The organism is Variovorax sp. EBFNA2 (assembly GCF_033802765.1).
In the GTDB taxonomy this organism is placed as follows: domain Bacteria; phylum Pseudomonadota; class Gammaproteobacteria; order Burkholderiales; family Burkholderiaceae_C; genus Variovorax; species Variovorax paradoxus_H.
In genome coordinates this window covers 4,735,071-4,791,127 of sequence record NZ_CP138496.1, presented here as the reverse complement: position 1 = coordinate 4,791,127, position 56,057 = coordinate 4,735,071, and the positions used below count along the sequence as shown (strand labels likewise).

Genomic DNA, 56,057 nt, shown 5'->3' with positions numbered 1-56,057 from the left:
TAAGTGAGCACGCGTCCGTCGATCGTCACGCCGAGCAGCGGCTGCTCGAAGAGTTCGAACGAGGGAGACAACCATTCGGGGGTGCGGAAGCTGACTCCGTCCTCACCGCCCGTGATATGGCTCAGCTGCGAGGCCAGCGTCAGGAAGCCCGATGCAACCGCCAGCGTGATCATCGCGAAGAAGATCGCCTTCACCCGCAGGCTGAAGAGGCCAATGGCCATTGACAGCAGCAGTGAGAGCAACAATGCCGCACCGAGCCCGATGAGCACCGAGTTCGCGCCGGCGCCGAGGCGGCTGCTGGCGATCGCCACGCCGTAGGCACCGATGCCAAAGAACATGGTATGCGCGAAACTCACCACACCGGTATAGCCGAGCAGCAAGTCGTAGCTCGCCACCAGCAGGATAAAAACGAGCGCCTTGGCGGCGACGCCCAGCGCCTTGTGGCCGGGAAAGAGCAACGGCGCGAAAGTCAGCGCGAGGGCAATGAGCACCAGAGCCAGCGCAAGCCAGCGGCTGCGCGGCATGTCGTGGGAGAGCAGTCGGTTGATCATGGTGCGTGCGCTCAATGCTGCCCGACGGGATAGAGGCCGTTCGGCCGCCACAGCAGCACGGCCACCATCAGCGCGATGGTGGAGAAGAGGGCGAGCTTGGGCATCAGAAAGCCGGTGTAGTTGGCGACCAAGCCCACCATCAGGGCACCCACGAAGCAGCCGAACGTGGATCCGAGTCCACCGATGATGATGACGGTGAAGATCAGCACGTTCACCTGAGTGCCGATCTGCGGCACCACGCTCTGCTGGTACAGCGCCCAAAGCGCCCCACCCAGGCCAGCCAGTGCCGAACCGGCGGCGAATACGCCGATGAAGAGCCGCCGTATCCGGTAGCCCAGCGCCTCGACCATCTCGCGGTCCTGCACGCCGGCGCGGACGAGCAGGCCCACCTTGGTGCGGGTCAGCACCCATAACATCGCCACGAAGACGAGGCTCCCGACAGCGACCGCCAGCAGCCGGTACTTCTCGACCGACGCGTCGCCGAACGAGAAAGAACCGCGCAGCGCCTGCGGCAGCGGCACGGCCAGCTGGTCGGGCCCCCAGAATACCTTGATCAGTTCCTCGCCGATGATCAGGCCGCCCATGGTGACCAGGATCTGCCTGAGCGGCATGCCGTAGACGGGGCGCACCAGCAGCCGCTCGAAGACGAGCCCGGAGACCGCCACGACTGCCGCGGCGGCGAGCATTGCGGCGAGCACTGCGGCAGCGTTCAGCCACAGCGATTCGCTGCCGACCCAGGCGCCCAGCGCCAGCATGGTGGTCATGGCGACATAGGCACCCAAGGCGATGAACACGCCGTGACCGAAGTTCAGGACGTCCATCAGCCCGAACACCAGCGTGAGGCCAGACGCGACGAGAAAAATGATCATGCCCATCGCCAGGCCGGCGACGGTCAGCGTCACCCAGGTGCCGGGGTGGCCGACCGCAGGGAGCGCCAGTGCCGCCAGTGATGCAAGCAGGGCCAGAGGCCGCAGGTCGAAGCGCGCCTGCGGCACTGCGGCCAAAGGCGTGGGTAAAGTGGCGGTGGTCATTGGTGTACTCCTAAAGAAAGACCGAGCAGCCGCTGCTGCAGCGCTTCGTTGTCGGCCAGGTCGGACATCGCGCCCGTGTGCACGATGCGCCCGTTGTCCATCACGGCGACGTGGTCGCCGATGGCCTTGGCCATTGCGAAGTTCTGCTCGACGAGCAGCACCGTCGTGCGCTGCCGCTTCAGCTCGGCGAATGCGGCAATCAGGTTCTGAACCATCGCAGGCGCAAGCCCCTTGCTGGGCTCGTCGATCAGCAGCAGATCGCGCGGCTCGATGATCGCGCGGGCGATCGCGAGCATCTGCTTCTGGCCACCCGAGAGCTTTCCTGCCGGGTAAAGCCAGAACTTCTTCAGTGCGGCAAAGAGCGAAAGGACCCACTCCAGACGCGCCTTGTCCAGTGCGTCGGCAGTGGCTGCCGCTCGCGCCGCGAGCAAGAGGTTCTCTTTGACCGTCAGGTCGGCGAAGATCCCCATGTTTTCCGGCACATAGGCAATGCCGAGCCGCGCGATCTCCGGTGTGGCCAGCGCCCCGATCGGCGCGCCGCGGAAGTGCAACGCGCCGCGCGAGGCACGCCAGAGTCCCATGATCGTTCGCAGCGTGGTGGTCTTGCCGGCACCATTGCGGCCCAGGAGCATGGTGACTTTGCCCTCTTGCACCTCCAGATTCACTCCGTGGAGGATGTGATAAGCACCGATGTGGGTGTGGACTTCCTTCAAATGCAGCAAGGCGGTCATGCGGGCTGCTCCTGTGGCACGACGCCGAGATAGGCTTGTTGCACGACGGCCGACGCCATCACGGCGCCGGGCTCGCCTTGTGCCACCAACTGCCCGTTGTGCAGGACGATGATGCGGTCGGCCAACTCGCGCACCACGTCCATCTTGTGTTCAACCAGCAGGACCGCGCAATCGCGTCGCTGTTTGAGCTGCCGGACGAGGTCCAGGATCACCGGTACTTCGTCCACGCTCATCCCCGCCGTCGGCTCGTCGAACATGTAGACCTTGGGATCTAGGGCGATCAGGAGCGCGACCTCGAGCTTGCGCTGGTCGCCGTGGGCCAGCGCGCTGGCGAGCACGTTGGCCTTGCCGAGCAGACGCACCGTCTCAAGGAGGGCCTGCGCCTCGTCGATCCAGGCACGCCGGTCCAGCCACACGCGCGCGAGGTCGAAGCCGCCGCCGTGGCGGCCCGACTCGCGCGCCTGCACTGCGAGTCGCACGTTCTCCTGCGCGGTGAGATGCGGGAACAGCTGTGTGAGTTGGAAGGCGCGGCCCAGCCCGCGCCGAGCGCGCAGCGGTGCGGGCAAGCGGCTCACGTCCTCGCCGTCCAGCCACACCTCGCCTTCGGTGGCCGGCAACTGGCCGGAGATCAGGTTGAAGTAGGTCGTCTTGCCGGCGCCGTTGGGGCCGACGATGGCGGTCAGTGTGCCCGCGGCAAAGCTGCAGGACACGGCGTTGACCGCCACGTGTCCGCCGAAGCGAATCGTTAGGTTCTTGGTTTCAAGCATGTTTCTCTATCAGGGACAAGATCAAGGACAGGTACCGATCACGTAGTGGCTCGAACCGGTCCTCTTCAGCGAGGTGATGACCGCGCTGCTCCACAGACCCATGTTCTGCAGGGAACCGTAGGCAAAGGCATAGCCGTAGCTCGCATAGGCACGGCCGGCCATCGTGTGGGCGAAGTTGGAGGCGGTGTAGCAGGTGTTATCGCTGCGGGTGGTCGTACCCGACGCCGGAGCGGAGGTCGCGCCTTCGGCGCCATTGGCATCGACCGCGCGCACAGTCCAGCTGTAGGTCGTGTCCGCAGCCAGACCGCTATCGTTGTACGGGCTGGCTGCGACCGGCGAGGCCGTGACCAGGGCGCCGCCGCGATAGACCCTGTAGCCGCTGGCGCCAGCGACCGAGGCCCAGCCGATTGTCATGCTGCTGGCGCTTGCGTTGGAGGTGCTGACGCCCACCGGCGCGGGCAGCGTGCCGGCGCCGCTTGCGCCTGCTGACACTTTGTCCACCATCGCCTTGATAGCGGACATCTGCGTGCCGGTCTTTTGCGCAAAGTTCGAGCCGTACCAGCCGAGCCAGTCCCAGCAGCCGCCGGTGTTGGCGAGCCAGCCGCTGGCCGTCGTCGTGCGATAGGTGCTGTCGTTCTTCGTCTGCGGGAACAGCACGATGATGCTGTTGGTATCGGCCCAACGGGCATAGCCGGTGTTCTTAAGGTACTTGTCGCCGATGGTGGTGTAGTTCTGCGCGCAGCCATGCAGGACCACATGGAGCTTGCAGACGGCGCCGGCCCTGCAGTTGACCGGTACATAGAGCCAGCCGTTGGGGGCCATTCCCGGATTGCTGTTGATGAAGGCGCTCTGGTCGAACTCGATGTAATTGCCGGGCGCAGGCGCGTCGTTGCGCGCGTTCAGCGTGCCGTAGAACTTGCTAAGCGCCGCCTTGGCCCCATCGAAGCCGCAGTTGCTGATGTAGGGTGAGGACGAGTTGTTGCAAGCGCTGTTGCCCGCCGCATCGAAATCGGTTGGCATCACATGGGCGGTGTTGTCGCGCTTGATGTAGTCGAGGTTGGCCGCCGCCACGCCATTGTTCTGGTACAACGTTTTGACCGCGTTCATCTCGTTGGGGCCGACAGTCGTGTCACTGTTGCCTACCCACAGGAAGACCTTCTGGTTGGCGACATTGATCTTGTCGTCGATGCTCGTGCCGCTCCAGTTGTTGATGTCGGCCTGCATCGTGTTGATCATGCTGGCGCTGACCACGGCATTGCTCATGCAGTTGCTGGCGGGGTAGTGCCCACCGCAGCTGTACGGACCGCCGGTGAACACGCCAACGCCCTTGAAGGTGGCGGAGAAGGCATAGCCCAGTTGGCTGGCCATATAGCCTCCCGAGGACATGCCCGACACGGTGGTCTGACTGGTGTCCACGTTGAAGGACGGTAGCGCGATCACAACCGCTTGAGCCGGGAACGATGTAGCCAGGGCCGAGATGGCCAGGGCCAAGCCAAGAAGCGCGTGAATTTTCATTGCAAGTCTCCTAACTAATTGTTTTTCTTGCCGACGCCGCATGCGCCGAAGCACGGGCCGGGCCCGTTCCTGCGGATGGGTGGTTCAGAAGCGCCGGGGCGCCTCTTCCAAAGCGCTTATCGCTGGTTGCGGATCGGGATGCTCATCTCTTCGGGCTTGATTTCACGGATCAACTCCGGCACGCCCCAGGCGAACGCGGGGTCGTCCTTGATGCGCGTGTGATACATCGACTGCATTGCCTGGTGGTCTTCCTTGCGCAGCGAGATCGTGCCCTTGGGCGAATCGAAACTCATGCCCTCCATCGCGGTGATCAGCTTCCCGGTGCTGGTGTCGCCGTTGGTGCGCTTGAGTGCCTCGACCACCGCGACGGCGGCATTGAACCCGTCGGTCGTGAAGAAGTCCGGCGGAGCCTTGTAGCGGCTGTAGTGGTTGGACACCAGCCAATCGTTGACCTTGTTCTTCGGCAGGCCGAAGTAGTAATAGCTCGCGCCTTCCATGCCAGCCAGCGGCTTGTAGGCCACCATCGCCTGGAGTGTGTTGCCGCCCGCCGCGATCTCGATGCCGTAGCGCTTGAGGTCCATGTCCGCGATCTTCAGGGGATTGCCCGCACCGGCCCAGTAGACGTAGATGATCTTGCGGCCGGGCTTGTCCTTGAGTGCCTGGATGATGCGCTGGGCGCCGGCGGTGAAGTCGGTGGTCGTCATCGGCAGGTATTCCTCGTGCACGATGCGGGACTTCTTCAGCGCCTCCTTGAAGGCCTTGATGCCGTCGCGGCCGAATGCATAGTCTTGCGCCAGCGTGGCGATGTGCACGTTGTCCTTGTCCAGCGCGACAGCGTTGGCGATCGCGTCCTGCGAGCTGTTGCGCGCGGTGCGGAAGACGTACTTGTTCCAGCGCTCGCCGGTGATGGAGTCGGCAACCGCCGTCTCGACGAGAAAGACCTTCTTGAATTCCTCCGCCACCGGCAGCATGGCCAGCGCGACGGCGGACGACGTGGCGCCGACCGCGATGTCGGCTTTATCGTCGGAGTAGGCGGCGGCCAGCAAGTTCTTGCCTACGTCTGGCTTGCCTTGGTCGTCGCGCTCGATCACTACGAGCTTGCGGCCGGCCACCGCCATGGTGCCGCCAGTAGCGTATTCAAGGCCCAGTTGGAAGCCAGTCTGCGCCTGCTTGCCGTAGGCTTCCAGTGGCCCAGTGAGGCTATGGATCTGCGCGATCCGGATTTCCTTTGGTGCCTGGGCGGAAGCTGGCAAAAAAAGTCCTGGCAGCAGCGCGGCGATGGCAACCGCGGCCACATGGCGGCGCGTGTTCGATGGCATGGAAGTCTCCTTGAGTTATGGTCAAACCGTTCGATGGATTGCAAGGCCTATGCCACGAGCTGAAAGTGCCGTGGCTGCGAGGGAGCGCATTGCAGCGCGGCTCCCGGAGGCCGCCGTGCTGTCCTGAGCGGCTGACATACGGCCATGTCTGGGTGGTCGTCACACCAGACAACTGTCTTGTTGGGCGGACGGCGGCGCGACTGTGTGGTCAACATGGCAAGCAGGCGGCAGCCCGCGCTTACACTTGATGGACGCCATGACGCCCGATCTCGACTCCACTGACGCGCTCGACCCTGGCGGTGTGCTCCAGCTCGCCGCGCAGCGGATGTTTGCCACGTTTGCCGAAGCGGTGATGGGAATGATCGTGCTGGACCGTGAGCACCGCATCGTCTGGTTCAACGAGGGCTACCAACGCTTCATCGCGCTCGGGCCGTTCGCAGACTCCGGCATCATCGGCCGGCGGATCGAGGAAGTCGTGCCCAACTCGCTCATGGGCAAGGTGATCGACACGGGCATACCTGTGGTCGTCGATCTGCTGACCAACCAGTATGGCGCCTTCCTTGTCAGCCGGCTGCCTCTGCGCAACGAGCAAGGCAACGTGATCGGCGGGGTGTCTCTGGTGCTCGCCGACCAGCCGGACGGGGCAATGCAGCCGCTGATCGGCAAGCTTGTCGATCTGCAGCGCGAACTCGAGGACACTCGGCGCCGACTGGCGGCCGAGCGGCGCCCGAAGTATTCCCTCGCCAGTTTCGTTGGCAGCAGCGCTGCGGTCGCAGAGGTGAAGCGCCAAGTGCGGCGCGTCGCTGCCACAGACACCACGGTGCTGCTTCTTGGCGAGACGGGCACGGGCAAGGAGCTTCTTGCGCATGCTGTGCACGCCGCGAGCCGGCGTTCCGCCGGCCGCTTCGTCAGTGTCAACATCGCCGCCATCCCAGACACGCTGCTGGAGGCCGAGTTCTTCGGCGTGGCGCCGGGAGCCTACACGGGTGCCGACCGCAAAGGGCGAGATGGCAAGTTCAAGGTGGCCGATGGCGGCACGCTGTTCCTCGACGAGATCGGCGATATGCCGATGGCGCTGCAGAGCAAGCTGCTGCGGGTTTTGCAGGAGCAGGAGATCGAGCCTCTCGGCAGTAACCGTGTGGAGCGGGTCGATGTGCGCATCGTCTCCGCAACGAGCCGCGATCTCGAGGCGATGGTGGAGGACGGACGTTTCCGCGCAGATCTCTATTACCGGCTCAACGTGATGCCGATCCGCCTGCCGCCGCTGCGCGAGCGGCTGGAAGATCTGCCCGACCTGGTGGACGCATTGTCGGAAGACATCGCACGCCGGAGCGCGCTGCCACCGAGGGCTGTCGGACCCGATGCCATGGAGTTGTTGGCAAGCCGGCCGTGGCCGGGAAATGTGCGCGAGCTGCGCAATGTGCTGGAGCAGGCGTCGCTGATGACCGACGACCTCGTGCTCGAGGCACTGCACTTCGAGCGACTGCTTCAAGCGGCAGCCAAGCCGGGGCAGCCTGCGTCACGCGATCTTGCCGGCGCTGTCATGCAGGGCAACGACTCGGGGCCTCCCGCCGTCCCCAGCGCATGTATCGGAGCGGCGGTCAAGCCGTTGCAGCAGGCAATGGCGGAGGCGCAAGCTCAGAGCATTCGTGTGGCCCTTGCCGCCACTAAGGGCAACAAGGCTGCCGCCGCGCGGCTGCTCGGCATCTCTCGTGCGGCGTTGTACGAGAAACTCGCAGCAGGGGGCGATGCCGAAGGCGCATGAAAATCGCACTGCAACTTTTCTTGCTCCCCGGTAGCCAATCTCGTCGGGCCTCGGCTGGCTCTTGACCGGCGATTCGGCGCAGCCTTTGGCATTAAACGCCCGAACTGATCCAACTTCGCGCTCGGGATCGCCAAGCACGTTTTCCCATTTTTGACAGCGCCGCTTCCTCTTTCGAATATCGCCTGAGTCGACGCCTTTCTAGTATTTCTATCAGGTAAGCCGGTGAGTGTTTCTACCGGGGCCTGTCACCCACCACATCGGAGGGGAAACCGTGCGTTGGTCTTTCTGGTTCAAGGCACTCTTTGCGGCAAAGAACTTGCCTATGTGGTTCGCGCGGAACGGCTGATGCGCTGACCTTCCTGCAGACGACCGTCCGCTCAGGACATTGGGACGGGTGGACTTGACGGCTCCAGAAGCTGCCCGGCATCCTTCCGATGTCGATGGAGTAGGTATGTGCAAGGATCGAAGAACCGAGGAGCCTGAAGAATTGCGACTGAGAACCGGCGACATCAATCAGGTCGTGGCCGTGACAAGTCGATTGTTCGCGCACCACAAGGTCAAGTCCTTTGGCGCTGGACCGCTGGATGTATCGGTTTTCGGCAAGTCTTCCGGAGAACTGTTGCTCGGCGGCGTGTCGTACAACACCAGCATGGTTTGGGATGTGGATGAAACGCGGGGAACGTTGATCATCACCGAGCCGCGGAGTTGCGACGGCGTTCTAGGAGAGCAAGCGTTTCGCTCGCGAGACTTGATCATTTTTCGGCCCGAATGGTGCGGCCGAGTAGAGGTCGCCCCGCCCGGCGACTTGCGCAACACCTGCATTCCAGTTTCCGCATTGCTGCGCTCCACCCAAGCACTGTTCGGCATCGAGGTCGACAGCGCGCCTGTTTTTTCGCCGAGGATCGCGGGCAATACGAGCCAAGCCAAACGCTTGCGAGCCATGCTCGATGTCCTGCATGAAGGGTCGATGTACGCGAACAAGGTGCTCGAACGCGCGCGCACGCACTGGTTTTTGCTCGAATTTCTCACGTTGTGGCCGCATTCACACTCCCGGTATCTCAACCACGAAATCGCTCTGCCGCGCTCGCTCCGGCGTGCATGCGAATTCATCGACGCGAATCTGGCCGAGCCGATCAGCGTCGTGGACATCGCCGCGGCGGCTTCCATTGGGGTGCGCGCGCTGAGGCTCGGCTTTGTCAAGCACTTCGGGAAGCCGCCGTGGCGCTACACCCTTGACCGAAGGCTCCAGGCTGCGCGCCATGAACTGCGCGTGGGGAGCGGCCTAACCACGGTCACGCAGGTGGCACACAAATGGCAGTTTTCTAATCCAGGACTTTTTGCCCGCTATTACAAGGATCGGTTTGGGGAACTGCCTCGGGTGGCGAAACGCTGACGCCCCGACTGCCGAAAGCCATCACGCCCCTTTTTGCCGCGTCATCGGCGTTTGGCAGCAGGCATGCCACCCCAGGGCCGCTACGCACCCGAGACCGATATGCATCGGCGGCGGCGATCCTTGAGGGCCGCCGGCGATGCTCTCGTTTGGACTTAGTCAACATCCGATGATCGAACTGCGGCATCTGCGCTATTTCATTGCTGTGGCCGAGGAACTCAACTTCCGCCGCGCCGCTGAGCGCATCCACATCGACCAGACCCCGTTGTCGCGCACCGTCCGCGACCTGGAGGAACGGCTGGGCGTGGTGCTCTTCGTCCGCACACCGCGCAGACTCCAGCTCACACCGGCCGGGATCAAATTGCTCAATCACGCGCGCGGGCTTTTTATTCGCCTGGAGCGCACCAAGCGCGTTGTTCGAGAAACCGACGCCCGCCATCGCGAGCCCTTGCGCATTGGCGTGGACGACAGCACCGCGCAGCCGAAGCTGGCTGAATGTCTGACCCGCTGGCAGGCCGTGTCCCCCAGCATCCCACTGGAACTCACAGAAATGGGCGCAACGGAACTGTTGGCCGGGCTGCGCAGTGAAGAGGTGGACGTGGGTTTTTCCTTAGGCCTACCCGGCGATGAAGCCATTGCCCAGGAGCCCGCTTGGGTGAGCCCCGTCGTGGCGCTGCTGCCGCTGGTCCATGAACTCGCTGCGCGCGAGGTGATTTCGCTGTCCGAGCTTTTTTCATTCCCCGCCATCGCCTGCAATGCCGCCTACCACCCAGGACTCTGTCAGCAGATGGAGGCAATCTTTCGGCAGCACTCCTTGGCGCCGATGATCGCCGGGGAAGCTCGCACTTTGACTGGCTACTTGACCCGTGTGGCAGCAGGTCAGGGCGTCGGCGTGGCAGACGCCGATCACATGCGGGCACTGCGGCGGACTGACGTCGTGGTCGTGCCACTCGCCGAACCCGTGCACTTCACTACCTACGTGCTGCACAAGCGCCGGCGAAACGGCAGGCCCGAATCGTTGCAACGATTCCTTACCCACGCCACTGATTTCCACTGAACGTTACATGCGCGCCTGTCAAGGTCTACTGCCTCGCGCCAAAGGCTGTGGACGTGCCGACCTGCTGCTGGAATGCTTCCCCGCCGAGACAGCCAAAAGGCTCGTGCACTCAGCGGGAGAAGGAGTCGCGGCCAGCCTACGCCAGCGTACGCCACGCCACGCCCCACCGGGTGTGCCTCGCGGCGGCTTGATCCCAGACTCATGCTTACGTGCCGCAGTGGCATGCATGTTCTGGAACACACACGCTTGAGAGGTGGCGCCCTATGCCGACAGCAGCGACCGGCATCCTTTTCGGACAGATTTTCGTGGTGCTCGGCGTCGCGCTGGGTGGCATGTGGGGCGCCACGCAGTGGACGGCGCAAGAGCTCGGTTACCAGCCAAAGCTCGGACCCCGGTGGTTCGAGGTTTCCGGTGTGCCGGTCTACGAGCCATGGAAGCTATTCGAGTGGTGGTACCTCTACGATGCCTATGCGCCCCAGGTGTTCGAGCGTGGAGGGGGCATCGCTGCATCGAGCGGGATGTCGGCCACAAGCGTCGCCATCGCGATGGCGGTATGGCGGGCGCGGATGGCCAGGCGCGTCACGACCTATGGCTCCGCCCGCTGGGCTGAGCGCGAGGAGATCGTCAAGGCCGGTCTGATGAAGCCGGCAGGCGTGTTCCTCGGCAGAACATCGGGCAAGGACGGTGCCTATCTTCGTCATGACGGTCCTGAACATGTGATGGCCTTCGCGCCCACACGCTCCGGCAAGGGCGTGGGGCTGGTCGTGCCGACGCTGCTGTCCTGGCCCGGCTCGGCCGTGATCCACGACATCAAGGGCGAGAACTGGAATCTCACAGCCGGCTGGCGCGCGCGCTTCTCACACTGCCTGCTGTTCAACCCAACCGATGTGCGCTCGGCGGCCTACAACCCGCTGCTCGAGGTGCGTCGCGGCGCCCATGAGGTGCGCGACGTGCAGAACATCGCGGACATCCTGGTCGATCCCGAAGGCGCGCTCGAGCGCCGCAACCACTGGGAGAAGACCAGCCATGCGCTGCTAGTCGGTGCGATCTTGCATGTGCTGTATGCCGGCGAGGACAAGACGCTGCGCGGCGTCGCCAACTTCCTGTCCGATCCGGCCTGTCCCTTCGAGGTCACGCTGCATCGGATGATGACGACACGGCACTTGGGCGAGGACGTCCATCCAGTCGTCGCCTCGGCTGCCCGCGAAGTGCTCAACAAGAGCGAGAACGAACGCTCCGGCGTGCTGTCCACGGCCATGTCCTTCCTGGGCCTGTACCGCGATCCCACCGTGGCCGAAGTTACCTCGCGCTGTGACTGGCGCATCGCCGACCTCATCTCCGCGGAACACCCGGTGTCGCTGTATCTCGTGGTACCGCCCTCGGACATCAGCCGCACCAAGCCGCTGATCCGCCTCATCCTCAACCAGATCGGCCGGCGACTCACCGAATCGCTGGACGGCTCCGACGGCATCGCGCGTCTTCACAAGCTACTGCTGATGCTCGACGAGTTCCCGGCGCTGGGCCGACTCGATTTCTTCGAGTCGGCGCTGGCGTTCATGGCCGGCTACGACCTGCGAGCCTTCCTGATCGCGCAGTCGCTCAATCAGGTCGACAAGGCCTATGGTCCGAATCACTCGATCCTCGACAACTGCCACGTGCGCGTCGCCTTCGCGACCAACGACGAGCGCACCGCCAAGCGCATCTCGGAGGCGCTGGGGACGGCCACCGAGTTGCGTGCGCAACGCAACTACGCGGGGCATCGGCTCGCGCCATGGCTGGGCCATCTGATGGTCTCGCGCCAAGAGACGGCGCGGCCATTGTTGACGCCGGGCGAGGTGATGCAATTGCCGCCCGACGAGGCGGTGGTGATGGTCTCGGGCCATCCGCCGATCAGGGCCAGGAAGCTGCGCTACTACCAGGACCGCAACTTCACACAGCGTGTGCTGCCTCCGCCGGTGCTGGCTCCGGGGCTCTACACAGACCGGCCAATGGCACGGCCCGACGATTGGAGCGGACTGGCGCTGTTGGCTGCTCCCGAGTCTTTGTCGTCAGTCGATGCGGATGGCCTTGCCGATGGGGGCGGCCACCAGCTCAAGCCCGAGCTGGAGGTCGTGCGCGACACGCCGGCACAGCCGGAAGGCGATGGCCTGCTGGCGCTCGATGACGAGGACGACGTGCCCCTGCGTCCGCGCGACGTGGACCGTCAGCTCACGCGTACCGCGCGCCTGGCAGCGCTGGACCCCGACGACGGAATTGCGCTATGAGCCGGGCGCGCCTCAACATCTTCATCGAGCCGGAGCATGCCAAACGGCTGGATCGTCTGGCGGTGCACAAGGGCGTGTCGAAGTCGGCAGTGGTCGCGGCCGCGCTGGCGTCGTTCCTGTCGCCCGATGGGGGCGACCAGCGCGAGGCGGCGATCGCCAAGCGCCTGGACCGTCTCTCGCGCCAGTTTGACCGGCTCGAACGCGACCAGAACATCCTGATCGAGACGGTGGCGCTGTACATCCGCTACTTCCTTACCGTCTCGATCCCGGTACCCGAAGGCCAGCAGGAAGCCGCTCGCGCGCAGGGTCGCGCCCGCTTTGCCCAGTTCGTCGCGCAGCTCGGGCGGCACCTGCAGCGCGGGCGCAGTCTGGTACGGGAGGTCCATGAGGAGATCGAGCCGGAGGCAGCGCCAATGCAGGCAGGGCAGGAGGAACCGGAGGAGGCCGCCGATGCTCGAGCCCTCTGACCGCTCTTCCGGGTCGCCGACCGGCGCCACCGCGGACGGCGCGGTCGCCCGACGCATCCGCATGCTGCGCACGGCCATGGGGCCGGAGATCGCGGCAGCCCTTGCGGATCCGGAGGTTGCGGAGGTGCTGCTCAATCCCGATGGCTCGCTCTGGGTCGACCGGCTCGGCACGGGCCGCGCGCCGGCCGGCGCTGCGCTGCCGCCGCCCGTGGCCGAACGCATCATCCGCCTCGTCGCCGCGCACGTGCGCGCCGAGGTGCATGCCGGCATGCCGATCCTCTCGGCCGAACTGCCCGAGACCGGTGAGCGTTTCTTGGGCGTGCTGCCGCCGGTGGTGCGCGCCCCTTCGTTCGCGATCCGCAAGCGGGCACTGCGCATCATGAGTCTGGCGCAGTACGTGGCCGACGGGATCCTGACGGGAGACCAGGCCGCGTTCCTGCGGCAGGCCGTGCGCGAGCGCCTGAACATCGTCGTGGCGGGCGGCACCAGCACGGGCAAGACCACCTTGGCGAACGCGCTGCTCGACGAAATCGCCGAGACACGCGACCGGGTGCTGATCCTCGAGGACACGGTGGAGCTGCAATGCCGCTCCGACGACCAGGTGAGCATGCGTACCGAACCGGGCGTGACCACCATGGCCGACCTGGTGCGCGCCACCCTGCGGCTGCGGCCCGACCGCATCGTGGTCGGCGAAGTACGCGGCGCCGAGGCATTGGACCTGCTCAAGGCCTGGGGCACCGGTCATCCGGGTGGCATCGCCACGGTGCATGCCGGCTCCGCGCTGGGCGCGCTCACGCGGCTGGAGCAACTGGTGCAGGAGGTCTCGGTGACCGTGCCGCGCGCGCTGATCGCCGAGGCGGTCCACGTCATCGTCTTCATCGCCGGGCGCGGCCGCACCCGGCGGGTGCGCGAGATCGCGCGCGTCATCGGCCACGACAACGACGGCTACCAGCTCGATACCTCAGCGGTGCCCGGCTTCCCATTGCTCTCTTCATCTCGTCCTCGCCCTTCAACCCCGTCGTCTTCTGGAGAACCGTCATGACGATTTCACGCAGTTCCGCAAAGCGGCTGCTGCACGCGGCTGTAGCGGCAGCGCTCTTGCTGACCGTCGCGCTGCCCGCGCAGGCGGCCGGCTCCAACATGCCCTGGGAGGCGCCGCTGCAGTCGATCCTCGATTCGATCCAGGGGCCCGTGGCCAAGATCGTCGCGGTCATCATCATCATCGTGACGGGGCTGACGCTGGCCTTCGGCGACACCAGCGGCGGCTTCCGCCGCCTGATTCAGATCGTGTTCGGCCTGTCGATCGCGTTCGCCGCCTCCAGCTTCTTCCTGACCTTCTTCAGTTTCTCGGGTGGAGCGGTGCTGGCATGAGCGAGTCGACCGCTTTCTCGCCGGGCATCGCGCCTGGCTTCGATATTCCACTGCACCGTTCTCTCACCGAGCCGATCCTGCTGGGCGGCGCGCCGCGCACCGTGGCGATCGCCAACGGCACGCTGGCCGCGGCGGTCGGTCTAGGCCTGCAGCTCTGGTTGCCCGGCGTGGCGCTCTGGACCGTCGGGCATGCGCTGGCCGTCTGGGGCGCGCGGCTGGACCCGCAGTTCATGCAGGTCTTCGCGCGGCACATCAAGCAGCGACCGCTGCTGGATGTGTGAGGCGAGCTGGGGACACACCATGCTGAATCTCGCCGAATACCGCAAGCGCCCGGCGCTGCTGGCCGACTGGCTGCCCTGGGCCGGCCTGGTCGCGCCCGGGGTCGTGCTCAACAAGGACGGGTCGTTCCAGCGCACGGCACGGTTCCGTGGGCCGGACCTGGACAGCGCGACGCAGGGTGAACTCGTCGCCACCTCGGCACGGTTGAACAATGCGCTTCGCCGACTCGGCTCGGGCTGGGCGCTGTTCGTGGAGGCCGAGCGGCGCGAGGCGGCCGGATATCCCGAGTCGGTCTTCCCCGAGGCGCTGTCCTGGCTGGTCGACGAGGAGCGCCGCGCCGCCTTCGAAGAGGACGCCAGCCACTTCGAAAGCCGCTATCACCTGACCTTGCTGTACCTGCCGCCTGAGGAGTCGAAGGCGCGCGCCGCGGGGCTGCTCTATGAGCGCGCTGGGACCGATGTCCAGGATGGATCGGGTGCTGCGGACGGGTCGGATTGGAAGGGGCGGCTGGAAACCTTCGTCTCCGAAACCGAGCGCTTCCTCGGCCTGCTCGAAGGCGTGATGCCCGAGATCGATTGGTTGGGCGATGCGCAGACCTTGACCTACCTGCACGGCTGCGTGTCCACACGCCGGCATGCGGTCGCGGTGCCCGAGGTGCCGATGCACCTCGATGCGCTGCTGGCCGACGAGCCGCTGACGGGCGGGCTGGCGCCGATGCTCGGCAGTCGGTATCTGCGCGTACTGACGGTGCGAGGCTTCCCGACCTCGACCTGGCCGGGGCTGCTGGACGACCTGAACCGCCTGGGCTTCGCCTATCGGTGGAGCACGCGCTTCCTGTGCCTGGACAAGGCCGAGGCGGAGAAGGAGCTCGTGCGCCTGCGCCGCCAGTGGTTCGCCAAGCGCAAGAACATCGTCGCGCTGCTGCGCGAGACCATCTTCCAGCAGGAAAGCGCGCTGGTCGACTCCGACGCTTCGAACAAGGCAGCGGATGCCGATGCGGCGCTGCAGGAACTCGGCAGTGACCAGGTGGCGTTCGGCTATGTGACCGCCACCGTGACGGTGCTGGACGCCGATGCGGCGGCGGTCGACGAGAAGCTGCGCGCGGTCGAACGCGCCGTCCAGGGCCGCGGTTTCGTGACGATCCCCGAGACGCTCAATGCGGTTGAGGCCTGGCTGTCGTCGATCCCGGGGCATGCCTACGCGAACGTGCGCCAGCCGATCGTCTCGACGTTGAATCTCGCGCACATGATGCCGGTGTCGGCCGTGTGGGCGGGCCCCGAGCGTAATGCCCATCTCGATGGCCCGCCGCTGATCGTGACGCGCACCGATGGTGCCACCCCGTTCCGGCTGGTCACGCACATCGGGGACGTGGGCCATACGCTGGTGGTCGGGCCGACCGGCATGGGTAAGTCTGTGCTGCTCGCCACGCTGGCGCTGCAGTTCCGGCGCTATCCCGGCTCGCGCATCCTGGCCTTCGACATGGGGCGCTCGATGCGCGCCACGATCCTGGGGCTGGGCGGCGAGCACTACGACCTCGGTACCGATGGCGAGATCGCCTTCCAGCCGCTGGCGCGCATCGACCAGGATGGGAACCGCACCTGGGCGGCGGAGTGGGTGGAAGGACGGCTTCGGCAGGAGGGCCTGGAGGTCGGTCCGGCCGAGCGGGAGATGGTGTGGTCGGCGCTGGCCAGCCTCGCCACCGCACCGCCCGAGCAGCGCACGATGACCGGCCTGGCGGTGCTGCTGCAGTCGAACACTCTGCGCCAAGCGCTGGCGCCGTACGTGCTCGGTGGTGCGTATGGGCGGTTGCTGGACGCGGACCGGGACCGGTTGGGGGCGTCTTCCATCCAGTGCTTCGAGATGGAGGAGCTGATGCACAGCAAGGCGGCCGTGCTGGCCGTGCTGGGCTATCTGTTCGCGCGCTTCGGCGAGCGCTTCGACGGCGCGCCGACCCTGCTGATTCTCGACGAGGCCTGGCTGTTCCTGGACGACCCGGTGTTCGCCGCGCGCATCCGCCAGTGGCTCAAGACGCTGCGCAAGAAGAACGTCTCGGTGATCTTCGCGACGCAGAGCCTGGCCGACATCCAGACCTCCAGCATCGCCCCCGCCATCGTCGAGAGCTGTGCGAGCCGGATCTTCCTGCCCAACCCGCAGGCTACGGAACCCCAGATCCGCGTGATCTACGAGGGCTTCGGGCTCAACCGCCGGCAGATCGAAATCGTCGCCACGGCGCAGCCCAAGCGCGACTACTACTACCAGTCGCGCCTGGGCAACCGGGTTTTCGAACTCGGGCTCGGGCCGGTCGCGCTGGCGTTTGCCGGCGCGGCCTCGCCCGAGGATCAGCGCGAGATCGATCGCGTGCAAGCCTCGGTGAGGCAGTCGCCGTTCGCGCGGATGCCTTCGGTCTTCGCGGCCGCCTGGCTGCGCCAGCGCGGGCTCGGTTGGGCGGCCGACCTCATTCCTTCGTTTCCATCTGCATCCCTATCTCTTTCCTCAACCCCGCAGGAGCCAATGCCATGAACCTCCAGTCTTCCCTCAAACCCCGGATCGCCGCGCTGGTCGCAGTCAGCGCGATCGCTTTCGGTGTGGCCCCGCCGGCGCATGCCATCTTCGGCGTCGGCGACACCGTGTTCGACGCGTCCAACTTCATCCAGAACATGCTGACGGCGGCCCGCGCGCTGGAGCAGATCAACAACCAGGTCGAGCAGCTGCAGAACGAGGCGCAGATGCTGCGCAACCAGGCGAGGAACCTTCAGGGCCTGGACTTCAGCGCGCTGTCCGAGCTCAAGTCGACGCTGGCGGCGACCAATCAGCTGATCCAGCAGGCGCAGGGGCTGGCCTTCAACGTCTCGCGCATGGAAGAAGAGTTCAAGCGGCTCTATCCCGAGTCGTTTTCGGCGGGGATGTCGGGCGCCCAGATGGCCGGCGATGCGCGGGAGCGCTGGCGCAATTCGCTGGAAGCCCTGCGCACGGCAACGCAGATGCAGTCGCAGGCGATGCAGAACTTCGCCTCCGACGAGCGGGCGCTGACCGATCTCGTGAACCGCAGCCAGTCAGCGACGGGGGCCCTGCAGGCGATGCAGGCGACCAACCAGTTGCTGGCGCTGCAATCGCGCCAGTCGATCCAGGCGCAGCAGCTGCAGATCACGCAGGACCGCGCCTCGGCGCTGGAACAGGCGCGGCAGGTGGCGGTGCAGGAGCGTGCGCGCGAGGTGCGCCGGCGCTTCATGGGCAGCGGCACGCCGTACACGCCGGTCACCGTGAACTTCTACGGCAATTGAGGAGCAGCCATGAAGAACCTGCTTTTCATCATCACGGCCGTTGTGGCCCTGGTGCTCGCCGGCTGCGGCAAGTCCGAGCCTTCCCGGCCCGCGATCGAGTCCGTCGAATCCCTGGTCGCGAATCCCGAGCGGCTAAAGGATCTGCGCGCGCAGTGCAAGGCTGACCATGCCCGGATGGGCGACGCGCAGTGTGACGCGGTGGCCGAGGCCACGCGCCAACGCTTCATGAGCGGCGGCTCGTCGCCCTACGCGAGCGACCCGGTCCCGCCACCGGCCGCACCGGTGTCGTCACCGGCCGGCGCGGGCGCCAAGGACTGACGCGATGAACGATGTCGCGGTCATCGATCGCTTCCTCGACGTCTTCTCTCGCTACATCGATTCAGGCTTCGGCCTGCTGCACGGCGAGGTGGCGTTCCTCACGGCGACATTGGTGGTGATCGACATGACGCTGGCTGGGCTGTTCTGGGCGATGAGCCATGCGACGGGGCAGGGCGATGAGGTGATCGCCCGGCTGATCCGCAAGGTGCTCTACGTGGGGGCATTCGCTTTCATCATCGGCAACTTCAACCAGCTGGCCGGTGTCCTGTTCCGTTCGTTCGCGGGGCTCGGCCTGGTGGCGTCGGGCTCGGGCCTGACGCAGGCGCAGTTTCTGCAGCCCGGCCGGCTCGCGCAGGTCGGCATCGAGGCAGGCCGGCCGATCATGGAACAGATTGGCGAGATGACGGGCTTCCCCGAAACCTTCGCCCATCTGGACACCATCGCCGTGCTGTTCCTGGCCTGGCTGGTGCTGATCGCGAGCTTCTTCGTGCTCGCGGTCCAGCTCTTCGTCACCCTGATCGAGTTCAAGCTGACGACCCTGGCGGGCTTCGTGCTCGTGCCCTTCGCGCTGTGGAACAAGACCGCGTTCCTGGCCGAGAAGGTGCTGGGCAACGTGGTGTCCGCCGGCATCAAGGTGCTGGTGCTGGCCGTGATCGTGGGGATCGGCACCGGCCTGTTCGCGGAGTTCCGCACGCCGCCCGGGGCCGAACCGTCCATCGACCATGCGCTGACCGTCATGCTGGCGGCGCTCGCGATGCTGGGCCTGGGGATCTTCGGACCGGGCATCGCGACCGGGCTGGTGTCGGGCGCGCCGCAACTGGGGGCCGGCGCGGCGGCGGGGACGACGCTGGGTGCGGCGGGCCTGGCGGTCGCCGGTGGCGCGGCCGTGGCGAGTGCGGGTTCCGCTGTGGCGGCGGGGGCGCGCATGGCGCCCGGCGCGGCGCGTGCGGCCATCGGCGGCGGTGCGACGGCCGCACGCTCGGCCAGCGGCCTGGCGAGCAGTGCGAAGTCGGCCTACCAGGCCGGCGCCGCGGCATCCGGCGGTGGCGGCGTGCGCGCGGCCGGTGCCGGCCTTGCGCATCTCGCGAAAACCGGGGCCGGCGCCGTCGGCCAGCGCGTCGCGTCAGGTGCCAGGGCGGTCAAGGACCGTGTAGCGAGCTTCGTGGCCGATGCCGCGGCACCTGCGACCACGGGGAATGCGGCATCCACCGGTGCGGGCGAGGCCGGCGGACCACCCCCCGAACCGGCATGGGCCCGGCAGATGCGCCGCAAGCAGCAGCTGAGCCATGCGGCCTCCACGACGGCGCATGTCCTGCGCTCGGGCGACCACGGCGGCAGCGGTACCGGTCCGAGCCTGCGCAACGAGTCCAACGCCTGATCCGGCTTCTTTTGAGGAGAACCATCCATGCGATTCAAGCGACCCCAGGTGCGGTACTCGGACACGCCCGAGCCCGTCACCCCTTATCAAGCTGCGGCGCAGGTCTGGGACCAGCGCATGGGCAGTGCGCGCGTGCAGGCGAAGAACTGGCGGTTGATGGCCTTCGGCTGCCTCTCGCTCGCGCTGCTGATGGCCGGCGGGCTGGTCTGGCGCTCGGCGCAGTCCATCGTGACGCCCTACGTCGTCGAGGTGGACAACGCCGGCCAGGTGCGTGCGGTCGGCGAGGCGGCCACACCCTACAAGCCCAGCGACGCGCAGATCGCGCACCACCTGGCGCGCTTCATCACCGACGTGCGCTCGTTGTCGATCGATCCGATCGTCGTGCGGCAGAACTGGCTCGAGGCCTACGAATACACGACGGACCGCGGCGCCGCGACGCTGAACGACTACGCGCGCACCAACGATCCGTTCTCGCGCATCGGGCAGAGCTCGGTGGCGGTGCAGATCAACAGCGTGGTGCGCGCGAGCGATTCATCGTTTCAGGTGCGCTGGACCGAGCGCCGCTACGTCAATGGCGAAGCGGCCGGGCTGGAGCGCTGGACCGCGGTGCTGGCGATCGTGCTGCAGGCGCCGCGCACCGAGGAGCGGCTGCGCAGGAACCCGCTGGGCATCTACGTCAACGGCCTGTCCTGGAGCCGCGAGCTCGATGCGACGGACACAGCGAAAGGAACCAAGCCATGAAGACTGATTTCCGTAGAGGCGTATCTGCGCCGATCCTGCTGAGCGTAGTGGCGGTCGCTGCGGGCTGTGCCACGCAGGGCAAGCCGCCGCCGGCGATCCCGCTGGACGAGCCGGTGGCCGCCGCTGCGCAGCCGTTGCCCGAGCCGGCCCCGCCCGTCGAGGTGGTCGAGGTGCCGAAGCCTTTGCCGCTGCCGGGGCAGATGAAGGCGCTGCCGAGCGCGCAGGAAGCCCAGCCGGTGCCTGAACCTGCCGACGAGAAGGTGCGGGTTTCGCGGGCCAATGAGGAGGCCCGCGTCGCACCGACGCGCGAGGGCTACGTCAATGCGATTCAGGTCTGGCCGTATGCGGACGGTGCGCTGTATCAGGTCTACACCAGTCCAGGTCGCGTCACGGTCATCGCGCTACAGGAGGGCGAGGAACTCGTGGCGGTCTCGGCCGGCGACACGGTGCGCTGGATCGTGGGGGACACGGTCAGCGGCAGCGGTGCGAACCAGCGGATCCATGTGCTCGTGAAACCCACGCGCGCGGGCCTGAAGACGAACCTGGTCATCACGACGAACCGGCGCACGTACCTGCTGGAACTGTCCTCGACGCCGCAGGCCTGGATGGCGTCGGTGTCCTGGGACTATCCGAAGGACCGGATGCTGGCGCTGCAGAAGCAGGCGAGGGCGGCGCAGGCTGCGGCGCCGGTGGATTCGGGACTGTCTGTGGAACAGATCCGGTTCCGCTATGCGATCAGCGGCGATGCGCCGTCCTGGAAGCCGCTGCGCGCCTTCGACGACGGGCAGAAGGTCTACATCCAGTTCCCCGGCGGCATCGCGCAGGGTGAGCTGCCGCCGCTGTTCGTGATCGGACCGCAGGGCGACGGGCAGCTCGTGAACTACCGCTTCCGCTCGCCGTACTACGTGGTGGACCGGCTCTTCGGCGCGGCGGAGCTGCGGCTGGGCGGCTTCAAGGACGGCAAGGCCGAGGTCGTGCGCATCGAGCGCACGGATGGCGGTGTCCCAGGCGCGCGGAGCGATGGGTCATGAGTGCAGAGGACGCCGTACCGTCGCCATCGTCCCAGGTCGCGCCCAAGGTCGCGCCGGAGACGGTGGCCCTGCGCGCGCAGCCTCGGCCGGTCGTGCGGCTCAACCGCCGCATGCTGGCGGTCGGCGCCGGCACCCTGGCCGCGGCCGTGCTCGGCGGAGCGATGTGGTCGCTGCAGTCGCAGAAGCGCGAGCGCAACCCGGCGGCCGAGCTGTACAACGTGGACCGCGTGGCCCGGGCGGATGGGCTGGAGCAGCTGCCGAAGGACTATGCCGGGCTGCCACCGGCGCCGAAGCCCGCACCACCGGTGCTGGGGCCGCCGCTGCCGGGAGACCTCGGGTCGGCCATGGTGAAGGCGCAGCAGCCGATGGAGGCGAGGACAGGGCAGGGCGTTGATCCGGCGCAGGCCGAGCGGTTGGCGGACGAGGAAGCGGCGCGGTCCTCGGTATTCTTCCGGCGCAGCGGTGAGGGTACTGCTGCGAAGCGGGGGGCAGTTGCCGAGCACGCCATGTCCGCAACTGCCGCCGATGTGTCTGGGACGCCGGCGGGTCAGCAGCCGTTCAATCCCTTGGGCGCGATGAGCCCAGCCGTGGCTTCGCCGGCCGACCCTGTGGCGGCGCAGAACCGCCAAGACCGCAAGGAAGCGTTTCTTGCGAAGGCCGGTGACACGGCCACGCGCAATCCCGGCAGCCTGCAGCCGCCGGCCTCGCTGTACCAAGTGATGGCGGGCACCATCATTCCGGCGGCGCTGGTGACGGGCATCAACTCCGACCTGCCGGGGCAGGTGATCGCCACCGTGACCGAAGCGGTCTATGACACGGCCACCGGGCGCCATCTGCTGATCCCGCAGGGCTCGCGGCTGGTCGGGCGCTACGACAGCCAGCTGGCCTTCGGGCAGCGGCGCGTGCTGCTGGTGTGGATGCGGCTGATCCTGCCGGACACATCGTCGGTGGCGCTCGATCGCTTGCCTGGTATCGATCCGGCCGGCTACGCCGGGCTGGAGGATGGCGTCGACTGGCACTGGGACCGCATCCTCGCCGGTGCGGCGCTGTCGACGCTGCTTGGCGTGGGGGCCGAGTTGGCGGCACCGCAGAGCCGGACGGATCAGGACGGCAATCGCCTCGTGATCGCCGTGCGCGAGGGGGCGCAGGACACGGTGAACCAAGTCGGGCAGGAGATCACCAAGCGCAACGCGAGCATTCAGCCCACGCTGACCATTCGGCCGGGGTTTCCGATGCGGGTGATGGTGAACAAGGATTTCATCCTGCGGCCGTACCAGCCGCTGTTCTTCGTGCGAGGTGGAAGTCGATGAATACGACGCGCAAGTTGCGGCTGGGGCCGTTACCCAGAACCGAGAGTGTCAAGCTGACCTTCACTTGTCCGGCCGGCCTCAAGATGGAACTGGATCGCTATGCCGCGCTGCATGCTCAGACCTATGGGGAGGCGGTGGATGCGGCCGCGTTGGTTCCGCACATGCTGGAGGCGTTCATGGCACGGGATAGAGGGTTCAGGCGGAACAGGGAAGTTTCCTGCCGTGGACCTTCCCGATCGACGCTTCCCCTGGACCAGCAAGGGGAGAGCAGTTCTTAGAGATCGCGTCTTGGCCTGGTTACGTTCAGGTTATTAGTCCAAGATTGGCTTCGGATGCCCGAACGGGGTGAGACGCGGCAGGCAATGCGCAGCACGACAGCGTGCCCGTCCGCCTTCTTGGCGGAGGACGCCCAGACCGGAATCGGCTTCGGGTACCTGAGCACCTGTTTGATGGTGGGCACTGGGGTACCGACAGAACTGGCTTGGTTAAATAACCTGTCGGGCAACTTCACCATCAAAAACAGGCCATGAGCGCATCTCGATCCAATAACACGAAGCAGATCTGCGAAAACATCCTCATCGAGGGGAAGCGCTACAACATCGAGCACGGCATCCTGCGCAGCGAGAACGCTGTTGCCGATCGGCTGCTCGCTCGTGGCATCGAGCTGACCGAAGCCTACGATGAACTGCATAGCAAGCTCCACGCGTATCCGCACGCGCTGCAGATCTTTCTAGGGCTTGTCCTGAGCACCGCCGCGTTCTGGAGCCCGGAGAAGATCGCGGAGGCGCGTACCGCACGCGGCGATCTCGGCAAAGTCAATCAGCAGATTGCGAGGAAGGCGGCGGAGCTGGCCGACCTGCTGCAGCAGCGCACCAATCTGCACAACACCTCCGGCTTCAGCACCGACACCCACTATCACGTGTGCGATGTGATCGAGGCGGCGGCCAAGAGCAACTACCTTTTCAGGTCATACGTCCAGGAGCGTCTCGATGCCCTTCGCGGGCAGTTCGATCTGAAGCATTGGCCGTCGCTGAGCGACTTCCTGCAAGAACTGGCCTCCGATGCTGAGGACGCTGCGACGGAGGCCACAGACCCTCTGATCGCGGCTGCCACCATCGCTTCGCGCCCGTCCCGGGCCGATTTCATCAAGGCGCTGCTCGCCGCCATCGACGAGAGCAGTGGGCGCAACTACGGCCAGCTGCCCAACGACTTCAAAGCCACCGATGACACTCTCGCTTGCTTGGCGAGTTGCGTGTTGGACTTGGGTGTCGACGACTTGGTCGATGGCCCATACGTGAAACGGCTTCGCCAGCGTGAACGCGATGGAGCCAAGTAGCTATTGACGGCATTCTGGCAATTTTGCTCGGGCCGGTCGGGCGCAGCCCGTTCGGCGGCCTTTCAGGGACGCCAGGCAATGCGCGGCGGAGGTGGGCTGCCAGCTGATCCCTCAGGAGACAAGCACAGCGCGCAGGCCGGCCAAGGCCGGAGGCGTCAGGGGGAATCAAAGCCAAATCACAGCGATTCGGCACGAAGCGCGGGGCTTACCCGTGAGCCGGCCGACGGCGTCGTGTTGAGGGCAACCTTCACTGGGCAGTAAATATTGAGTTTTTGTCAAATATTCGGTAAAGTGGCCATATTCACTGAACAGTAAAGAACCTAAAAAGTCATGGTGCTTGAGTCACCCACGAACGAGCGACAACTGATCGAGCAGCTCTTGGAAACCCTCCAGGGCCTGCCGGAAGTGCATGCGAATTTGGACAGCTGGGAGTCTGCCGCATCGGCAGGTGACCGGGGACATGGCGCCCAGATCGACCTTCGTATCGCCGGCAAGGCCTTCACTTTGCTGATCGAAGCAAAAAAAGCGGTCTATCCCAGGGACGTGCGTGAAGTTCTATGGCAGTTCCGGGACTTCAGTCCCAGCAGGGCCGTAGGCGCGGGGCAGGAGGGGCACGAGGCTCTGTCCCTCCTGGTTGCCGAGTCCATCTCTCCGGGGGCCAAGGACCTGCTCAGAACCGAGCGCGTTGGGTACTACGACAGCGGCGGCAGTTTGTTCCTGCCCGCGCACGGCGCCTATCTCTACATCGATAGGCCGCCGCCCAAAGCCTTGGCGAAAGCTGTCCGATCCCTGTTTTCGGGGCGCCGCGCGCAGGTTCTGCACGCCTTGTTGGTTCGTCATCAAGACTGGTTCGGCGTCAAGGAACTGGCCGAACAATCACAGGTGTCACCGGCGACCACCTCGCAGGTCCTGACGGAACTAGAGCGCTTCGACTGGCTGGCCTCGCGCGGGCAGGGGCCAAGCAAAGAACGGCACCTTAGAGATCCTGGGGCGTTGCTGGATGCCTGGGTAAAGCAACTTGCGTCGGTCCGTCCCGCGGTACTACGGCGCTACTACGTACCTGCCATCAAAGCGGACCAGTTGCTGGAGCGCGCAGGCCAGGTCTTCGCCGCCCATCAAGTTGGCTATGCGATCAGCCACGAGGCCGCTGCGCAGCGTTACGCGCCGTTCCTCTCCAACGTTTCTCAGGTTCGTTGTCGGCTGCTGGTCGGACCAGCAGCCGACGCCGCCATCAGCGAGTTGGGTGCGCGCGTCGTCAACGAAGGCGCCAACCTCGCGATTATCGAAGCCAAGTCACCAGGCGAGCTGCTGTTTCGCGAACGCGTTGGCGACGTCTGGTTGGCGAGCCCGATTCAGGTCTACCTCGACTTGTTGGGCGGTGAAGGACGCGCCAAGGAAATGGCTGAGCATCTGCGTAAAGAGAGGATCGGTTTCTGATGGCCAAACCCGCGACCTTCGATGGATACAGCGATCAATACACGATCGACTGCGAGCGCGTCCTCGTGACGCTGTTGCGCGGGTTAGGTCCGTGGAAGGACTCGGTCTATCTGGTTGGTGGCCTCACTCCCCGATATCTGGTGGCCGCGCGACCGCCGGTTGTACCTGCACACGCAGGCACGCTGGACGTGGACATCGTCATCGACCTGCAGATTCTGGCCGACACCGAGGCGTATCACACGCTGGAGGACAACCTCAAGAAGATGGGCTTCGAGCGTGCCGAGAACGAAAAGAAGCAAAAGCTCTCCTGGCGTTGGCAGACCCGCACTGAACACGGTGCGCTGATGGTGCTCGAACTGTTGGCCGATGCCCCGCACATCGCCGGCGGGAAGGTGCAGCCGTTGCCGACCGAGGGCACGATCTCGGCGCTGAACATTCCGCACTCGTCCATCGTTTTTGACCTCCACCAAGTCACCGAGATCCAAGCCGAACTGTTGGGCGGCAACGGTGTGGCGACCGAGAAGGTCAGGCACGCCAACCTGGTCAGCTTCACCTGTCTGAAGGCGTTCGCATTCGATCAGCGCTTCGAACGCAAGGACGCGCACGACCTGATCTATTGCATCGAACACGCGCCCGAAGGCATGGACGCCGTCGCTGAAGCTTTCCGTAATGCACGCGATGGCAAGCATGGCGCCATCATTCAGGCTTCGTTGGTGATCCTGCGCAGTCGCTTTGTGCAGGATGACAAGACGGAGGGCTTTCGCAAAGATGGCCCGGTGTCTGTGGCCAAGTTCGAACTTGGCGAAAGTGACGAGCCCGAACAGCGTGAGGCGAGGGCGTTGCGCCAGCGCCAAGCGAGCGACGTGATCGAGCAATTCCTGGCGCGAATCGGATAGCCGGCACGCCTCCGAAACCTGGGCCTTGACTGCGCGCTTGCGTTGCTTCGCTATCTTCTGGATGTGCGCAATCCGTTACATTCCGATTCCAAAAAATTGAACTGACAGTTCATTTATTGGCTGAAAAGTACGGGTTCATGCTTTAATCCGTCCCACGGCGGGGGGAAACATGGCCCCGACGCGGTTCGAAAAGTTTGTGATTCTTTTACCCAGAAGGCAGAAGGCTCAGTAGTTGGGCGCCAGTGATGGTGCCGCTTCATCGGGCAGTTGATGAAGCTTGAAACGCAGCTCGCGGTCGGTTCGACAGCGAGTGGACGACGAAGGTCCGGCGACGCTTAGTACGTGGTGCATGGCAGGCAGTACGACGGCGACGAGGGGACGTTCGGCAGTCGGCGGCAACTGTGGTGGGCTTGGTGTCGAGTTGGCTCCTTTACGGCGCTGCCTTGAATGGGGACGCAGGGCAATTCCGCTCTGTAAGGAGAGTCCGCATGGACAAACAAACTTGTAAGAACCACATCGCGGTCCTGAAGAAGGTCCGCGGTGCTTGCGATAGCCAACTCGACAGCGGTGTGAAGGTTGAATTGGACGCGGTAATCGAGGCGCTGCAGCAGCATCTCGAGTCGCGGACACACGGAGCGGATGTGGCAACACTTTCCCTTCGTGCACTTCAGATCATTGCGGTGATCGTCAGTATCGTGACGAACATTCGCAGCAAGATGTGAAGACCCGAACACCCCAAGCCCATACTTTGTTTTTTTAGAGGTAGAGCATGGACATCGGCAACGCAATTCAGCTAGCGAGGAAAAAGCGCAAGCTTTCTCAAGCTGAACTAGCCGATCGCGCGAATATCTCGGGGTCGTACCTCTCGATGCTCGAACGTAACCGACGTGACCCGCCGCTCTCAACGGTCAGCCGCATCGCGAATGCACTTGGCATGCCCGTGGAGATCCTTTTCTTTCTCGGCGCGGAAGGAAGCGAGCTTGGTAAGCTGGATCGCGAGCTTGCAGGACAGCTAGCTTTCACAGCTTTGGAGCTTTTGAATGAGCCTGATCCTCAGCAAGCCAAGCTATCCCTTTGATCCAATTTGGACCAGTGAGAAGTTGGCCAAGGCCCTCCGCACTGAGTTGGCCGAATTGGAGGCAGTCGCCGCGGTGGCGGATCGCTCTTACCGGCCGGTGCAGATAGAGCCTGGATCGACCCGCGAGGTGTTTTCGGCCAAGCCGCGATTGAAAGCCATTCAGCGACGCATCAAAGAGGTAATCCTGCAGCGGGTTGGGTTTCCCGAATACCTGACAGGCAGTGTCAAGGGGCGGGACTACATCACGAACGCCAAGCTTCACGCAGGTGCACGCATCTTGATATGCGAAGACGTGAGCAAATTTTTCCCTTCTGTGACCGCTGAGCGGGTCCACGACATCTGGAGGCACTTCTTTGGCTTCGGGGACGAGGTGGCCCGCTTGCTGACCAAACTGACCACGAAAGCCGGCACCTTGCCCCAAGGCGCTAGCACGAGCAGCTACTTGGCGAATCTGGTGCTTTGGAGGGACGAGCCGCACTTACAGGCCAAGCTTGCGGAGCATGGCCTAACGTACTCGCGTTACGTTGATGACATGGCGATGTCGTCCAACCTCTACATCACACCCGCTGAGCAGGAGCGAATCATTGCCGACGTCTACGGAGTGTTGCGGCGGAACGGTCTTTCCGCCAAACGTAAGAAGCATGAGATTTCTTCCAGCTCGCAGCGGATGATCGTGACCAAGGTGATCGTGAATGTGAAGCCCTCTTGGAGCAAAGCGCGCCGCTCTGCCGTGCGCACCCAAGTCTACGAATTGGAGAAGCGAGTTGCCTCCGGCGGTGACGGCACTGACTTGCGCAAATTTGCCGATAGAACATCCAACCTCGTCGGCCAACTGGGGCGCTTTCATGCGCGAGAAGCAGGTCTTTTGCGAGCCAGAGTGAGGAATGCACGAGAAACGATTTACGCGGCGGCTCAAGCTTTCGACGCGACCTCAAAGGTGCCTTGTGCGCTGCAGTCGTCGGGCCATGAATCGCCCCCACCTTGGGAGACTTTGTTGGCGCAATGAAGCGTAGTCAAAAAAAAGATGGCGAGACGGGGAGCCAGAGTGGCCGACCGATCACCAGCGTGCAAGGAACTTACGACCGAGTGGACCACGGAGGCAATGTGGAATGAGTGGGAAGCCTGTGGCGCCCAAGTCGAGCAATGCTTGTTCGTCGTCGCAAACGACCTCGCTGCCGCTATCAAAACGGGGAGGTGAGTGTGTGTCTACCGACAAAATTGTTTGAGGCTGATCGGCTAAAGCAACTTAAAGTATCAAAGATGGCGCTGCCAAGTCGCCGACAACAATTTGCGGGAGACGCCTAATGGAGGGGAATCAACCTGAGCCATTTCGAGTGCTTTGCCTCGACGGAGGAGGTATGCGCGGCGCATACCAGGCGGCCTATCTAGGAACCTTCGCTGATCGCATCCGAGCCGCTCATGGTGGGACAGGAGAAATCGACGTGGGTCGCGCATTCGACCTCATAGTCGGAACGAGTACGGGGGGAATCGTCGCCTGCGCCTTGGCTGCGGGTGTGCGGCTGGATCTCGTTCGGCAGATGTACGCAGAGGCTGGGGGAAAGATCTTTCCATACCAACGTCTGCGTCGTATCCCGTATTTGGGCTCGGTTGTCCCATTCTTTGGCATGGGCCTTAGACAAGGCGACCAAGCGCTGAGGACGACGCTCTCAACTTTCCTCAAAGACGAAACGATCGGCAGTGTCTACGCCAGACGAGGCATTGCGCTGGCAATTCCCACCGTCGATTTGAATCGACACGCCGCGGTCGTCTTCAAGACCAAGCACCTTCAACGCCTCAACGGCCGCGACAACGACCGATTGCTCGTTGACATCTGCATGGCTACGAGCGCGGCGCCAATCCTTCGCTCCATGGCGCAATTGCAGGAACCCGGCGGGGATAGGACCACCGCGACCTACGTCGACGGTGGACTGTGGGCCAACAATCCCGGCTTGATCGGCATGATGGAAGCGATCGAGATCCTCCATGATCGGCGCGAGGAACAACGGCCGATCCAGCTCTTCATGCTTGGCACACTGCCCTCCCAAGGTGGAGAGGAAGGAAACGCTGCGAGCGCGCACCGCGGCGCCTGGGGATGGGGCATCGGCATCAAGGCGATTTCTGCCAGCTTGAATGCGCAGGCGTTCGGCTATGACTATCTCACCAAAAAAATGGCCGAGCTTCGCGGCGGTCAAAGCTTTGCTTTCCGCCTTCCAGCTCAGTGCCCGTCGAACGATCTTCGCCACTACCTGGTGAACATGGACGACGCCCGTCCCAAGGTACTGAACGCCCTTGCGCGGCAGGCAATCTCGGATGTTGACCACGCCTGGGCATCCATCAAGGACGACCGCGCCATGGCCGCGTTTCACATCGCCCTCTCCGCTTCACGCGCCCCTTCGAGCGACAACCCTCCTAAGGACCAACATGGCCGACATTGATTGCCACAGCGAAATGAGCGCATTCCACAAGGAAGAGGTCACGCTCTCATCGGCGCAACAGAAGGACATGCGGGAGCGGCGCGACAACGGCCGCACACGCTTGGCGAACGGCTTGGACGAAGCTGGGCATCCACAACCCCGCGAGGTGCGGTCGCAAGGGTCGTACCAGATGCGCACCATGGTGCAGGATCCCGACAACGATTACGACATCGACGACGGAGCGTACTTTGAACAGGATGATCTTGAAGATGCGAACGGCGCAGCCCTGACGCCCCTGGCTGCGCGTCAGAGGGTGTGCGACGCACTCAAGTGGGACGGCCGTTTCAACCGGGAGGCTGAAGTCAGATCGAACTGCGTTCGCCAAGAATACTCAGCGGGCTACCACATCGATGTACCGGTGTACAGAATCGTCCCTACCACCGCAGATAACGGCGACGAGACCGAGCAATTCGAACTCGCCAGTGGCGACGAATGGGTCAAATCCGATGCCCGCGGAGTGACGCGATGGTTCAACAACATTGTCGGCGAGCTCAACCAGGGTGAGAGCGACGGTAGTCAGATGCGACGGGTAACGAAGCTCAGCAAGAAGTTCGCGCGCCGCCCCGATTGGAAAGAGAAAACGACCAGCGGTATCTGCATCACGAAGCTTGTTGCTGATCATTTCGCGTTCAGCGAGGACCGGGACGATCTCGCTCTTCGGAACACATGGAAAGCGATCGACACGAAGCTGCGGTCGTCGACCGAGCTGAAGCACCCAGTCAACACGGCCAACTTGGCCGAAGAGGGAGACGAAAAACTCACTTTCTTTCGTGACTGCTTGAGCAGCGCGCTCAAGACGCTCGAGAGCCTGGACAAGGCTGACGTCACACGCAAGGAGGTCAGGCAAGCGTGGGACGAAGTCTTCGATACTGAGTTCTTTTCCGATCGACCTGACAACAACGGCGGCAATGGCGGCAGCGGTGGCGGCAGCCCGAACGGCCAAGGTCCTGCGATCTCCGTGACCACCGGAGAAACGGCTCGCCGCAACGATGGCGGCGGCCGTTTCGGCTGAGTGCTGCCGAGACGGTCTGATTTGATCGAAAACATCGAACAGCACCTCCAGGTCCAGTATCCGGGGCGCTGGGGCCAGCTACCGCAATCGGAACTGGAGAGGCGTCCCTATCGGGGCGCTAGGGCTGGCTGGCGAATCGAAATTGATCGACAGACTCTTCGCATCGGCAACGTCGATCATCTCGTGGTGACGATCGGCGCTCACTTCCCGAACTCACAACCGACGGTGTTCGCGCCTCAGGCCGGCACCGATTTTCGCTGGCCCCATGTCGAAGGCAATACCAAGCTTTGTTTGATCGCGACGCAATGCGCTGCAGATCCAGGTGTGCGCGTGCTGGATCATCTGGTGGCGGCAAAGCAACTACTCGGATTCTCGAAAGGAAAGTGCGACGACGAATTCCAGAGAGAATTCTTGGCGTACTGGAAGCATCGGGCGACGGTCAGGGACGAGAGAAGGCAATGCATCAGCATCGTGAAGTCCCAACGGTCTAGCCGGCAGATCGTCTGCTACTTCGATGCGGGAGGTCGAATCATCTTCGGAGAAGACAGGGAAAGCCTCACTCGCTGGCTTCGCAACTGGGGAAGAAATCCCTCCGTCAAAGAAATCTTTCCGAGCGGCTTGCTGCGACTGTCCCGTCCCTGGATACCTGAAGACTATCCAGAGATCGGGCAGGATTTGATCAAGCTGCTGCCTGAGGAAGTTTTGCGCGGCGTCATCACTGCGGGGCGACCTGCTCCGTTGCTGATCGAGGTCGCCACCGCAACCGGGCCCGGATTTGCTGCCGTAGTTTTGGAGGGGGCAAAGGAAAAGGACCTCTCGAACGGCTTTCGTCATATCACGCGAGTTCCTCACCAACGCATAGTGGACTCCTTCGCCGCTCGACCTATTCAGCGCATCCCAGTAGCGCGTGCGGACGAGGCCTGGATCCACGGACGTGACCACAATCCTGCGCACCTGGAACTGATGACCAAGAAGGTGGCGATCGTTGGCTGCGGGGCCGTCGGCGCAGCCGTCGCCCTATTGCTCGCTCAAGCCGGAGTGGGTGAGCTCCTCTTAGTCGATTCAGACAGTCTCACGACCGCAAACGTGGGACGCCACCCGCTTGGCCTCAACCACGTCGGGTTGAATAAGGCCAGCGCACTATCGTTGGTCTTGCGCATGCGCTACCCACATCTCAGCTTTGAATCGGCGTTCCCGGTGCGATTCGAGGAGTTGACGCGCCCCGACCGCGAAAAGCTCGCGGGCGCCGACTTGATCGTGACAGCCGGCATCGACTTCGACGGGGAGGCGGCGCTCGACGCTTGGCGCATTGATCTGCCCCGGCCACCTGCGCTGGTGAGTACTTGGGTAGAGGAATTCGCGGCCGCTGGGCATGCGGTTCTTCTTTACGGAAAGCAGTCCATCCGCCCTGCTTTCGACGAGTCTGAACGCCCTAGGTTTCGGTTGACGGACTGGCCCGAAGACGCCGGCGCCTTGATCGTGGAAGCCGGCTGCGGCAACGTCTTTCAACCGCACGGTGTCGTCGACCTTCATCCGACGGTGGGAATGGCCGCAGGGTTGGTGGTCGACGCCCTCAGCGGCCAAGTGCCGGATTCTTCTCGAAGGTACTGGCTTGGCGATCGCGCTCAGGTCATTGAAGGCGGCGGGACGCCGCGACAGGATTTTGATGAGAGCAGAGTACTGAGGGAGGTGCCATGGTAACTAGCTTGTATGGGCGGAAATGGCTGCAATCCAGCAAAGTCATTGTGGCCACCTGCGACACGACTATGCAACGAATCGTGCTTCGACCACCCGTGGTGACTCACGTGCAGCACTATCGCCAAACCTGGATGTTCGCTTCAGAGGCCGGGGGGCAGCTCTTCGGAACCATTTCTTCGGATGCTGTCAGCGTTGAAATCGCAACTGGTCCCTACCCTGGTGACGAGCGCTCGCGATGTCGATACCGTTCGAACTCTAAGGCTGCTCAACAAGCGATCGAACAGCAAGCAAAAAATGGATCTCTTTACCTCGGTGAATGGCACACACATGCAGAGGACCGACCGAGCGCATCCAGCCTGGACTCCGACGCGATGCAGCGACTGATTGCGAATTCGCGCCTCAATAGCAGTGCGTTACTCATGCTGATCGTTGGCTTGAAAAAAACTGCCGATGGAATGGCCCTGTTCACAGTAACGAGCGATGCCTCGAAACAATGGGCGCTTTCGTCGGGTGATTGATGGATTCAGAAACGTCTTCGACGCGGCCCTGATGTGTGGTCAAGTTCGACCGGTGGAGAACTGAAAGTCGATTCGCTTGGCCTTCCATCGCAAAGAAGATTTCGATCGGATGGCGGCCATGCGCATCGGGTGATCGCGTCTCTAATGAAAAAAGTTGAGCGACTCTGAAATCGAGGCTGGCGCGTCGCCGACGCATCGCCGCTCAAGAGGCCCGATTCCCGCGGCTCCTGGCTAAGCTGCCCGCTGCAGTGGCACTACGTTGTTGGCCGACAAGATCGCGTCAATGCGCTCACCCAGTAGTCGCCATGCCTCACGCTTTTCTTCCGCATAGTCATGATGCAGATAGTGCCTGCGCACTTTGCTGCCTGGCAAGACGTGGTTCTGGCAGCGATCAATTACGTCTGGGCTGACGCGCAGTGCTTGCATCATCGTGGATGCGGTCCGGCGTAAATCATGTGGCGTCCATTCGCCGTTCTTTCCATCGGCCAGCACCAGCGAGTCGTCATTCCTCCGATGCGCGAGTGGCTTGCGGTTCTTGAACCGCGTCTGGCGGTCGCCAACCTGCTTGCTGACGCTCTTGACGAAGACATGGCCTTCGTTCTGGCTGGCAGGAAAGCACCACTCGGTCTTGCCACTCAGTTTGTGCAGCGCTTTGAACTGCCGCAACGCGAATTCCGAGAGATAGACCTGCCAATCAACGTGCGTCTTCGTGTTCTCGCGCGGGACGAACCAGGTCGCCTTCTCCAAGTCGACGTGTTCCCATCGGGCCTGAAGTAGCTCGCCAATGCGGCATCCGGTCCCGAGGCAGACCCACAAAGCGAGCTGCGTTTCCCATTGCACCGGCCTTTCAGCAATCCGCTTGTTCTTCGCAGCCTCGTACGTGGTCGCCATTCTGGTGAAGATGTCGCGAAGCTCCCTGATTTCATTGGCAGAAAGGGTGCGTTCACGAATACCCGGCTCGTAGCCTTGCGGTACGACCTGCTTCAGTTCGACCAGCTCGGCCGGGTTGCCATGGACCAGCAGTGAGCGCCAGGGCTGGCGCTTGATGGCCCAGCGGAACATCTGGCGCATTTCGGTCAGCATGCGCTCGGCAGTTCGGGCTCGTCCGCGTTTGCGCCCGACGTTCCGTAGAAGGTCGAGCAGTTCGGCATCGCCGAGTTCGCGTACGGGCTTGTCTCCGATGCTCGGCAGCACGTCTTTCTCGAAGGCCCGCCGAAGCTCGGCGTTACCGTCCTTTCGGCTCACGCCGTCCGCCAGCCACGTCTCGAATAGCGTGCGGCAAGGAGCGTTGGCGGCCAACGCTGCAGCCTTCGCTTCTGCGGCCGCACGATCAGTTTCGGCACGTTGCACCTGAAAATCGACCCCATCCCGCGCGAGCGCCTGAATGCGAGCGTTTTCCGTCACAGCCTGAGCGAGAGACATATGCCCGTCGTCACCGCTGCTGCCATACGGACGTGGCAGGCGCACTTGAATCTGGTTGCCAGCAACGACGTATCGCACGAGCCAAGTCTTGGTGCCGTCCGGTGCCACGCGAAGGTAAAGGCCGCGGTCAGCCGTGATCTTGTAGCCGGCGTTCTTCGGCTTGAGTGCTTCAATGCCACGCACAGTCAGCTTTGCCATTCCCGTGTCCTAGCCGTGTCCTAAAAATCGGTGGATTTCAGTGTATCCAGCCGCACGAACCCGGACAAGAAAATGACGTAAGCCGTTGCTGTGTATGGATATTTTCCATCTGAGGACGTCCGGGGAAATCCACAATTACTCACCTGTCACGCCGGGGGTCGCGGGTTCGAGTCCCGTCCACTCCGCCAGTTCCGACAAGGGTTAGCAGATTAGCGTCTGCTAACCCTTTTGTCTTTTTGGAATCTGATTCTTCGACTTCGGAATATGGCTACGCTGCGGGCGTCGCCTTCTTCGTCTGTCGACGGTCGTAGACGCGCGAGATCATCGCGCCATCCGTGTGCAGCGTGGCGTCTTGAGTGTCGGTGTGCAGCTACTGGGCCAGGACCAGTGCTCCGTAGCCTCGATGCTGGCCATCGGCGTGCTCTGCGACCGCCAGGACATCTACGACGAGGCGATCAGCTACTACAAGGCAGGCCAGGGCAACGGCGCGGGCCTGCAGGCGGTCTACTACGTGCATCCCGGCTACCTGGGGCAATGGCAGGAAAGCGGACGCGACCAGGGCCACTGCACGCTCGGCATCGGCCTTGCGGGCGCCTTGTGCGAGATGGCGTGGAACCAGGGCGACGACATCTACGCCTACGAGAACAACCGCTTCCTGGCGGGCGCCGAGTACGTGGCGAAGACCAATCTTCGCGATGGCGCCGGCGCCTTCTACACGATGCCCTACTTCACCAACGTCGACAAGCAAGGCAAGCAGTCCGAGCTGTCGATGGGAGCCCAAGGCCATCGGCGAGGCATCTGGGAAAGCGTGCACAACCACTATGCCAATCGCCTGGGCATCGCGACCCCCTACACCGCCTTGCAAGCCATCCAGATGCGTCCCGAAGGAGACGGCGGCAAAGGCGACGAACTGGGCTTCGGCACGCTGACCTTCACGCGCGATCCGCTGCCGACCGCTGGACGGCCCAGCGGGTTGACCGCGCGCTTGCGCGGCACGCAGGTGGTGCTGTCATGGTGGGGCTGCACCGGTGCGCAGAGCTACTCGGTGCGCCGTGCGGACCAGCCCGGCGGCCCGTACCGCGAGATCGCATCGGGCATCATCGATGTGCTCACGTTCAACGACACCGCGCCCGGCGCGACCGGTGCGAACGGCGTGTACCACTACGTGATCGTCGCGGCCACCGCCTCGGGCGACAGCGCACCGTCCAGCGAAGCGCGCGTGTCCCTGACGCCCGAGCTGCTGCTGCAGTGGAAGCCCGATGGCGGCGCGCGCACGCCCGTCAGCCTTCCGACGGGCCTTGCGAAGAACGCAGCCGCTGCGCCACCTTCGCTCGCTGCTAAGCCGCGCGCAATTCGGCGACCGCAGCGGAGGCGCCGCCCGCGCGCTGTTCGTCCCGTCTTTGCACAATGGCCTGCGTCAGAAACTCCGCATCTCGTGCCACGCCCGAGAAGCGGCCCGACCCCCAGGTGTGCAGCCACGGCAGGCCCAGGAAGTACAGCCCCGGCACCCCTGTCACGCCGCGCTGATGGATCGGCGCGCCACGGCCGTTGAACACCGGCGCATCCACCCACTCGAAGTCGGGCGAAAAGCCGATGCACCAGACCACGCTCGTGATGCCCGCCGCCGCGAGGTCGAGCCGGGTGCGTTCCTCGGCCGGCACCCACACCGGCGCATAGACCGACGGGGGCGGCGCCTCGATGCCTTGCGTCGCGATGAACTTGTCGATCGATGCGTTGATGCGGTTGTAGGTGGCGTCGGCGCTGTCGAGGTTCTCGCGCAGGTTGGGCTGCAACTCGAAGCTGCCGCCGTCGAAGCCGTTGAGCAAGCCGTAGAGTTCCATGCCTTCGAGCGCGAAGCGGCGCAGGTCGATGTCGCGCCCGCCGTCGCGTCCGGTCACGTAGTGGTTGGTGTTGTCGCGCACGCCTTCGCGCAGCGGGTGCTCGGTGACAGGCATGTCGTAGTACTTCATGTCGGCAAGCCAGTCGACCACTTCACGGCCGCGGTAGAAGCGCGCGCAGCGTGGCGCATTGCCGGTGGCCAGGTGAACCTTGCGCCCGGCCAGGTGCAGGTCTTCGGCGATCTGCGCACCCGACTGGCCGCAGCCCACCACGAGCACCGCGCCATCGGGCAGCTGCGCTGCATTGCGGTACTGCGCCGAGTGGTACTGGGCGACGGTGGACGGCAGCTTCTCGGCCAGGCGCGGCACGATGGGGCGGTGGTAGCCGCCGGACGCCACCACCACCTGGTCTGCGGTGTAGGTGCCGGCGTCGGTCTGCACGCTGAAGCGCTCACGCTCGCCGGCGCCGGGAACGCGCGAAACCCGTTCGACCGTCACGCCTTCGATGGCCGGCGCCTTCACATGCGCGACGAAACCCGCGAGCCATTCGTTGATCTGCTCCTTGACCATGAAGCCATGCGGATCGTCGCCAAGGTACCCCCAGCCCGGCAGCTGGCACTGCCAGTTGGGCGTGACCAGGCAGAACGAATCCCAGCGCTGGGTGCGCCAGCTGTGCACGAGGCTGCGCTTCTCGATCACGAGGTGGTCGACGCCGCGCTGCTGCAGGCAGTGGCTCAGGGAGAGGCCGGCCTGGCCGCCGCCGACGATGATGACGCTGTAGTGGCTGCGTCCGCCAAATGGATAGGACATGGGTCTTCTTTCTTTCTCTCTGGATGTAGGGCGCGTCAATCGACGGCGACGACGGTGACTTCGGCACCGGCGGTGGCGGTGAAGCGCGACGCGATGCGTTCGATCTCCGCCAGCTGGTCCATCGCCTGCGAACATGCGAAGCCATACTTGGCGCGCACGCGTTCGGAGGCGATGCCCAATGCCTCGCGCGAGCGCTGCAGGAAGTCTTCAAGCGCATAGCGTTCGCCGGGCACGAAGAACTCCTGCACCACGGAAGAGGGCGAGTAGCAGCGCGTTTCGCTGGCGTCGGGCCAGCGCACCTGGACGTGCATCACGGGCATGCGAGCGCCTCCTGCGGCGGCTGGATGAAAGCATCGCGGCCGAAATCCCACAACAGGGCCTCGCTGCCGCCGGCCTGCAGCCGCACCTGCCGCGTGGCATCGACCTCGCCGACCACCGCGCAGGCGATGTCGCGCGCGGCGAAGCGGCCGAGCACCGGCGCCACCTGCGAAGGCGGCACGCTGAGCACGAAGCCGTAGCTCGGAAACGAAGAAAGCCAGCGCAGCAGCGGCACGCCTTCGGGCGTGGGCAATGCTTCGAGGTCGATGCGCGCGCCGACGCCCGAGCACTCCAGCAGCATCATCGCGGTGCCCACCGCGCCAGCCATGCTGATGTCCTTCGCGGCGCGGCACAGGCCGTCTTCCGCGATGGAGGGCAGGAGTTCGAGGTCCGCGCGAAGCCACGAGGCCGGCGCCGTGGTCGATGCGTTCCAGTAGGGAAAGGGCTCTTGATAGGCGCCGCGCAAGTCGGCCGCCATCACCAGCAGGTCGCCGGGCCTGGCATCGAAGCTGGTGAGCAGCTTGCGCGCATGGCCGAGGATCGCGACCGCGAGCTGCGGCCGTTCGCTGCGGTTGTTGCTGTGGCCACCGACCACAGGCACGCCGTAGCGCACCGAGGCTTCCGCCATGCCGCGCAGCACCTCGTCGGCGGGGCTCATGCCGGTGCTCCACAGCGCATCGACCACCGCCGTCGGCCGGCCGCCCATCGCATAGATGTCGCTCACGTTGACCATCACGCCGCAGTAGCCGGCGAACCACGGCATGCGCACGATGAAGTCTTCCACCATGCCTTCGATCGCGAACAGCAGGTAGCCGCCATGGCCGTCGGGGATGGCCGCGCAGTCGTCGCCGATCGGCACGGCCTGCGCGAGCGCGGCATGGCCGCCCGGCAGCGAGCGGCCGAGGGCCGACACCACGTCGCTGATGTCGCGCTTGTGGGCGAAGCCGCGCGTGGCGCGCAAGGCTTCGGCGATGGCGTGGACATCCGTCATGACAGCACCTTCGCGCGCGTGACGAAGCCGCTCACCGGGTCGTGGCAGGGCGGGTAGAAAGCGAGGCCCGCCTGCATGCGTGCGTGCGGGCGGCCGTGGATCGATGTCTCTTCCAGCGTCTTCCAGCCCAGCTTCTGGAACAGCGGCACGTTCTGCATCTGCACCTGCGCGAAGAATGCATCGCAGCCCAGCGCATGGGCGCGCGACACCGCCAGGCGTATCAGGGTCGCGCCCAGGTGGCCCTGGCTGCGGAACGCGGGATGCACCGCGAGGCGGGAGCCCCACCATTCACCCGGCGCTTCGCCGCGGTGGATGCGCACCGTGCCCACCACCTGCTCGGGCATGCCGGCGTTGCACGACATCGCAACCAGAAGCTGCGCATGGTCGTCGATGGCGTCGCGGTCGTCGCGCGCGAAGATGCCCTGCTCGATGCAGAACACCGCCCGGCGCAGCGCCATGGCTTCGTCGCGCTCCCACTGCTGCGCCGTTTCGCGCACCAGGTATTCGACCGGCGCGTAGTGCGGGTCGAGCCCGCTGAGGTCGTCGATGCACAGCATGCTCAGCCTTCGCTTTCTTTTTCGTAGACCGACAGCGACGAGCACGCGCCGCATTTGCCGCAGCCGGCCTTGATGTCGGCGGAGCGAAGGCCGGCGGCCACCACGCGTTCGCCGAGCGGCGCGAGCAGCGATTTCATGAACTCCGGCGAGGGCGCGGGATGGTCCTCGAGCGGCGTACCGCTGATCGGCACGAAGGGCACCACAAACGGGTACACGCCGCGCGCGAGCAGCTGGTCGCAGGTGTCGAGGATGGCCTCGCGCGTGTCGCCGAGCCCGGCCAGGATGTAGGTGCTGACCTGGCCGCGTCCGAACACGCCGACCGCCGCCTCAAACGCGCTCATGTAGCGCGAGACCGGCACGCTCGCCTTGCCCGGCATGATCCGATCGCGCACTTCGGGCGTCACCACTTCGAGGTGCATGCCCAGCGTGTCGATGCCCGCGGCCTTCATGCGGTGGAACCACTGGTCGTCGTCGGGCGGCTCGCACTGGCCCTGGATCGGAAGGTCGACCGCGGCCCTGATCGCGAACGCGCTCTCGCAGAGGATGGCCGCGCCGCGGTCGGTGGTGTTGGGCGTGCCGGTGGTCATCACCATGTGCTTCACGCCGTCGAGCAGCACGGCGGCGCGTGCGACTTCGGCGAGTTGTTCGGGCGTCTTGCGCGCGATGGTGCGGCCGGCCGCGAGCGACTGGCCGATCGCGCAGAACTTGCAGCTCTTCTTGCGGCTCTCGTAGCGGATGCAGGTCTGCAGCACGGTGGTGGCGAGCACATCGCTGCCGTGCAGCGTGGCGATGTGCGAATAGGGCACGCCGTCGAAGGTCTGCATCGCGTAGAAGCGCGGCTGCTTCGGAAAGCTGATGCGCGCAATGGGAATGCTGCCGCGCATCACGCGGCTCATGCCTGCCGCATCCGGCGCCTCGGCCGTGAACGGCGAATGCCAGGCGCTCGAGGTGTGGACCGGCACCATGATCGTGTGGCCGTCCACCGTCACGGCCTTGTGGTCCGAAGGGCCCGCGCCGCCGCGGCGGCTCGAGACACCGGCCGAGGGATCAACCAGCCGCAACCCGAAGGACTGGAGCTCGGTCATCAGCTGCCGGCTGTCTTGCTGCGTCGTCGTGGTGGTCATGGTGGGGGCTCCGTTGATCTAGAGGTTGCGTGAGATGCATCGGCACGGTGGTCTGTGCCGGCCGGTCGTTGATGGCGAGCGACAGCAGCTCGGGCCGCGCGTAGTGGCCGACCGAATCCATCATTCGCTTGCGCTTGGCGATGAGTGCCATGTCCATGTCGGCGATCACCATGCCTTCGCCCTCGGTGAGCGGCGGTGCGAGGTGCTTGCCCTCGGGCGAGACGATGGCGGTGTGGCAGCCGCCGCGCAGCGCCTTCTGCAGGTTGGCATCGGGCGTGACCGAGCGGATCTGTTCGTCGGTGAGCCAGCCGGTGGCATTGACCACGAAGCAGCCCGACTCGAGCGCATGGTGGCGGATGGTCACTTCCATCTGCTCCGCGAAGATCGGACCGACCAGCGAGCCGGGGAACTGCGCGCAGTGGATCTCTTCGTGCTGCGCCATCAGGGCGTAGCGCGCGAGCGGGTTGTAGTGCTCCCAGCAGGCGAGCGCGCCGACGCGGCCGACGGCGGTGTCGACCACCTTCAGGCCCGCGCCGTCGCCCATGCCCCAGACCATGCGCTCGTGATAAGTCGGCGTGATCTTGCGGCGCTTGAGCGCCAGCGTGCCGTCGGCGTCGAACACCAGCTGCGTGTTGTAGAGGCTGCCGTGGTCGCGCTCGTTCACACCGAGCACCACCACCATGCCGTGATGCCGCGCACGCTCGGCCACGGCCTGCGTGACCGGGCCGGGCACGACCACCGCGCGCTCCGCCAGCCGCAGGTGCGGCGCGCCCTGCAGCACCGGCGGCAGCACGAAGCTGAAGTAGGGGTAGTAGGGCACGAAGGTCTCGGGGAATACTGCCAGCTGCACGCCCTTGGCGGCAGCCTCGTCGATGGCGCCGCACACCCGCTCGAGGGTGCCGTCGGGCCGTTCGAAGTCGGGCGCGATCTGGATCGCCGCGGCACGCACGATGCGGGGTGAGGAAGCCATCGCTCGGGTCCTGTCTTACAGCGTCCAGGTGTCGAGAATGACGGCACCGGCCTTCTTGTGCAGCAGCACGAGGTCGAGCACGTCGAGCGGGTTGATCGGCGTGATGCCCTCGACGAGCGCGCCTTCGCCATGGCCGTACAGCGCCTGCAGCGCGAAGCGGCAGGCGTAGACCTTGCCGCCTTCTTCCATGAACTTGACGATCTGCTTGTTGAAGTTCTGGTGGCCGGGGAAGGCTTCGTCGCCCAGCGTGGGAAAGCCGCGCTGCACGCCCAGCGTCACGCCGGGGCCGTACAGCAGCACCGAAGTCTCGTAGCCCTTGCGGCGCAGCCGCGTGGCCTGCAGCAGGTTCACGAAGCCGATCGAGCCTTCGAAGGCCACGGTGTGGAAGGTGACGAGCGCCTTCTCGCCGGGCTCGGCCTTGACGTCTTCGAACACTTTCTCCTCGTAGTCGACGAGGAACTCGCCTTTCTCGTTGCGGGGGCGCGTGACTTTGGGCATGGGGTACTCCGGTTGAAAAGGGAATGAACGCAGGTCTTGCGTGCCTTTCTCTTTGCAGGCGATGTGCCAGCGCCCGGCGCGGCGCATGCGATCAATGCGCGATCAAACCGCCCGGGTGCGGCCTGCGCGCCGGAAAACTTTTTCTCGACCGCACGAAAAGACCCGCGCGAAGGGGGCCACCGCGGCCCCGCCTGCACCGGGAAGACGCATCCGCCATGCGATCAATGCACCCGATCAACGGGGTTGATCGCACCTGATCGAGGCATCTGGCCCCTCTGGCGCAGGCGCGATTCCTGCGTGCCTGATCGGTGGCCCGATGCAATCAATGGATGCGATCAACTTTGCCGATGACCACGCTCACCACCCACTGGCGCAAGCAGCTGCGCACCACCACCAAGCCGGCCTACCTGCTGCTGGCCGACCTGATCGCCGACGACATCAAGACCGGTCGCCTGGCCGTGCGCGACCGGCTGCCCACCTTGCGCGAGCTCGCAGCCGACCTGGCGCTCAACTACACGACCGTGGCGCGCGGCTATGCCGAAGCGCGCAAGCGCGGCCTGATCGATTCGCGCGCCGGCACCGGCACCTTCATCCGTTCGGGCAGCCCGAGCCTGCGGCTGCGCGGCGGCAGCGGCGCCGAGATGACGATGAACATGCCGCCCGAGCCCGACGACGCGCACCTGATGGCGCGGCTGCACGAGAGCGCGAGCCGCGCCTTCGCGCAGGCCGACCTGCACGACCTGATGCGCTACCAGGACTTCGGCGGCACCGCGCACGACCGCGAGGCGGCAAGGCACTGGCTGCGCCCCTTCGTGCCCGATGCGGGCATCGACCGCATCCTCGTGTGCCCCGGCATCCACAGCGTGCTCACCGCGCTGTTCTCCCAGCTGGCGAGGCCGGGCGAGCTGATCTGCGTGGAGTCGCTCACCTATCCGGGCGTGAAGGCCGTCGCGGCGCAACTGGGCGTGCAGCTGCACGCGCTGCAGCTCGACGACGACGGCCCCATTGCGGATGCCTTCGAGCACGCCTGCAAGACGCTCAAGCCCAAGGCGCTGTACTGCAACCCGACGCTGCTGAACCCGACCGCGGGCACCGTATCGCGCGCGCGGCGCGAGGCGCTGGCGGACGTGGCGTTGCGCTACGCCATTCCGATCATCGAAGACGATGCCTACGGCATGCTGCCGCGCCAGACACCCGCCGCCATCGCCACGCTGGCGCCCGCGCTCACCTACTACGTGAGCGGGTTCTCCAAGTGCTTCGGCGCGGGGCTGCGCAGCGCGTACGTGTGTTCACCGACGGTGGTGCAGTCGCAGCGCCTGGCCGGCGCGATGCGCGCCACCACCGTCATGGCCTCGCCGATCACCAACGCACTGACCACGCTGTGGGTCGAGGACGGTACCGCCGAGGCCATGCTGCAGGCGGTGCGCGGCGAATCGATGGCGCGGCAGACATTGGCCGCACGTCATCTCGGCGGCAGCGGGCTGCAGGCGCATCCCGAAGGCTTCCACGCCTGGCTGCCGCTGCCGTCGGGCTGGAGCCCGGTGGAGTTTGCGTCCTACCTGCGCACGCAGAACGTCGGCGTGGTGGCGAGCGCGGCCTTTTCCACCGACGGCGATCCGCCCGAGGCCGTGCGCATCTGCCTGGGCGGCCCGATGTCGCGCGAGCAATGCGACCAGGCCTTGCGGCTCATTGCCGACACGCTGGCGCATCCGCGGCACCCTCACGCAACGGTGCACTCGTTTGCAGGGGCTGAGCGTCTGTAGGGCTTGCGCCGTCCGCGGTACCTCCTGCCTCAGTTCATCAGCCCTTGCAATCCATCGGCGCGATCCAGGTGCCAGATGTGTCCGAGCAGCGTCTGCGCACGGGAGGCACCGATCAGCGGTCCCGACAGCAGATCCATCTTGGTTCTCCTGGGTTGGTTCGACGTTCATGCTCGTCGAGTTCTGCTGGTCGTGCCCCGCAGGGCGCGCAAGGTCCCTCTCGCGACCCTGCTGTTCCCATGTCGCGTCGGCTTCGCGCTAGCCCAGGAAGTTGACCAATGCCGGAATCACCTGCTCGGGCGCCTCTTCCATCAACCAGTGTCCGGAGCCTTTGACGATGACGCCCTTCGGGGCACGCCCCGTTTCAGAGCGGGAGTCATGGAGCTTTGCCCGCGTGAGGAAAGTGCGCAGGCTGTAGCCGACAAGTTCGGCGTGTGCCGTCCAACGCTGTACAACTGGCAGCGCGCGGCGTGCGCTGCTGTCTGACGCGTGCATCGGCGGACGCCTACGATAGAAACCAAAGCATTCACATTCAATGGCGCCCGACGTCGAAATGGAAATGAGGCGTGCCGTACGTCTCGCCTTCGGCGGATCAGGAGACTGCCATGCGCACTCAGGATGACAAGAAGAACGACGAGGCAAGCCGTCTCGCTCACGACGGCGGCATCGATCCCCAGCAAGCGTTGACCGGCACCACCCGACGCTCGCTCCTGCGCAGCGCGGTGCTGTTCGCGATGTTCTCGGGCAGCGGCATCAGCTTGACCGGCTGTGGCGGCGGTGGTGGCGGAGGAGGAGGAGGGGGCTTCGGCATCGGTGGTGGTGGTGGTGGTGGTGGCGGCAGTCCGCCCGATGGCTCCGGCTCGGTGTTCAAGCACGGCATCGCGAGCGGCGATCCGTTGTCCGACCGCGTGATCCTCTGGACCCGCGTGACGGCGCCCGCACCGGGCACCTTCAACGTCGAGTGGGAGGTGGCCAGCGACGAGCGTTTCGGCATCATCGTCGCGCGCGGCACCGCGAGCACCGGCCCCGAGCGCGACTACACGGTCAAGGTGGATGCCGTCGGCCTCCAGCCCGCCAGCACCTATTTCTATCGCTTCGTGATGGGCAACGAGAACTCGCCCATCGGCCGCACCAAGACGCTGCCGGTGGGCGGTGTATCCCAGGCCAAACTGGCGGTGGTGTCCTGCTCCAACTTCCCCAGCGGCTATTTCAATGTCTATGCCGACATTGCCCGGCGCACCGACATCGACGTGGTGCTGCATCTGGGGGACTACATCTACGAGCACGGCCGGGTGGGTTATGCGTCTCAGCTTGCGATCGCCATCGACCGAGAGTCGGTACCCGGCCACGAGATCCTGACGCTCGCGGACTACCGCCTGCGCCATGCGCAGTACCGTACCGACAGCGATCTGCGCGCCCTGCATGCGCGGCTGCCCATGATCGCGGTGTGGGACGACCACGACCTGGCCGACAACGCGTGGTCAGGCGGGGCAGAAAACCACGACGAAGCAACCGAGGGCAGCTTTGCCGCACGGCGCGCGGCTGCCGTTCAGGCCTACCACGAGTGGCTGCCGACGCGGCTGCCCGATCCGGCCAACCCGCTGCAGGTTTATCGCTCGTTCGACATCGGCACGCTGGCGTCGATGCACATGCTCGACACCCGGCTGATCGGCCGCGACAAGCAGGTCACGCTCCAACAGTATTTGGACGGCGAGGCTGCCGCCCCGACGCGGCAGCTGCTGGGCCAGCCGCAGGTGGACTGGCTGTCCGCGCGCATGGCCGCATCGGCCGGCACATGGCAGGTGCTCGGCCAGCAGGTGCTCATGATGCGCATGGCCATCCCCTTGAGCATCGCGACCGACTTCAACCTCGAGACGCTGACCGCCTACATGACGGCGCTGGCGCTTCCGGATGCCGCGCGCAGCGACAGCCAGCGGGCCCTGATCGCGCAGCAGAAGGTGCCCTACAACCTGGACGCCTGGGACGGCTACCCCGCCGCCCGCGACACCGTGCTCACGATGGCGCGCAGCCAGGGCAAGAACCTCATCTCGCTGGCCGGCGACACGCACAACGCCTGGGCCGGGAACCTCACCGACCCCTCGGGGCAGAGGGTCGGGGTGGAATTCGGAACCTCCTCGGTGTCGTCCCCCGGCTTCGAGCGGGCGCTGCCGCTGATTGCCAACAACCTGCTGTCCGATGGCTTCCTGCGCATGATCGACGACCTGCGCTACGCCGAAACCAGCAAGCGCGGCTATGCCGTGCTGACGCTGACGCCGGCCGAAGCACGTTGCGACTACATCGAGATCAGCACGGTGTTCAGCCGCGACTATGCGGTGCGGACGGCCGCCACGCTGCGCACGCTGCCGGGTGTCGGCAACCTGCAGGTGCTCGCGGCCTGAGCGTCCACAGCGCCGCTTGCCAGCGCGGCTGCATCCGCAGCGCCTTGTATGGTTGAGGCGCTGGCGCGAATTTTTCCGTGTACGCGCCGGTCGCGCGCAAGGGGTCCGAGAACTTCTCGGTCATCTCGAAGTCGAGGATCAAGGTCTTGTCGGTCATGCCGCGAATCTAGCGGCGTCACCGACAAACCGGCGACGGGGTTGGTGGGAAGAGACGGGCCGAGAAGCCCTTCACGCCATCCCGTACCGCAGCAACCAGTTCCAGATCACCGCCGACCCGTTCGACATCTCGAGCGCGGCCTTCGCATAGCCCATGAGATCGGCGAGCCGCACCTCGGCGCGGATCACGACGTCGTGGCGCTGCAGGTCTTCCTCCCGAACGTCGGCCTGGCGTCGATCGAGTTCGTCGCGCAGCACCGTGGCGTAGGCCCGCGGGCTTTTCAATCGCAGGAACATGATCGGCTCGACCACCGCGTCGAGTTCGGGGTCGACGAAGGTGTGGATCTCGGGATCGCGCGACACGACCTGGTCGCCGTGCGCGTCCCTGATGAGCTGCTGGGCTTCTTCGAGCGCGGCCTCGTTCGCCGCGTAGATCCGGCCGCCGCGTCCTTCGCAGATGAAGATGTACTGGTCGGGCCGCGAGAGCCAGTCGACCGGTCCGCGCTCGGCGAAGACGGCCAGGCCTTCGGCACCGGGCAGCAGCGACTGGCGCAGCGGGTACTTGATGAGCGGGTCTTCAGCGAACATCTTGCAGCTTCCTCGAAATGACGGCCGGTTGGGTGTCGGCGCGTCGATCACCAGGCGCCACCAGCACGTCGCCCGTGGCCCAGCACAGCACGCGCTGCGCGACGCTACCGAACAGGAAATCGGTGAACGGATTTGCGCGGCGCTTGCCGACCACGAGCAGCTCGGCGCGCGCGTGCTGTTGCTGCACCGTGGCCTGTCGCGCCGGGTCGCCGCGGCCGATGGCCGAGAGCACGCGGTTGCGCCGTGCGCTCGACGAGTCGGTCAGCGAGAACAAGCGTTCGCGCGCCTGCCGCATGCTGTCGTGGCGGTAGGTCTTGATGGCGTGGTCCGACACCTCGGCATAGCGCAGCTTGCTTTCGTGCAAGGTGTTGAGCGCATGGAACAGTTCCAGTGCGGCATTCGGATCGAGGCCGTGGGCCAGGCTCACCAGTTCGCGCGATGCGGGCGTGAAGTCGACGGCCACCAAGATGCGTCCGTAGCGCAGGCGCGTGTCGAGCCGCGTCACGAGCACCGGGCAGCGCACCTGCCGCAGCAGGCGCTCCACGGGCTGGCCGCTGAAGAAGGCGCCGGGCGAGCGATCGCGCTCGTGGCTCAGCACGACGAGGTCGACGTAGCGCGCCTCGTCCACGATCTGCGCGAGGCCACCGCTCGGCCCTGCGACCTGCTTGACCAGCACATCGAAGCGCGAAGCCATCGACCGGGTCAGCCCCGCGAGGGCGGTTGCCGCTTCGGCATGCGCGAACGGCGCGAAATCCGCGGGCGCGTACATGAGCTTCAGCAGCGCGCCGTGTTCGGCGGCGAGCAGGGCGGCTCGCTCGACCGCGCGGTTGCCGCGTGCCGAGAGATCGGTGACGGCAAGGATGGATTGAAAAGAAGGCGTGTTGGACGAGACGCCGCCGCCGGGAAGCACGTGCTCCCGCTGAACCTGATGGTGATGCATGACGCACTCCAGTCGAACGCGACCCCGGATGAGGGGGGCGCAGCCGCGCGGGGCAGGTGCCCGGCGGTCGATGGTTTGCGCTGAAAGAGAAAGGAAAGAGGTGGACCGCCGGGCTCAGGAATGTGCGGGCGTCTGCTGAGCCGCCGCTGTCATCCACGCGAACACCGGCGTGTAGCCACCGGGGCGGGACGTCAAGGTGTGGAGGGAGGGCTGGCCGTTCATGCCGGGGAGTCTAGGCCAGATGCGTGCAGATCCAATCAGTACCCGCACGATCCTTGCCAGATTGGAAGGGCGCCGCGCACCGCGTGCGCGGGCCGGCTTCCCCTTTTTTGTTCTCATTTGTCATGTGCAAGGGGAGACGTGTTTCCGTGTCCCCGGTCTTCCTGGAGGTTCACGCATGAGATTCAACCTAGCGCCCCGTCGGGCCGCAGAGATAGCCCATGAGCGCATCGACGATCGAGGCCTCGAGGGCAGCGGGCTCGAACTGCGCGGGCGGCTCGATGACGGCCGCATGCACCAGCGTTTCCATGATCTGCAGCACCACCCAGGTGGCGAGGTCGAGGTTGCGCGGCGCGAGCTCGGCGCGGTGCTCGTCCAGCAGCTGGCGCACGCGCCGGAAGATGTCGTGGTCGGCTGCGCTCTCTTCGCGCGGCGCATCGAAGAAGGGAAACTCCTTTTCGAGCACGCGATGCAGCTCGGGATACACCGCATGCGCCGCGAGCAGCGCACGCACCACGGCCTGCACACGCCCGCGAAGGCTGCGCGCGCGCGACGTGGCCAACACTTCCTCGATGGCCGCGTACATCTGTGCGGCGTGCCGCTCGTGCAGCGCCGTGATCAGCGAGTCCTTGTTCGGAAAGTACTAGTAGAGCGAGCCCACGCTCACGCCGGCGCGTTCGGCGACCACGTTGGTGTTGGTGCCGGCATAGCCCCGCTCTCCCAGAACGCGAGCCGTGGCTTCCAGAATGACCTCGACCATCTGCTGGGAGCGCGCCTGGCGCGGCGCCTTTCTTGGCTGGGGAAGGGATTTCATCGGGCGTCTCGAATGCGAGTTTTCAATACGAGTGAAGGCTCGTATTCTAAGAAGAGCCGAGCAAATGCTCGCATTCAAGAGTTTCCCCATTCGAATCGACATACAGACCATGAACGCCAATGCCTTCGAGGCCCACGCGCCGCGTGCGTTGCCTTCTTCCTTTCCGCTCCTGCAGCCGATCGCTGCGGTCCCGCCCGAACGGGGCACGCGGCTGAAAGCCCATGTCCTCCGGTGCAGCCTCGTGACGCCGCACATGCGCCGCATCACCCTCGGCGGCCCGGACGTCGCGGCCTTCCTGCGCCACGCGGCAGCCGACCAACCTGGCGCCTGGGTGAAGGTGTTCGTGCCCGGCGGCGAAGGGCGGGCCTACACCCTTCGCCGCATCGACCGCGTCGCCGCCACGCTCGAGCTGGACTTCGTGCTGCACGGCGACAGCGGCCATGAAGGCCCGGCCTCGGCCTGGGCGGCGCGGGCGCAACCCGGCGAATACGTCAGCTTTGCCGGGCCGCGCGACGGCGGCTTTGCGCTCCCGGACGACGCGCGCTGGGTGATGCTGGCCGGCGACGCGACCGCGCTGCCCGCGATCCAGTCGATTGCCGCGAGCCTCGGGCCGGAGATCCGCCTCAAGACCTATGTCGAAGTGCCCACGGCCGCCGATGTGCAGGAGATCCGCAGCCAGGCCGTGCTGCGCACCTGCTGGCTCACCGGCGATCCGGCCGAGCCGGGGCTGGCGCTGCAGCAGCAGCTGATGCACCGCCCGCAGCCGGCGGGGCCGGGTTACATCTGGCTGGCGGGCGAGTCGGGCGTGGTGCGCACTTTGCGCGCCCATTTCCTGAACGACCAGGGCCTGGCGCGCACGCGCCTGACCGCCAAGGGCTACTGGAAGCACGGCGAAGCCGATCACCGCGACCGGGCCTGAGCCCGAGGCGCGCTGGCCGGGTCAGTGCTCGGCCGGTGCGTGGCGCGTGCGGGTGTCCGATGGCCGCTCGCCGAAGCGCGCGCGGTACTGCGCCGCGAAATGGCCCAGGTGCAGGAAACCGTGCTTCTGTGCCACGTCGCGCACCCCTGTCTGCATGGACGCAGCCTGCAGCTCGGCGCGCACGCGGTCGAGCCGCAGCTCGCGCAGGAACTCCATCGGCCCCTGGCCCGCATGCTGGCGGAACGCGAGCTGCAGGGCGCGTGCGCTGCAGCCGGCCTCGCGGCACACGTCGGCCAGCGACAGCGGCTGCTCGGCGTGCGCGGCCATGAACTCCTGCGCCTTGCGCACCGCGCGCGGCAGCAAGTGGCGCTGCGTGTCTCCAGCAAGGGCGCGTGAATGGTTGTGACCCGCCGACATCAGCAGGCTCGACATCAGGTATTCCTCGGCATGCTCGGCCAGGCGTCCGCCGCCTTGCAGCGCATTGCCGGCGTCGAGCGTGAGCCGCAGGTAGTCGATGAAGTGCACCAGCGGCGCGAGCGCGGGGTTGTCCAGCGGCACGCCGAGGTCGAACACCAGGTGCTGCCGCACGGGCGCCTGCAGCAGCGCTTCGAGCCGCGACAGCAGCGCCGCGCGCGCGATGCGCACGATCAGGTGCGGGCTGTCGTCGGCCCAGCGCATCGACAGCAGCTCGGTGGGCGAGGGCAGCGAGGCGATGCGCGGCGTGGCTTCGACCTGCTGGCCGCCGCAGCGGATGTCGGCGCCGCCGCGCAACGGAATCTGCAACAGGAAGAAGTCTTGCAGGTAGCCCGGGTCGATCTGCACGCCGGGGCCGTACTGCACGTAATTGAGGCTCACGTCGCGGTGCAGGCGCGCGCTGTGGTGGCAGGCGTCCAGTTCGGTGCGCGGGCGCAGCATCGTGAGGCCGTGCGGGCAGAACACGCGGGCCACGCTCTCGCGTGCCTCGTCCATGTCGTGGCTCTCGAACAGGCGGTAACGCTGCAGCGGCAGCCGTGGGGCGGTGGCGGTTTCCATAGGGAAGCGGAGTGACCCTAGCAAAAAGCCTTCCAGCCCACAATTCGGGCCGTCCCTTGGCACCTGTGTAAAAAACCTGCGCGGCAGGGACAGCCCCTGCGTTTTCGGGATCGGCCGGCGAGGCCTTCCGCTCTACCTTTGGCCCCTTCGCCGAACCGGCGATTCAACCGAGGAGAGCAAGCGTCATGTTCAAGGGTCTCGAAGGCAAAAGCGCCATCGTCACGGGTGGTTCGACATTGATAGGCGCCGGCGTGGTGCGCGCCTTCCACGCGGCGGGCGTGAAGGTGGTCATCGCCGACATCGACGCCGACAAGGGCCAGCCGCTGGCCGACGCACTCGGTGCCGGGGTGCGCTTCGTGCGCACCGACATCACCGACGACGCGCAGGTGAAGGCCTGCGTCGACGAGGCGGTTGCCCGCCACGGCGGCGTGGACTTTCTCGTCAACCTGGCCTGCTCGTACGTGGACGACGGCTTCAAGTCGCCGCGCGCCGACTGGCTCACTTCGTTCAACGTGAACGTGGTCAGCGCCGTCGCGATGCTGCAGGCAGTGCACCCGCACATGGTCGCGGCCGGCGGCGGGGCGGTGGTCAACTTCACCAGCATCTCGTCGCGCGTGGCCCAGACCGGGCGCTGGCTCTACCCCGTGAGCAAGGCCGCGATGGCGCAGCTCACGCGCAACATGGCGATGGACCTCGCGCCCGACCGCATCCGCGTGAACAGCGTCTCGCCGGGCTGGACCTGGTCGGCGGTGATGGACCAGCTGACCGGCGGCGACCGCGCGCGCACCGACCGCGTGGCCGCGCCCTACCACCTGCTCGGGCGCGTCGGCGACCCCGACGAAGTGGCGCAGGTGGTGCTGTTCCTGTGCTCCGAGCACGCGAGCTTCGTCACCGGCGCCGACTACGCGGTGGATGGCGGCTACTCCGCCATGGGCCCCGAGCAGGCCGTGCCGGCCATTCCCCGCCTGATGGAACCCTGATCCCTCCGCACGCAAGCACCACACCACGAGACAACACAGAAGGAACAAGCCATGAAGCGAATCGCCATCGTCGGCGCGGGCCAGTCGGGCCTGCAACTGGGACTGGGTCTGCTGGACGCAGGCTACGAGGTCACGATGTACAGCAACCGTTCGGCGGACGACATCCGCCACGGCAAGGTCATGTCGAGCCAGTGCATGTTCCACACCGCGCTGCAGGTCGAACGCGACCTCGGGCTCGACCAGTGGGCCAACGACTGCCCCACGGTCGACGGCATCGGTTTCGCCGTGCTGCACCCCGAGCAGAAGGGCGCCAAGGCCATCGAATGGGCGGCGCGGCTGAACTCCAGCGCGCAGTCGGTCGACCAGCGCGTGAAGGTGCCGGCGTGGATGGCGCAGTTTCAGCAGAAGGGCGGCGAGCTGGTCTTCAAGGACGCCGGCATCGACGACCTCGAAGCCTGCACCCGCAGCCACGACCTCACGCTGGTGGCCAGCGGCAAGGGCGAGATCTCGAAGCTCTTCGAGCGCGACGCCGCCAAGTCGACCTACGACCAGCCGCAGCGCGCATTGGCGCTCACCTACGTGAAGGGCATGCGCCCGCGTACGCCGTTCTCGGCCGTGTGCTTCAACCTGATTCCGGGCGTGGGCGAGTACTTCGTGTTCCCGGCGCTCACCACCAGTGGCCCGTGCGAGATCATGGTGTTCGAAGGCGTGCCGGGCGGCCCGATGGACTGCTGGGCCGACGTGAAGACGCCGCAGGAGCACCTCGCGCGCAGCAAGTGGATCCTCGACACGTTCACGCCCTGGGAGGCCGAGCGCTGCCAGGACATCGAACTCACCGACGACAACGGCATCCTCGCGGGCCGCTTCGCACCCACCGTGCGCAAGCCGATTGCCACGCTGCCTTCGGGCCGCAAGGTGCTCGGCCTGGCCGACGTGGTCGTGCTCAACGACCCGATCACGGGGCAGGGCTCGAACAACGCGGCCAAGTGCGCCGACACCTACCTGAAGAGCATCCTGGCGCGCGGCGACGGCGCAGCCGATGCGCCGTGGATGCAGCAGACCTTCGACCGCTACTGGTTCGGCTACGCGCAATGGGTCACGCGCTGGACCAACATGCTGCTCGCACCGCCGCCGCCGCATGTGCTCAAGCTGCTCGGCAGCGCCGGCGCCGTGCCGCCGATGGCCAGCGCCATCGCCAACGGCTTCGACGACCCGCGCACCTTCTTCCCGTGGTTCGCCGATCCGCAAGAGGCCGACCGCTACCTCGACACCTGCACTGCCGCTGCGGCAGCGGCGTAGGCGGAGCCAGCGCATGACACGACGCGTGGCCATCGTCGGCGCCGGCCAGTCCGGCATGCAGCTCGCCCTGGGCCTGTTGGCCAAGGGATACGCGGTGACGGTGTACGCGAACCGCACGGCGCAGGAAATCTTCGACGGGCCGGTGATGTCGAGCCAGTGCATGTTCGAGACCGCGCTGCAGACCGAGCGCGAACTGGGGCTCGACAGCTGGGCCGACACTTGCCCGCTCGTCGAGGGCATCGGCATGTCGGTGCGCAGCCCCGAGGGCCACCGCGCCATCGCGTGGGCAGCGAAGCTCGACGGCCCCGCGCAGTCGGTCGACCAGCGCCTGAAGATCGCTGCGTGGATGCATCTGTTCGAAGCGCGCGGCGGCCGTCTCGTGCACCAGGACGCCGACCTCGACACGCTGGAAGAGGGCGCGCGCACGCACGACCTCGTGGTCGTTGCGAGCGGCAAGGGCGAGATCTCGGCGCTGTTCCCTCGCGACGCGGCGCGTTCGCCGTTCGACCAGCCGCAGCGCGCGCTGGCGCTCACCTACGTGAAGGGCATGCGCCCGCGCGACTCCTTTTCGGCCGTGAGCTTCAACCTCATTCCGGGTGTCGGCGAGTACTTCGTGTTCCCCGCGCTCACCACCAGCGGCCCGTGCGAGATCATGGTGTTCGAAGGCGTGCCCGGCGGCCCGATGGACTGCTGGGACGACGTGAAGACGCCGCAGGAGCACCTGGCGCGCAGCAAGCAGATCCTCGCCACCTTCCTGCCCTGGGAAGCCGAACGCTGCGCGCACATCGAGCTGACCGACGACCACGGCGTGCTGCGTGGCCGCGTTACGCCCCTGGTGCGCCACCCGGTCGCCACGCTGCCTTCGGGTCGTCAGGTGCTGGGCCTTGCCGATGCGGTGGTGCTCAACGACCCGATCACGGGGCAGGGGTCGAACAACGCAGCCAAGGCGGCCGACATTTATCTCAAACGCATCCTCGAGCACGGCGACGCGCCCTTCGATGCTGCGTGGATGCAGCAGCCGTTCGACCGCTACTGGGAAGGCTACGCCCGCTGGGCCACCGACTGGACGCACAGCCTGCTCGCACCGCCCGCACCGCACCTGCAGAAGCTGCTGCAGAGCGCCACCCACATGCCTGCGGTGGCGAGCGCGGTGGTCAACGGCTTCGACGATCCCCGCAACTTCGCGCCCTGGTGGTTCGACGCGGCCGAAGCCGACCGCTTTCTGGAAACGAAGGCGCGCGAGGCGGTGGTCGACCGCTTCGACCGGCGCGACTTCCGCAAGGCGCTCGGCCAGTTCAGCACCGGCGTCACGGTCATCACCACGCGCGCGCTCGACGGGCGCCGCGTCGGCATGACGGCCAACTCGTTTTCGTCGGTGTCGCTCGACCCGCCGCTGGTGCTGTGGAGCCTCGCGCGGCAGGCGCCCAGCGTGGCCGACTTCACCGGCGCGAGCCACTTCGCGATCAACGTGCTGGCCGCGCCGCAGCACCACCTGTCGCGCCAGTTCTCGACGCCACAGGCCGACAAGTTCGGCGGCGTCGATTGCTGCGAAGGCACGGCCGGCGTGCCGCTGCTCAACGGCGTGCTCGCGCGCTTCGTGTGCCGCAACGTGCGGCAGTACGACGGCGGCGACCACCTGATCTTCATCGGCGAGGTCGAAGGCTACGAACGCTTCGACGGCGAGCCGCTGGTTTTTCACTCGGGCTACTACCAAGTCACGACGCGCCATCCGGAATGCGTACAGTGAGCACCTGGTTCCCCACGTCCACCTTTCAGCATTGAACGGAGTCACACACCCATGCAGAACAAGGCATCCCCATCGTCGTCGCAAGACATTCGCATCCAGACCAGCGACGGCAGCGGCAGCTTCGGCGCCTACCTCGCCCTGCCGCGCGGCGGCACCGGCCCGGGCCTGGTGCTCGCGCAGGAAATCTTCGGCGTCAACAAGACCATGCGCGACGTGGCCGACTACTACGCCGAAGAAGGCTACGTGGTGCTCGTGCCCGACCTGTTCTGGCGCCAGGAGCCCGACGTGCAGCTGGGCTATTCGCCCGACGACTGGCAGCGCGCCTTCGCGCTCTACCAGGGCTTTGACGAAGCGCTCGGCATGCAGGACATGCAGGCCGCGATCACCGCGCTGCGCCAGCGCCCCGAGGTGCCCGGCGGCAAGGTCGGCGTGCTCGGCTTCTGCCTGGGCGGCAAGCTGGCCTACCTCGCGGCCTGCCGCACCGACGCGGATGTGGCGGTGGGCTACTACGGCGTGGGCATCGACGCCGCGCTCGACGAGGCCGACCGCATCCGATGCAAGCTGGCGCTGCACGTGGCCGAGCTCGACGGCTTCTGCCCGCCCGAAGCGCGCGACCGCATCGTGCAGACCCTGCGCGGCCGGCCGAACGTCGAGGTGCACGTGTACCCCGGCGTCGACCATGCCTTCGCGCGCGTGGGCGGCGAACACTTCCACCGCGCCTCGGCCCTCATGGCGCACGAGCGCAGCGTGGCCGCGCTGAAGTCGGCCATCGGCCCGAACTACGACCTGGCGGCGCTGTGGGACAAGCACTGCGAGTACGAGTTCGGCACCCGCAACGTCGACGACACCATGGGCACGATGGTGGCCGAGCCCTACGTGAACCACATCCCGACCATGACCGGCGGCGTGGGCTACCAGAACCTGCACGCGTTCTATACGAACCACTTCGTCAACAGCAACCCGCCCGACACCTCGCTGGTGCCGATCTCGCGCACCGTGGGCGCGACGCAGGTGGTCGACGAAATGCTGTTCTGCTTCACCCACACCACCGAGATCCCGTGGATGCTGCCCGGCGTGGCGCCCACCGGAAAGCGCGTGGAGATTCCGCTGCTCGCGGTCATCAAGTTCCGCGGCGACAAGCTCTACCACGAGCACATCTACTGGGACCAGGCGAGCGTGCTGGTGCAGGTGGGCCTGCTCGACGCGGCGCTGCTGCCGGTGGCGGGCGTGGAAACGGCACGCAAGCTGCTCGACGAGACGCTGCCGTCGAACGCGCTGTTGACGCGCCCCCGCGGCTGAGTCGCTTTGCGGTGATTCTTCAGGCGCCGTTGTTGGCCGGCGGCGCCTGCTGCAAGCGATAGTCGCGCGGCGCCACGCCGTGCTGCTTGCGGAATGCCGCGGTGAAGCGGCCGTGGCACTCCCACCCCGCTTCGGCCGCGATGGCCTGCACGCTGAGTTGCGTG

Annotated in this window: 52 protein-coding genes and 2 pseudogenes (2 of these 54 cut by a window edge); 34 read left to right on the top strand and 20 right to left on the bottom strand. The window is 65.6% G+C overall.

The annotated features are described in order from the left end of the window. The 6 genes from RZE79_RS22505 to RZE79_RS22480 all read right to left on the bottom strand — a co-directional run. Positions 1 to 551: the 5' portion of a branched-chain amino acid ABC transporter permease gene (locus RZE79_RS22505; RefSeq protein ID WP_319356915.1), read on the bottom strand. It extends 520 nt beyond the left edge of the window; the window shows 551 of its 1,071 coding nt (coding positions 1-551); its start codon is at positions 549 to 551; its stop codon lies off the left edge, out of view. Between the two features lie 11 nt (positions 552 to 562). Beyond that, positions 563 to 1,582 carry a branched-chain amino acid ABC transporter permease gene (locus RZE79_RS22500; protein ID WP_319356914.1) on the bottom strand — a complete coding sequence of 340 codons (1,020 nt, stop codon included), beginning with the start codon at positions 1,580 to 1,582 and terminating at the stop codon, positions 563 to 565. After that, positions 1,579 to 2,313, bottom strand: a complete 735-nt coding sequence (locus tag RZE79_RS22495; RefSeq protein ID WP_319356913.1) for an ABC transporter ATP-binding protein — start codon at positions 2,311 to 2,313, stop codon at positions 1,579 to 1,581. Before RZE79_RS22495 ends, RZE79_RS22500 begins: the two co-directional genes overlap by 4 nt. Beyond that, on the bottom strand, positions 2,310 to 3,080 hold the full coding sequence (locus tag RZE79_RS22490) for an ABC transporter ATP-binding protein (RefSeq protein ID WP_319356912.1): 771 nt from the start codon (positions 3,078 to 3,080) through the stop codon (positions 2,310 to 2,312). The genes RZE79_RS22495 and RZE79_RS22490 overlap by 4 nt, the downstream gene beginning before the upstream one ends. 21 nt (positions 3,081 to 3,101) lie before the next feature. Then, entirely contained in the window at positions 3,102 to 4,595 is a 1,494-nt protein-coding gene (locus tag RZE79_RS22485; RefSeq protein ID WP_319356911.1) for a hypothetical protein, read from the bottom strand. A gap of 116 nt (positions 4,596 to 4,711) precedes the next feature. After that, positions 4,712 to 5,914, bottom strand: a complete 1,203-nt coding sequence (locus RZE79_RS22480; RefSeq protein ID WP_319356910.1) for a substrate-binding domain-containing protein — start codon at positions 5,912 to 5,914, stop codon at positions 4,712 to 4,714. A gap of 256 nt (positions 5,915 to 6,170) precedes the next feature. Here RZE79_RS22480 and RZE79_RS22475 point away from each other — a divergent pair, with 256 nt between their 5' ends. The 26 genes from RZE79_RS22475 (at position 6,171) to RZE79_RS22350 (ending at position 33,015) form a co-directional block, all read left to right on the top strand. Next, positions 6,171 to 7,679, top strand: a complete 1,509-nt coding sequence (locus tag RZE79_RS22475) for a sigma 54-interacting transcriptional regulator (protein ID WP_319356909.1) — start codon at positions 6,171 to 6,173, stop codon at positions 7,677 to 7,679. A gap of 487 nt (positions 7,680 to 8,166) precedes the next feature. Further along, the gene (locus RZE79_RS22470) at positions 8,167 to 9,072 is read left to right on the top strand and encodes an AraC family transcriptional regulator (protein WP_319356908.1); all 906 of its coding nucleotides are present in this window, start codon (positions 8,167 to 8,169) and stop codon (positions 9,070 to 9,072) included. A 166-nt stretch (positions 9,073 to 9,238) separates the two neighbouring features. Further along, positions 9,239 to 10,126 carry a LysR substrate-binding domain-containing protein gene (locus RZE79_RS22465; protein ID WP_319356907.1) on the top strand — a complete coding sequence of 296 codons (888 nt, stop codon included), beginning with the start codon at positions 9,239 to 9,241 and terminating at the stop codon, positions 10,124 to 10,126. Between the two features lie 263 nt (positions 10,127 to 10,389). Next, positions 10,390 to 12,390, top strand: coding sequence for a conjugal transfer protein TraG (locus RZE79_RS22460; RefSeq protein ID WP_319356906.1), 2,001 nt, complete (start codon positions 10,390 to 10,392; stop codon positions 12,388 to 12,390). Then, on the top strand, positions 12,387 to 12,857 hold the full coding sequence (locus tag RZE79_RS22455; protein ID WP_319356905.1) for a CopG family transcriptional regulator: 471 nt from the start codon (positions 12,387 to 12,389) through the stop codon (positions 12,855 to 12,857). Before RZE79_RS22460 ends, RZE79_RS22455 begins: the two co-directional genes overlap by 4 nt. Further along, entirely contained in the window at positions 12,841 to 13,899 is a 1,059-nt protein-coding gene (gene trbB, locus RZE79_RS22450; protein ID WP_373696498.1) for a P-type conjugative transfer ATPase TrbB, read from the top strand. The genes RZE79_RS22455 and trbB overlap by 17 nt, the downstream gene beginning before the upstream one ends. Then, entirely contained in the window at positions 13,896 to 14,228 is a 333-nt protein-coding gene (locus RZE79_RS22445) for a TrbC/VirB2 family protein (RefSeq protein ID WP_319356904.1), read from the top strand. Before trbB ends, RZE79_RS22445 begins: the two co-directional genes overlap by 4 nt. Next, positions 14,225 to 14,509 carry a VirB3 family type IV secretion system protein gene (locus RZE79_RS22440; protein ID WP_319356903.1) on the top strand — a complete coding sequence of 95 codons (285 nt, stop codon included), beginning with the start codon at positions 14,225 to 14,227 and terminating at the stop codon, positions 14,507 to 14,509. The genes RZE79_RS22445 and RZE79_RS22440 overlap by 4 nt, the downstream gene beginning before the upstream one ends. Before the next feature lie 19 nt (positions 14,510 to 14,528). Then, positions 14,529 to 17,027 carry a conjugal transfer protein TrbE gene (gene trbE / locus RZE79_RS22435; RefSeq protein WP_319356902.1) on the top strand — a complete coding sequence of 833 codons (2,499 nt, stop codon included), beginning with the start codon at positions 14,529 to 14,531 and terminating at the stop codon, positions 17,025 to 17,027. Beyond that, positions 17,024 to 17,788, top strand: a complete 765-nt coding sequence (gene trbJ / locus RZE79_RS22430) for a P-type conjugative transfer protein TrbJ (RefSeq protein WP_319356901.1) — start codon at positions 17,024 to 17,026, stop codon at positions 17,786 to 17,788. The genes trbE and trbJ overlap by 4 nt, the downstream gene beginning before the upstream one ends. A 9-nt stretch (positions 17,789 to 17,797) precedes the next feature. Continuing rightward, positions 17,798 to 18,106 (top strand): EexN family lipoprotein, encoded by a 309-nt coding sequence (locus RZE79_RS22425; protein WP_319356900.1) that lies wholly within the window; start codon positions 17,798 to 17,800, stop codon positions 18,104 to 18,106. 4 nt (positions 18,107 to 18,110) lie between these two features. Continuing rightward, entirely contained in the window at positions 18,111 to 19,484 is a 1,374-nt protein-coding gene (gene trbL / locus RZE79_RS22420) for a P-type conjugative transfer protein TrbL (protein ID WP_319356899.1), read from the top strand. A gap of 27 nt (positions 19,485 to 19,511) precedes the next feature. After that, the gene (gene trbF, locus RZE79_RS22415) at positions 19,512 to 20,225 is read left to right on the top strand and encodes a conjugal transfer protein TrbF (RefSeq protein ID WP_319356898.1); all 714 of its coding nucleotides are present in this window, start codon (positions 19,512 to 19,514) and stop codon (positions 20,223 to 20,225) included. After that, a complete protein-coding gene (gene trbG / locus RZE79_RS22410; RefSeq protein ID WP_319356897.1) occupies positions 20,222 to 21,256 on the top strand; it encodes a P-type conjugative transfer protein TrbG in 1,035 nt (344 codons plus the stop codon). Before trbF ends, trbG begins: the two co-directional genes overlap by 4 nt. Beyond that, positions 21,253 to 22,566 (top strand): TrbI/VirB10 family protein, encoded by a 1,314-nt coding sequence (locus RZE79_RS22405; RefSeq protein ID WP_319356896.1) that lies wholly within the window; start codon positions 21,253 to 21,255, stop codon positions 22,564 to 22,566. The genes trbG and RZE79_RS22405 overlap by 4 nt, the downstream gene beginning before the upstream one ends. Continuing rightward, positions 22,563 to 22,844 carry a DUF2274 domain-containing protein gene (locus RZE79_RS22400; RefSeq protein WP_319356895.1) on the top strand — a complete coding sequence of 94 codons (282 nt, stop codon included), beginning with the start codon at positions 22,563 to 22,565 and terminating at the stop codon, positions 22,842 to 22,844. Before RZE79_RS22405 ends, RZE79_RS22400 begins: the two co-directional genes overlap by 4 nt. A 248-nt stretch (positions 22,845 to 23,092) precedes the next feature. Then, entirely contained in the window at positions 23,093 to 23,902 is an 810-nt protein-coding gene (locus RZE79_RS22395; protein WP_319356894.1) for a hypothetical protein, read from the top strand. Between the two features lie 378 nt (positions 23,903 to 24,280). Further along, complete coding sequence (locus tag RZE79_RS22390) at positions 24,281 to 25,339, top strand: hypothetical protein (protein ID WP_319356893.1); 1,059 nt, start codon at positions 24,281 to 24,283, stop codon at positions 25,337 to 25,339. Further along, positions 25,339 to 26,235: an antitoxin gene (locus RZE79_RS22385; RefSeq protein ID WP_319356892.1), complete on the top strand. Its 897-nt coding sequence runs from the start codon at positions 25,339 to 25,341 to the stop codon at positions 26,233 to 26,235. The genes RZE79_RS22390 and RZE79_RS22385 overlap by 1 nt, the downstream gene beginning before the upstream one ends. 488 nt (positions 26,236 to 26,723) lie before the next feature. Then, positions 26,724 to 26,957: a hypothetical protein gene (locus RZE79_RS22380; protein ID WP_319356891.1), complete on the top strand. Its 234-nt coding sequence runs from the start codon at positions 26,724 to 26,726 to the stop codon at positions 26,955 to 26,957. 47 nt (positions 26,958 to 27,004) lie between these two features. Further along, positions 27,005 to 27,313, top strand: a complete 309-nt coding sequence (locus RZE79_RS22375) for a helix-turn-helix transcriptional regulator (protein ID WP_319356890.1) — start codon at positions 27,005 to 27,007, stop codon at positions 27,311 to 27,313. After that, positions 27,276 to 28,319 carry a reverse transcriptase family protein gene (locus RZE79_RS22370; protein WP_319356889.1) on the top strand — a complete coding sequence of 348 codons (1,044 nt, stop codon included), beginning with the start codon at positions 27,276 to 27,278 and terminating at the stop codon, positions 28,317 to 28,319. The genes RZE79_RS22375 and RZE79_RS22370 overlap by 38 nt, the downstream gene beginning before the upstream one ends. 352 nt (positions 28,320 to 28,671) lie before the next feature. Continuing rightward, complete coding sequence (locus RZE79_RS22365) at positions 28,672 to 29,748, top strand: patatin-like phospholipase family protein (protein WP_319356888.1); 1,077 nt, start codon at positions 28,672 to 28,674, stop codon at positions 29,746 to 29,748. Then, positions 29,735 to 30,799, top strand: coding sequence for a cyclic GMP-AMP synthase DncV-like nucleotidyltransferase (locus RZE79_RS22360; protein ID WP_319356887.1), 1,065 nt, complete (start codon positions 29,735 to 29,737; stop codon positions 30,797 to 30,799). Before RZE79_RS22365 ends, RZE79_RS22360 begins: the two co-directional genes overlap by 14 nt. A 21-nt stretch (positions 30,800 to 30,820) precedes the next feature. Next, complete coding sequence (locus tag RZE79_RS22355; RefSeq protein WP_319356886.1) at positions 30,821 to 32,500, top strand: ThiF family adenylyltransferase; 1,680 nt, start codon at positions 30,821 to 30,823, stop codon at positions 32,498 to 32,500. Positions 32,501 to 32,604: 104 nt separating this feature from the next. Continuing rightward, positions 32,605 to 33,015, top strand: a complete 411-nt coding sequence (locus RZE79_RS22350) for a Mov34/MPN/PAD-1 family protein (protein WP_319356885.1) — start codon at positions 32,605 to 32,607, stop codon at positions 33,013 to 33,015. Positions 33,016 to 33,246: 231 nt separating this feature from the next. Here the strand turns inward: RZE79_RS22350 and RZE79_RS22345 are convergent, their stop codons facing one another. The 8 genes from RZE79_RS22345 to RZE79_RS22310 form a co-directional block, all read right to left on the bottom strand. After that, positions 33,247 to 34,635, bottom strand: coding sequence for a tyrosine-type recombinase/integrase (locus RZE79_RS22345; protein ID WP_319356884.1), 1,389 nt, complete (start codon positions 34,633 to 34,635; stop codon positions 33,247 to 33,249). Between the two features lie 1,337 nt (positions 34,636 to 35,972). After that, complete coding sequence (locus RZE79_RS22340) at positions 35,973 to 37,283, bottom strand: MSMEG_0569 family flavin-dependent oxidoreductase (RefSeq protein WP_319356883.1); 1,311 nt, start codon at positions 37,281 to 37,283, stop codon at positions 35,973 to 35,975. Positions 37,284 to 37,318: 35 nt separating this feature from the next. Further along, a complete protein-coding gene (locus tag RZE79_RS22335; protein WP_153282731.1) occupies positions 37,319 to 37,603 on the bottom strand; it encodes an MSMEG_0570 family nitrogen starvation response protein in 285 nt (94 codons plus the stop codon). Further along, the gene (locus tag RZE79_RS22330) at positions 37,594 to 38,592 is read right to left on the bottom strand and encodes a sll0787 family AIR synthase-like protein (protein ID WP_319356882.1); all 999 of its coding nucleotides are present in this window, start codon (positions 38,590 to 38,592) and stop codon (positions 37,594 to 37,596) included. Before RZE79_RS22330 ends, RZE79_RS22335 begins: the two co-directional genes overlap by 10 nt. Then, complete coding sequence (locus RZE79_RS22325; RefSeq protein ID WP_319356881.1) at positions 38,589 to 39,149, bottom strand: MSMEG_0567/Sll0786 family nitrogen starvation N-acetyltransferase; 561 nt, start codon at positions 39,147 to 39,149, stop codon at positions 38,589 to 38,591. Before RZE79_RS22325 ends, RZE79_RS22330 begins: the two co-directional genes overlap by 4 nt. Before the next feature lie 2 nt (positions 39,150 to 39,151). Continuing rightward, positions 39,152 to 40,234: an MSMEG_0568 family radical SAM protein gene (locus tag RZE79_RS22320; RefSeq protein ID WP_319361252.1), complete on the bottom strand. Its 1,083-nt coding sequence runs from the start codon at positions 40,232 to 40,234 to the stop codon at positions 39,152 to 39,154. Then, complete coding sequence (locus RZE79_RS22315; RefSeq protein WP_319356880.1) at positions 40,197 to 41,243, bottom strand: Nit6803 family nitrilase; 1,047 nt, start codon at positions 41,241 to 41,243, stop codon at positions 40,197 to 40,199. The genes RZE79_RS22320 and RZE79_RS22315 overlap by 38 nt, the downstream gene beginning before the upstream one ends. 15 nt (positions 41,244 to 41,258) lie before the next feature. Next, positions 41,259 to 41,741 carry an MSMEG_0572/Sll0783 family nitrogen starvation response protein gene (locus tag RZE79_RS22310; RefSeq protein ID WP_319356879.1) on the bottom strand — a complete coding sequence of 161 codons (483 nt, stop codon included), beginning with the start codon at positions 41,739 to 41,741 and terminating at the stop codon, positions 41,259 to 41,261. A gap of 347 nt (positions 41,742 to 42,088) precedes the next feature. On the opposite strand from RZE79_RS22310, the gene RZE79_RS22305 reads away from it, so the two are divergent. Beyond that, positions 42,089 to 43,504, top strand: coding sequence for a PLP-dependent aminotransferase family protein (locus RZE79_RS22305; protein ID WP_319356878.1), 1,416 nt, complete (start codon positions 42,089 to 42,091; stop codon positions 43,502 to 43,504). Between the two features lie 255 nt (positions 43,505 to 43,759). On the opposite strand, the gene RZE79_RS22300 is transcribed toward RZE79_RS22305, so the two are convergent. Beyond that, positions 43,760 to 43,996, bottom strand: coding sequence for a hypothetical protein (locus RZE79_RS22300; RefSeq protein WP_319361354.1), 237 nt, complete (start codon positions 43,994 to 43,996; stop codon positions 43,760 to 43,762). 110 nt (positions 43,997 to 44,106) lie between these two features. Here RZE79_RS22300 and RZE79_RS22295 point away from each other — a divergent pair, with 110 nt between their 5' ends. Continuing rightward, positions 44,107 to 45,900: an alkaline phosphatase D family protein gene (locus RZE79_RS22295; protein ID WP_319356877.1), complete on the top strand. Its 1,794-nt coding sequence runs from the start codon at positions 44,107 to 44,109 to the stop codon at positions 45,898 to 45,900. Between the two features lie 228 nt (positions 45,901 to 46,128). On the opposite strand, the gene RZE79_RS22290 is transcribed toward RZE79_RS22295, so the two are convergent. The 3 genes and pseudogenes from RZE79_RS22290 to RZE79_RS22280 all read right to left on the bottom strand — a co-directional run bounded on the left by RZE79_RS22290 (position 46,129) and on the right by RZE79_RS22280 (position 48,617). Then, on the bottom strand, positions 46,129 to 46,644 hold the full coding sequence (locus RZE79_RS22290; protein ID WP_319356876.1) for a hypothetical protein: 516 nt from the start codon (positions 46,642 to 46,644) through the stop codon (positions 46,129 to 46,131). Further along, positions 46,634 to 47,584: a universal stress protein gene (locus RZE79_RS22285; protein ID WP_153282738.1), complete on the bottom strand. Its 951-nt coding sequence runs from the start codon at positions 47,582 to 47,584 to the stop codon at positions 46,634 to 46,636. Before RZE79_RS22285 ends, RZE79_RS22290 begins: the two co-directional genes overlap by 11 nt. 409 nt (positions 47,585 to 47,993) lie before the next feature. Continuing rightward, positions 47,994 to 48,617 (bottom strand): annotated as a pseudogene (locus RZE79_RS22280) (TetR/AcrR family transcriptional regulator). A 109-nt stretch (positions 48,618 to 48,726) separates the two neighbouring features. Between RZE79_RS22280 and RZE79_RS22275 the strand changes: the two are divergent. Then, the gene (locus RZE79_RS22275; RefSeq protein WP_319356875.1) at positions 48,727 to 49,536 is read left to right on the top strand and encodes a siderophore-interacting protein; all 810 of its coding nucleotides are present in this window, start codon (positions 48,727 to 48,729) and stop codon (positions 49,534 to 49,536) included. Between the two features lie 21 nt (positions 49,537 to 49,557). Here RZE79_RS22275 and RZE79_RS22270 read toward each other — a convergent pair whose 3' ends face one another. Continuing rightward, complete coding sequence (locus RZE79_RS22270; RefSeq protein ID WP_319356874.1) at positions 49,558 to 50,568, bottom strand: AraC family transcriptional regulator; 1,011 nt, start codon at positions 50,566 to 50,568, stop codon at positions 49,558 to 49,560. A 185-nt stretch (positions 50,569 to 50,753) separates the two neighbouring features. On the opposite strand from RZE79_RS22270, the gene RZE79_RS22265 reads away from it, so the two are divergent. The 5 genes and pseudogenes from RZE79_RS22265 to RZE79_RS22245 all read left to right on the top strand — a co-directional run bounded on the left by RZE79_RS22265 (position 50,754) and on the right by RZE79_RS22245 (position 55,893). Further along, positions 50,754 to 51,548 carry an SDR family oxidoreductase gene (locus RZE79_RS22265; protein ID WP_319356873.1) on the top strand — a complete coding sequence of 265 codons (795 nt, stop codon included), beginning with the start codon at positions 50,754 to 50,756 and terminating at the stop codon, positions 51,546 to 51,548. Positions 51,549 to 51,599: 51 nt separating this feature from the next. Beyond that, the gene (locus RZE79_RS22260) at positions 51,600 to 52,847 is read left to right on the top strand and encodes a styrene monooxygenase/indole monooxygenase family protein (protein WP_319356872.1); all 1,248 of its coding nucleotides are present in this window, start codon (positions 51,600 to 51,602) and stop codon (positions 52,845 to 52,847) included. 13 nt (positions 52,848 to 52,860) lie between these two features. Further along, positions 52,861 to 54,096, top strand: a pseudogene (locus tag RZE79_RS22255) (styrene monooxygenase/indole monooxygenase family protein); the annotation flags it as partial. Continuing rightward, complete coding sequence (locus RZE79_RS22250) at positions 54,070 to 54,594, top strand: flavin reductase family protein (protein ID WP_257884827.1); 525 nt, start codon at positions 54,070 to 54,072, stop codon at positions 54,592 to 54,594. The pseudogene RZE79_RS22255 and the gene RZE79_RS22250, both read left to right, overlap by 27 nt. Positions 54,595 to 54,645: 51 nt before the next feature. Then, complete coding sequence (locus RZE79_RS22245; RefSeq protein WP_319356871.1) at positions 54,646 to 55,893, top strand: dienelactone hydrolase family protein; 1,248 nt, start codon at positions 54,646 to 54,648, stop codon at positions 55,891 to 55,893. A 19-nt stretch (positions 55,894 to 55,912) separates the two neighbouring features. Here RZE79_RS22245 and RZE79_RS22240 read toward each other — a convergent pair whose 3' ends face one another. Next, positions 55,913 to 56,057, bottom strand: the 3' portion of a protein-coding gene (locus tag RZE79_RS22240; protein WP_319356870.1) for an AraC family transcriptional regulator. 932 nt of this gene lie beyond the right edge of the window; only the last 145 of its 1,077 coding nucleotides appear in the window; the start codon falls outside the window, past its right edge; the stop codon is at positions 55,913 to 55,915.

Excerpts from the sequence above, each read along its gene's own strand:
- RZE79_RS22465 (WP_319356907.1), top strand. The coding sequence starts at position 9,239 with ATGATCGAACTGCGGCATCTGCGCTATTTCATTGCTGTGGCCGAGGAA.
- RZE79_RS22245 (WP_319356871.1), top strand. The coding sequence starts at position 54,646 with ATGCAGAACAAGGCATCCCCATCGTCGTCGCAAGACATTCGCATCCAG.
- RZE79_RS22290 (WP_319356876.1), bottom strand. The coding sequence starts at position 46,644 with ATGTTCGCTGAAGACCCGCTCATCAAGTACCCGCTGCGCCAGTCGCTG.
- RZE79_RS22295 (WP_319356877.1), top strand. The coding sequence starts at position 44,107 with ATGCGCACTCAGGATGACAAGAAGAACGACGAGGCAAGCCGTCTCGCT.
- RZE79_RS22485 (WP_319356911.1), bottom strand. The coding sequence starts at position 4,595 with ATGAAAATTCACGCGCTTCTTGGCTTGGCCCTGGCCATCTCGGCCCTG.
- RZE79_RS22330 (WP_319356882.1), bottom strand. The coding sequence starts at position 38,592 with ATGACGGATGTCCACGCCATCGCCGAAGCCTTGCGCGCCACGCGCGGC.
- RZE79_RS22360 (WP_319356887.1), top strand. The coding sequence starts at position 29,735 with ATGGCCGACATTGATTGCCACAGCGAAATGAGCGCATTCCACAAGGAA.
- trbE (WP_319356902.1), top strand. The coding sequence starts at position 14,529 with ATGCTGAATCTCGCCGAATACCGCAAGCGCCCGGCGCTGCTGGCCGAC.
- RZE79_RS22370 (WP_319356889.1), top strand. The coding sequence starts at position 27,276 with ATGAGCCTGATCCTCAGCAAGCCAAGCTATCCCTTTGATCCAATTTGG.
- RZE79_RS22325 (WP_319356881.1), bottom strand. The coding sequence starts at position 39,149 with ATGCTGTGCATCGACGACCTCAGCGGGCTCGACCCGCACTACGCGCCG.
- RZE79_RS22380 (WP_319356891.1), top strand. The coding sequence starts at position 26,724 with ATGGACAAACAAACTTGTAAGAACCACATCGCGGTCCTGAAGAAGGTC.
- trbL (WP_319356899.1), top strand. The coding sequence starts at position 18,111 with ATGAACGATGTCGCGGTCATCGATCGCTTCCTCGACGTCTTCTCTCGC.
- RZE79_RS22480 (WP_319356910.1), bottom strand. The coding sequence starts at position 5,914 with ATGCCATCGAACACGCGCCGCCATGTGGCCGCGGTTGCCATCGCCGCG.
- RZE79_RS22405 (WP_319356896.1), top strand. The coding sequence starts at position 21,253 with ATGAGTGCAGAGGACGCCGTACCGTCGCCATCGTCCCAGGTCGCGCCC.
- RZE79_RS22340 (WP_319356883.1), bottom strand. The coding sequence starts at position 37,283 with ATGTCCTATCCATTTGGCGGACGCAGCCACTACAGCGTCATCATCGTC.
- RZE79_RS22440 (WP_319356903.1), top strand. The coding sequence starts at position 14,225 with ATGAGCGAGTCGACCGCTTTCTCGCCGGGCATCGCGCCTGGCTTCGAT.
- RZE79_RS22275 (WP_319356875.1), top strand. The coding sequence starts at position 48,727 with ATGAACGCCAATGCCTTCGAGGCCCACGCGCCGCGTGCGTTGCCTTCT.
- RZE79_RS22320 (WP_319361252.1), bottom strand. The coding sequence starts at position 40,234 with ATGACCGAGCTCCAGTCCTTCGGGTTGCGGCTGGTTGATCCCTCGGCC.
- trbJ (WP_319356901.1), top strand. The coding sequence starts at position 17,024 with ATGAACCTCCAGTCTTCCCTCAAACCCCGGATCGCCGCGCTGGTCGCA.
- RZE79_RS22315 (WP_319356880.1), bottom strand. The coding sequence starts at position 41,243 with ATGGCTTCCTCACCCCGCATCGTGCGTGCCGCGGCGATCCAGATCGCG.
- RZE79_RS22260 (WP_319356872.1), top strand. The coding sequence starts at position 51,600 with ATGAAGCGAATCGCCATCGTCGGCGCGGGCCAGTCGGGCCTGCAACTG.
- RZE79_RS22500 (WP_319356914.1), bottom strand. The coding sequence starts at position 1,582 with ATGACCACCGCCACTTTACCCACGCCTTTGGCCGCAGTGCCGCAGGCG.
- RZE79_RS22310 (WP_319356879.1), bottom strand. The coding sequence starts at position 41,741 with ATGCCCAAAGTCACGCGCCCCCGCAACGAGAAAGGCGAGTTCCTCGTC.
- RZE79_RS22375 (WP_319356890.1), top strand. The coding sequence starts at position 27,005 with ATGGACATCGGCAACGCAATTCAGCTAGCGAGGAAAAAGCGCAAGCTT.
- RZE79_RS22395 (WP_319356894.1), top strand. The coding sequence starts at position 23,093 with ATGAGCGCATCTCGATCCAATAACACGAAGCAGATCTGCGAAAACATC.
- RZE79_RS22490 (WP_319356912.1), bottom strand. The coding sequence starts at position 3,080 with ATGCTTGAAACCAAGAACCTAACGATTCGCTTCGGCGGACACGTGGCG.
- RZE79_RS22265 (WP_319356873.1), top strand. The coding sequence starts at position 50,754 with ATGTTCAAGGGTCTCGAAGGCAAAAGCGCCATCGTCACGGGTGGTTCG.
- trbG (WP_319356897.1), top strand. The coding sequence starts at position 20,222 with ATGAAGACTGATTTCCGTAGAGGCGTATCTGCGCCGATCCTGCTGAGC.
- RZE79_RS22425 (WP_319356900.1), top strand. The coding sequence starts at position 17,798 with ATGAAGAACCTGCTTTTCATCATCACGGCCGTTGTGGCCCTGGTGCTC.
- RZE79_RS22300 (WP_319361354.1), bottom strand. The coding sequence starts at position 43,996 with ATGCACGCGTCAGACAGCAGCGCACGCCGCGCGCTGCCAGTTGTACAG.
- RZE79_RS22475 (WP_319356909.1), top strand. The coding sequence starts at position 6,171 with ATGACGCCCGATCTCGACTCCACTGACGCGCTCGACCCTGGCGGTGTG.
- RZE79_RS22495 (WP_319356913.1), bottom strand. The coding sequence starts at position 2,313 with ATGACCGCCTTGCTGCATTTGAAGGAAGTCCACACCCACATCGGTGCT.
- RZE79_RS22270 (WP_319356874.1), bottom strand. The coding sequence starts at position 50,568 with ATGGAAACCGCCACCGCCCCACGGCTGCCGCTGCAGCGTTACCGCCTG.
- RZE79_RS22460 (WP_319356906.1), top strand. The coding sequence starts at position 10,390 with ATGCCGACAGCAGCGACCGGCATCCTTTTCGGACAGATTTTCGTGGTG.
- trbB (WP_373696498.1), top strand. The coding sequence starts at position 12,841 with ATGCTCGAGCCCTCTGACCGCTCTTCCGGGTCGCCGACCGGCGCCACC.
- RZE79_RS22400 (WP_319356895.1), top strand. The coding sequence starts at position 22,563 with ATGAATACGACGCGCAAGTTGCGGCTGGGGCCGTTACCCAGAACCGAG.
- RZE79_RS22385 (WP_319356892.1), top strand. The coding sequence starts at position 25,339 with ATGGCCAAACCCGCGACCTTCGATGGATACAGCGATCAATACACGATC.
- RZE79_RS22365 (WP_319356888.1), top strand. The coding sequence starts at position 28,672 with ATGCGCGGCGCATACCAGGCGGCCTATCTAGGAACCTTCGCTGATCGC.
- trbF (WP_319356898.1), top strand. The coding sequence starts at position 19,512 with ATGCGATTCAAGCGACCCCAGGTGCGGTACTCGGACACGCCCGAGCCC.
- RZE79_RS22455 (WP_319356905.1), top strand. The coding sequence starts at position 12,387 with ATGAGCCGGGCGCGCCTCAACATCTTCATCGAGCCGGAGCATGCCAAA.
- RZE79_RS22285 (WP_153282738.1), bottom strand. The coding sequence starts at position 47,584 with ATGCATCACCATCAGGTTCAGCGGGAGCACGTGCTTCCCGGCGGCGGC.
- RZE79_RS22445 (WP_319356904.1), top strand. The coding sequence starts at position 13,896 with ATGACGATTTCACGCAGTTCCGCAAAGCGGCTGCTGCACGCGGCTGTA.
- RZE79_RS22335 (WP_153282731.1), bottom strand. The coding sequence starts at position 37,603 with ATGCCCGTGATGCACGTCCAGGTGCGCTGGCCCGACGCCAGCGAAACG.
- RZE79_RS22305 (WP_319356878.1), top strand. The coding sequence starts at position 42,089 with ATGACCACGCTCACCACCCACTGGCGCAAGCAGCTGCGCACCACCACC.
- RZE79_RS22345 (WP_319356884.1), bottom strand. The coding sequence starts at position 34,635 with ATGGCAAAGCTGACTGTGCGTGGCATTGAAGCACTCAAGCCGAAGAAC.